57 protein-coding genes and 3 pseudogenes (1 of these 60 only partly in view) are annotated in these 57,671 nt (G+C 34.8%); 51 read left to right on the top strand and 9 right to left on the bottom strand.

Annotated features, from left to right (window positions below; translation table 11 throughout):
- The 10 genes and pseudogenes from EL158_RS02890 to EL158_RS02935 form a co-directional block, all read left to right on the top strand.
- A protein-coding gene (locus EL158_RS02890; RefSeq protein ID WP_027304772.1) for a M48 family metallopeptidase crosses the window boundary here: on the top strand, positions 1–627 show its 3' portion. Its footprint begins 561 nt before the window's first position; only the last 627 of its 1,188 coding nucleotides appear in the window; its start codon lies beyond the left edge, outside the window; its stop codon occupies positions 625–627.
- Positions 624–1,421, top strand: coding sequence for a HemK/PrmC family methyltransferase (locus EL158_RS02895; protein ID WP_027304771.1), 798 nt, complete (start codon positions 624–626; stop codon positions 1,419–1,421). The genes EL158_RS02890 and EL158_RS02895 overlap by 4 nt, the downstream gene beginning before the upstream one ends.
- 33 nt (positions 1,422–1,454) lie before the next feature.
- A complete protein-coding gene (panD, locus tag EL158_RS02900; protein ID WP_027304770.1) occupies positions 1,455–1,835 on the top strand; it encodes an aspartate 1-decarboxylase in 381 nt (126 codons plus the stop codon).
- A gap of 53 nt (positions 1,836–1,888) precedes the next feature.
- Positions 1,889–3,052 (top strand): efflux RND transporter periplasmic adaptor subunit, encoded by a 1,164-nt coding sequence (locus EL158_RS02905; protein WP_027304769.1) that lies wholly within the window; start codon positions 1,889–1,891, stop codon positions 3,050–3,052.
- Positions 3,052–4,977 (top strand): MacB family efflux pump subunit, encoded by a 1,926-nt coding sequence (locus tag EL158_RS02910; RefSeq protein WP_027304768.1) that lies wholly within the window; start codon positions 3,052–3,054, stop codon positions 4,975–4,977. The genes EL158_RS02905 and EL158_RS02910 overlap by 1 nt, the downstream gene beginning before the upstream one ends.
- A 1-nt stretch (position 4,978) precedes the next feature.
- Complete coding sequence (locus EL158_RS02915) at positions 4,979–6,337, top strand: TolC family protein (RefSeq protein ID WP_027304767.1); 1,359 nt, start codon at positions 4,979–4,981, stop codon at positions 6,335–6,337.
- Positions 6,327–6,932 (top strand): NAD(P)H-dependent oxidoreductase, encoded by a 606-nt coding sequence (locus EL158_RS02920; RefSeq protein ID WP_027304766.1) that lies wholly within the window; start codon positions 6,327–6,329, stop codon positions 6,930–6,932. The genes EL158_RS02915 and EL158_RS02920 overlap by 11 nt, the downstream gene beginning before the upstream one ends.
- Positions 6,929–7,531, top strand: a complete 603-nt coding sequence (locus EL158_RS02925; RefSeq protein WP_027304765.1) for a nitroreductase family protein — start codon at positions 6,929–6,931, stop codon at positions 7,529–7,531. The genes EL158_RS02920 and EL158_RS02925 overlap by 4 nt, the downstream gene beginning before the upstream one ends.
- Before the next feature lie 71 nt (positions 7,532–7,602).
- Positions 7,603–8,544: an NAD(P)-binding domain-containing protein gene (locus EL158_RS02930; protein ID WP_027304764.1), complete on the top strand. Its 942-nt coding sequence runs from the start codon at positions 7,603–7,605 to the stop codon at positions 8,542–8,544.
- 125 nt (positions 8,545–8,669) lie between these two features.
- A pseudogene (locus tag EL158_RS02935) lies at positions 8,670–8,921 on the top strand (Cj0814 family flagellar-dependent secreted protein); the annotation flags it as partial.
- A gap of 83 nt (positions 8,922–9,004) precedes the next feature.
- Here EL158_RS02935 and EL158_RS02940 read toward each other — a convergent pair.
- A complete protein-coding gene (locus EL158_RS02940) occupies positions 9,005–11,749 on the bottom strand; it encodes an autotransporter outer membrane beta-barrel domain-containing protein (protein WP_126361477.1) in 2,745 nt (914 codons plus the stop codon).
- Positions 11,750–12,061: 312 nt separating this feature from the next.
- A complete protein-coding gene (gene hemW, locus EL158_RS02945) occupies positions 12,062–13,123 on the bottom strand; it encodes a radical SAM family heme chaperone HemW (protein ID WP_027304345.1) in 1,062 nt (353 codons plus the stop codon).
- Positions 13,124–13,199: 76 nt separating this feature from the next.
- Between hemW and EL158_RS02950 the strand changes: the two genes are divergently transcribed.
- The 9 genes from EL158_RS02950 to cmoA are packed head-to-tail and all read left to right on the top strand — an operon-like array spanning position 13,200 to position 21,301.
- Positions 13,200–13,670, top strand: coding sequence for an RNA pyrophosphohydrolase (locus EL158_RS02950; RefSeq protein ID WP_027304344.1), 471 nt, complete (start codon positions 13,200–13,202; stop codon positions 13,668–13,670).
- A complete protein-coding gene (locus EL158_RS02955; RefSeq protein WP_027304343.1) occupies positions 13,670–14,872 on the top strand; it encodes an aspartate kinase in 1,203 nt (400 codons plus the stop codon). The genes EL158_RS02950 and EL158_RS02955 overlap by 1 nt, the downstream gene beginning before the upstream one ends.
- Positions 14,869–15,405: a HobA family DNA replication regulator gene (locus EL158_RS02960; protein WP_027304342.1), complete on the top strand. Its 537-nt coding sequence runs from the start codon at positions 14,869–14,871 to the stop codon at positions 15,403–15,405. The genes EL158_RS02955 and EL158_RS02960 overlap by 4 nt, the downstream gene beginning before the upstream one ends.
- Positions 15,405–16,016: a DNA polymerase III subunit delta' gene (locus EL158_RS02965; protein ID WP_027304341.1), complete on the top strand. Its 612-nt coding sequence runs from the start codon at positions 15,405–15,407 to the stop codon at positions 16,014–16,016. Before EL158_RS02960 ends, EL158_RS02965 begins: the two co-directional genes overlap by 1 nt.
- A complete protein-coding gene (gene folP / locus EL158_RS02970; protein WP_027304340.1) occupies positions 16,013–17,152 on the top strand; it encodes a dihydropteroate synthase in 1,140 nt (379 codons plus the stop codon). Before EL158_RS02965 ends, folP begins: the two co-directional genes overlap by 4 nt.
- Entirely contained in the window at positions 17,149–19,086 is a 1,938-nt protein-coding gene (gene ligA, locus EL158_RS02975) for an NAD-dependent DNA ligase LigA (protein ID WP_027304339.1), read from the top strand. Before folP ends, ligA begins: the two co-directional genes overlap by 4 nt.
- Positions 19,083–19,793, top strand: coding sequence for a 23S rRNA (cytidine-2'-O)-methyltransferase TlyA (gene tlyA / locus EL158_RS02980; RefSeq protein ID WP_027304338.1), 711 nt, complete (start codon positions 19,083–19,085; stop codon positions 19,791–19,793). The genes ligA and tlyA overlap by 4 nt, the downstream gene beginning before the upstream one ends.
- Entirely contained in the window at positions 19,762–20,607 is an 846-nt protein-coding gene (locus EL158_RS02985; protein WP_027304337.1) for a bifunctional riboflavin kinase/FAD synthetase, read from the top strand. The genes tlyA and EL158_RS02985 overlap by 32 nt, the downstream gene beginning before the upstream one ends.
- On the top strand, positions 20,597–21,301 hold the full coding sequence (gene cmoA, locus EL158_RS02990) for a carboxy-S-adenosyl-L-methionine synthase CmoA (protein ID WP_027304336.1): 705 nt from the start codon (positions 20,597–20,599) through the stop codon (positions 21,299–21,301). The genes EL158_RS02985 and cmoA overlap by 11 nt, the downstream gene beginning before the upstream one ends.
- Here the strand turns inward: cmoA and EL158_RS02995 are convergent.
- Positions 21,287–22,618 (bottom strand): apolipoprotein N-acyltransferase, encoded by a 1,332-nt coding sequence (locus EL158_RS02995; protein WP_027304335.1) that lies wholly within the window; start codon positions 22,616–22,618, stop codon positions 21,287–21,289. The genes cmoA and EL158_RS02995 overlap by 15 nt on opposite strands.
- Here EL158_RS02995 and yajC point away from each other — a divergent pair.
- The 11 genes from yajC to EL158_RS03050 are packed head-to-tail and all read left to right on the top strand — an operon-like array spanning position 22,591 to position 35,696.
- Positions 22,591–22,863: a preprotein translocase subunit YajC gene (gene yajC, locus EL158_RS03000; RefSeq protein ID WP_004274788.1), complete on the top strand. Its 273-nt coding sequence runs from the start codon at positions 22,591–22,593 to the stop codon at positions 22,861–22,863. The genes EL158_RS02995 and yajC overlap by 28 nt on opposite strands.
- On the top strand, positions 22,856–24,439 hold the full coding sequence (secD, locus tag EL158_RS03005) for a protein translocase subunit SecD (protein WP_027304334.1): 1,584 nt from the start codon (positions 22,856–22,858) through the stop codon (positions 24,437–24,439). Before yajC ends, secD begins: the two co-directional genes overlap by 8 nt.
- Positions 24,439–25,410: a protein translocase subunit SecF gene (gene secF / locus EL158_RS03010; RefSeq protein ID WP_027304333.1), complete on the top strand. Its 972-nt coding sequence runs from the start codon at positions 24,439–24,441 to the stop codon at positions 25,408–25,410. Before secD ends, secF begins: the two co-directional genes overlap by 1 nt.
- A 9-nt stretch (positions 25,411–25,419) precedes the next feature.
- Positions 25,420–27,846, top strand: coding sequence for a leucine--tRNA ligase (leuS, locus tag EL158_RS03015; RefSeq protein WP_027304332.1), 2,427 nt, complete (start codon positions 25,420–25,422; stop codon positions 27,844–27,846).
- The gene (gene lptE / locus EL158_RS03020; RefSeq protein ID WP_027304331.1) at positions 27,843–28,355 is read left to right on the top strand and encodes an LPS assembly lipoprotein LptE; all 513 of its coding nucleotides are present in this window, start codon (positions 27,843–27,845) and stop codon (positions 28,353–28,355) included. Before leuS ends, lptE begins: the two co-directional genes overlap by 4 nt.
- Entirely contained in the window at positions 28,336–29,718 is a 1,383-nt protein-coding gene (locus EL158_RS03025; RefSeq protein ID WP_027304330.1) for a hypothetical protein, read from the top strand. Before lptE ends, EL158_RS03025 begins: the two co-directional genes overlap by 20 nt.
- Positions 29,705–30,862: a Mur ligase family protein gene (locus EL158_RS03030; RefSeq protein ID WP_027304329.1), complete on the top strand. Its 1,158-nt coding sequence runs from the start codon at positions 29,705–29,707 to the stop codon at positions 30,860–30,862. The genes EL158_RS03025 and EL158_RS03030 overlap by 14 nt, the downstream gene beginning before the upstream one ends.
- Positions 30,855–31,754 carry a peptidoglycan metallopeptidase Pgp4 gene (gene pgp4 / locus EL158_RS03035; protein WP_027304328.1) on the top strand — a complete coding sequence of 300 codons (900 nt, stop codon included), beginning with the start codon at positions 30,855–30,857 and terminating at the stop codon, positions 31,752–31,754. Before EL158_RS03030 ends, pgp4 begins: the two co-directional genes overlap by 8 nt.
- On the top strand, positions 31,694–32,086 hold the full coding sequence (locus EL158_RS03040) for a bactofilin family protein (protein WP_004277066.1): 393 nt from the start codon (positions 31,694–31,696) through the stop codon (positions 32,084–32,086). Before pgp4 ends, EL158_RS03040 begins: the two co-directional genes overlap by 61 nt.
- Positions 32,086–35,010 (top strand): transcription-repair coupling factor, encoded by a 2,925-nt coding sequence (mfd, locus tag EL158_RS03045; protein WP_027304327.1) that lies wholly within the window; start codon positions 32,086–32,088, stop codon positions 35,008–35,010. Before EL158_RS03040 ends, mfd begins: the two co-directional genes overlap by 1 nt.
- 2 nt (positions 35,011–35,012) lie before the next feature.
- On the top strand, positions 35,013–35,696 hold the full coding sequence (locus EL158_RS03050) for a 3-methyladenine DNA glycosylase (RefSeq protein ID WP_027304326.1): 684 nt from the start codon (positions 35,013–35,015) through the stop codon (positions 35,694–35,696).
- On the opposite strand, the gene EL158_RS03055 is transcribed toward EL158_RS03050, so the two are convergent.
- A complete protein-coding gene (locus tag EL158_RS03055; protein ID WP_027304325.1) occupies positions 35,693–36,103 on the bottom strand; it encodes a PepSY-like domain-containing protein in 411 nt (136 codons plus the stop codon). The two genes, EL158_RS03050 and EL158_RS03055, sit on opposite strands and share 4 nt — an antisense overlap.
- A 93-nt stretch (positions 36,104–36,196) precedes the next feature.
- Here EL158_RS03055 and EL158_RS03060 point away from each other — a divergent pair, with 93 nt between their 5' ends.
- From EL158_RS03060 to EL158_RS03070, 3 genes are all read left to right on the top strand, one after another.
- Positions 36,197–36,733, top strand: a complete 537-nt coding sequence (locus tag EL158_RS03060) for a rhomboid family intramembrane serine protease (protein ID WP_027304324.1) — start codon at positions 36,197–36,199, stop codon at positions 36,731–36,733.
- Positions 36,730–37,221: a phosphohistidine phosphatase SixA gene (gene sixA / locus EL158_RS03065; protein WP_027304323.1), complete on the top strand. Its 492-nt coding sequence runs from the start codon at positions 36,730–36,732 to the stop codon at positions 37,219–37,221. The genes EL158_RS03060 and sixA overlap by 4 nt, the downstream gene beginning before the upstream one ends.
- A 72-nt stretch (positions 37,222–37,293) precedes the next feature.
- The gene (locus EL158_RS03070) at positions 37,294–37,533 is read left to right on the top strand and encodes a ComEA family DNA-binding protein (RefSeq protein ID WP_004277072.1); all 240 of its coding nucleotides are present in this window, start codon (positions 37,294–37,296) and stop codon (positions 37,531–37,533) included.
- A gap of 45 nt (positions 37,534–37,578) precedes the next feature.
- Here the strand turns inward: EL158_RS03070 and EL158_RS03075 are convergent, their stop codons facing one another.
- From EL158_RS03075 to EL158_RS03085, 3 genes are read right to left on the bottom strand one after another with little or no spacing between them, the layout of a single operon-like run.
- Positions 37,579–40,587, bottom strand: coding sequence for an efflux RND transporter permease subunit (locus EL158_RS03075; RefSeq protein ID WP_027304322.1), 3,009 nt, complete (start codon positions 40,585–40,587; stop codon positions 37,579–37,581).
- The gene (locus EL158_RS03080) at positions 40,588–41,331 is read right to left on the bottom strand and encodes an efflux RND transporter periplasmic adaptor subunit (protein ID WP_027304321.1); all 744 of its coding nucleotides are present in this window, start codon (positions 41,329–41,331) and stop codon (positions 40,588–40,590) included.
- Entirely contained in the window at positions 41,328–42,593 is a 1,266-nt protein-coding gene (locus tag EL158_RS03085; RefSeq protein WP_027304320.1) for a TolC family protein, read from the bottom strand. Before EL158_RS03085 ends, EL158_RS03080 begins: the two co-directional genes overlap by 4 nt.
- Before the next feature lie 51 nt (positions 42,594–42,644).
- On the opposite strand from EL158_RS03085, the gene EL158_RS03090 reads away from it, so the two are divergent.
- From EL158_RS03090 to EL158_RS08950, 18 genes and pseudogenes are all read left to right on the top strand, one after another.
- Complete coding sequence (locus EL158_RS03090; RefSeq protein ID WP_027304319.1) at positions 42,645–43,337, top strand: SIR2 family NAD-dependent protein deacylase; 693 nt, start codon at positions 42,645–42,647, stop codon at positions 43,335–43,337.
- On the top strand, positions 43,330–43,929 hold the full coding sequence (locus EL158_RS03095; RefSeq protein WP_027304318.1) for a LysE family transporter: 600 nt from the start codon (positions 43,330–43,332) through the stop codon (positions 43,927–43,929). Before EL158_RS03090 ends, EL158_RS03095 begins: the two co-directional genes overlap by 8 nt.
- Positions 43,930–43,932: 3 nt before the next feature.
- Entirely contained in the window at positions 43,933–45,030 is a 1,098-nt protein-coding gene (gene dapE / locus EL158_RS03100; RefSeq protein WP_027304317.1) for a succinyl-diaminopimelate desuccinylase, read from the top strand.
- Complete coding sequence (locus tag EL158_RS03105; protein WP_027304316.1) at positions 45,030–48,149, top strand: type ISP restriction/modification enzyme; 3,120 nt, start codon at positions 45,030–45,032, stop codon at positions 48,147–48,149. The genes dapE and EL158_RS03105 overlap by 1 nt, the downstream gene beginning before the upstream one ends.
- A gap of 57 nt (positions 48,150–48,206) precedes the next feature.
- A complete protein-coding gene (gene thiS / locus EL158_RS03110; protein ID WP_027304315.1) occupies positions 48,207–48,398 on the top strand; it encodes a sulfur carrier protein ThiS in 192 nt (63 codons plus the stop codon).
- Complete coding sequence (thiF, locus tag EL158_RS03115) at positions 48,395–49,195, top strand: thiamine biosynthesis protein ThiF (protein WP_034956007.1); 801 nt, start codon at positions 48,395–48,397, stop codon at positions 49,193–49,195. Before thiS ends, thiF begins: the two co-directional genes overlap by 4 nt.
- A gap of 42 nt (positions 49,196–49,237) precedes the next feature.
- On the top strand, positions 49,238–49,627 hold the full coding sequence (gene fspA, locus EL158_RS03120) for a flagellum-secreted nonflagellar protein FspA (protein WP_027304313.1): 390 nt from the start codon (positions 49,238–49,240) through the stop codon (positions 49,625–49,627).
- A 69-nt stretch (positions 49,628–49,696) separates the two neighbouring features.
- A complete protein-coding gene (locus tag EL158_RS03125; RefSeq protein ID WP_004277083.1) occupies positions 49,697–49,891 on the top strand; it encodes a putative motility protein in 195 nt (64 codons plus the stop codon).
- Between the two features lie 105 nt (positions 49,892–49,996).
- Positions 49,997–51,145, top strand: a complete 1,149-nt coding sequence (nhaA, locus tag EL158_RS03130; RefSeq protein ID WP_027304312.1) for a Na+/H+ antiporter NhaA — start codon at positions 49,997–49,999, stop codon at positions 51,143–51,145.
- Positions 51,142–52,305, top strand: coding sequence for a Na+/H+ antiporter NhaA (gene nhaA, locus EL158_RS03135; protein ID WP_027304311.1), 1,164 nt, complete (start codon positions 51,142–51,144; stop codon positions 52,303–52,305). Before nhaA (EL158_RS03130) ends, nhaA (EL158_RS03135) begins: the two co-directional genes overlap by 4 nt.
- Positions 52,305–52,778, top strand: coding sequence for an NlpC/P60 family protein (locus EL158_RS03140; protein WP_027304310.1), 474 nt, complete (start codon positions 52,305–52,307; stop codon positions 52,776–52,778). Before nhaA (EL158_RS03135) ends, EL158_RS03140 begins: the two co-directional genes overlap by 1 nt.
- Before the next feature lie 13 nt (positions 52,779–52,791).
- Positions 52,792–53,538, top strand: a complete 747-nt coding sequence (gene murI / locus EL158_RS03145; protein ID WP_027304309.1) for a glutamate racemase — start codon at positions 52,792–52,794, stop codon at positions 53,536–53,538.
- A 15-nt stretch (positions 53,539–53,553) separates the two neighbouring features.
- Positions 53,554–54,312, top strand: coding sequence for a type I methionyl aminopeptidase (gene map / locus EL158_RS03150; protein ID WP_027304308.1), 759 nt, complete (start codon positions 53,554–53,556; stop codon positions 54,310–54,312).
- A gap of 14 nt (positions 54,313–54,326) precedes the next feature.
- The gene (locus EL158_RS08930) at positions 54,327–54,668 is read left to right on the top strand and encodes an anion permease (RefSeq protein WP_126361483.1); all 342 of its coding nucleotides are present in this window, start codon (positions 54,327–54,329) and stop codon (positions 54,666–54,668) included.
- Positions 54,669–54,932: 264 nt separating this feature from the next.
- Positions 54,933–55,172, top strand: a pseudogene (locus EL158_RS08935) (anion permease); the annotation flags it as partial.
- A gap of 108 nt (positions 55,173–55,280) precedes the next feature.
- Positions 55,281–55,530 (top strand): annotated as a pseudogene (locus EL158_RS08940) (anion permease).
- Positions 55,445–55,768 (top strand): anion permease, encoded by a 324-nt coding sequence (locus tag EL158_RS08945; protein WP_034956004.1) that lies wholly within the window; start codon positions 55,445–55,447, stop codon positions 55,766–55,768. Before EL158_RS08940 ends, EL158_RS08945 begins: the two are co-directional and overlap by 86 nt.
- A complete protein-coding gene (locus tag EL158_RS08950; protein WP_414973603.1) occupies positions 55,749–55,943 on the top strand; it encodes a hypothetical protein in 195 nt (64 codons plus the stop codon). Before EL158_RS08945 ends, EL158_RS08950 begins: the two co-directional genes overlap by 20 nt.
- A gap of 71 nt (positions 55,944–56,014) precedes the next feature.
- Here the strand turns inward: EL158_RS08950 and mnmA are convergent, their stop codons facing one another.
- Both mnmA and EL158_RS03190 read right to left on the bottom strand, forming a co-directional pair.
- The gene (mnmA, locus tag EL158_RS03185) at positions 56,015–57,031 is read right to left on the bottom strand and encodes a tRNA 2-thiouridine(34) synthase MnmA (RefSeq protein ID WP_027304306.1); all 1,017 of its coding nucleotides are present in this window, start codon (positions 57,029–57,031) and stop codon (positions 56,015–56,017) included.
- Entirely contained in the window at positions 56,997–57,629 is a 633-nt protein-coding gene (locus EL158_RS03190) for an LOG family protein (RefSeq protein WP_027304305.1), read from the bottom strand. The genes mnmA and EL158_RS03190 overlap by 35 nt, the downstream gene beginning before the upstream one ends.
- Positions 57,630–57,671 lie beyond the last annotated feature (42 nt).

A 57,671-nucleotide genomic window follows, 5' to 3' on the forward strand; every position in this document is an offset into this window, starting at 1 on the left:
CCACTTTTTAATAAAATGCAAAAGCTTGATGATGAAAATTTATTAAGTAAAATTGAAAATTTAATGAAACAATGTGGCTTTAGTGCAAACGGCGTTTATGTCATCGATGCAAGTAAGAGAGATAAGAGGCTTAATGCTTATTTTGGCGGACTTTTTAAGAGCAAAAGAGTGGTGCTTTTTGACACGCTTTTAAAGGCTTTGGGTGAAAAAGAGCTTTTAGCCGTTTTGGGACACGAGCTTGGACATTTTGTGCATAAGGATATTTTAAAAGCCCTTATAAGTGGAGCTTTGATGCTTTTTATACTTTTCTTTCTTTTTGCTAATTTGCCTGAATTTTTTTACACTCAAAGTGGTTTAGAGGGCGTTAATGCAGGCATTTTTGCTCTTTTGCTTATTTTTGGCTCTATTTTTACTTCTCTTGTGTCTCCTTTACTCAATCTTTTAAGCCGTAAAAATGAATTTGCGGCTGATTTACACGGAGCAAAATTAAGCTCAAAAGAAGATATGAAAAATGCTCTCATCGCCCTTGCGAAGGAAAATAAAGCCTTTGTGAAAACAAGTAAAATTTATACTATTTTTCATCTTTCACATCCTAGCATTAGCGAGAGACTTAAGGCACTTTCTTGAAAATTAAAGAGGCTTTAAGTCTTGCTAAAATAGAGCTTAAAGAAAAGGCTAATGAGGCTTTATTTATCTTATGTGAGCTTTTGCAAAAGGACAGAACTTGGCTTTTTTTAAATGAAAATTTGGACTTTGATGAGAGTGAGTATTTTGAGCTTATAAGGCGTTTTAAGGAGGGTGAGCCTTATGAATATCTTTTTAAAAAAGCAGATTTTTACGGCTTGGAATTTTACATCGAAAAGGGCGTTTTAATCCCGCGTTATGATAGTGAAATTTTACTTGTTAAGCTTTTGGAATTAGTCCAAAAAGAAAAATTACAAAATGCCCTTGAAATAGGCTTTGGAAGTGGTGTTTTAAGCATTATTTTAGCGAAGAATTTAAAGTTTAATATTAAGGCTTGTGATATTAATGAAAAGGCTTTAAAAATCGCCCTTAAAAATGCTAAAAAACACGAAGTTTTAATCGATTTTGTTTTAAGTGATTTTGAAAAGCTTGATGTAAAGGAGGATGAGTTTGACTTGATTTTTTCAAATCCTCCCTATATTAAAAATTCCTATCCTCTTGATAAATGGGTGCAAAATGAGCCTAAAAACGCTCTTTTGGGGGGAGAGAAGGGTTATGAAATTTTAGAAAAAATCATCATCTTTGCTTATCAAAAAGAAGCGAAATTTCTAGCTTGTGAATTTGGCTACGATCAAAAAGAAATTTTAAGTCAAATTTTAGAAAAATACAATTTTAAGGCTGAATTTTTTAAAGATGAAAATGGCTTTGATAGGGCTTTTGTCGCAAAAAGGACTTAATTTAGCTAAAATATTAAAAACGAAAGGAAAATAATGCAAATTACAATATTAAAATCTAAAATTCACAGAGCCACTGTGAGTGAGGCGAGACTTGATTATGTGGGGAGTATTAGCATAGATGAGGAGCTTCTTAAAGCAAGTGGAATGCTTGAGTATGAAAAGGTGCAAGTGGTTAATGTCAATAACGGCGCAAGGTTTGAGACCTATACCATAGCGACTAAAGAAAAAGGAGCGATTTGTCTTAATGGTGCTGCGGCTAGACAGGTGCAAGTGGGTGATAAAATTATCATTATGGCGTATGCGAATTTAGAGGAGAAAGAATTAAAAGAGCATAAGCCAAAGGTTGTTTTTGTCGATGAAAATAACGCCATTACTAAAATAAGCCATTATGAAACGCACGGAGAATTGTTTTAAATTCACAAAAAATTCACTTTAGCCAAGTAGAATAGACACATCAAGGTGGAATAATGAAGAAAAAATTAATTGCTAGTTTGCTTATTTGTATCGTGCTGTGTTTTGGAATTTGGGTTTATTTTTATTTTTCTGCGGAAAAAGTGGAGTATCTCACGCAAAAAATTTCACGCAAAAATATCTCTCAAACCATAGAGGCTGTGGGTAAGGTCTATGCTAAAGAGCAAGTTGATGTCGGTGCGCAAGTTAGCGGACAAATCATAAAACTTTATGTTGATGTGGGGGATAGGGTTAAGCAGGGAGATTTGATTGCTCAAATTGATAAGGATAAGCAGCAAAATGACCTTGACATCACTAAGGCTAGACTTGAGAGTGCAAGGGCGAATTTGGAGAGTAAAAAAGTCGCCCTAAATATCGCCTCTAAGCAGTATGTAAGAGAGCAAAAGCTTTATGCTAAAAATGCGACTTCGCTTGAAAGCCTTGAAACACTTAAGGATAATTATTTTGCCCTTAAGGCGTCTGTGGCGGCTTTAAATGCGGAGGTGATTGAGCTTGAAATCACACTTAAAAACGCGCAAAAAGATTTGGATTATACCATTATCACCGCTCCTATGGATGGAGTGATAATCAATGTCGCGGTTGATGAGGGGCAAACCGTTAATGCGAATCAAAATACACCGACCCTTGTAAGAATTGCCAATTTAGAACAAATGGAAGTGAAAATGGAAATCGCAGAAGCTGATGTGAGTAAAATTAAAATCGGCACTAAGCTTGAGTTTTCTTTGCTAAGTAATCCTGAAAAAACTTATGAAGCACAAATTGCTAGCATAGACCCAGCCGATACGCAAATTAGCGATTCAAATTCGCAGCAAAATAGCTCCAATAGTTCAAATTCCACGAGTAATGCCATTTATTATTATGCGAAATTTTTTGTGGATAATAAGAACGATTTATTGCGTATAGGTATGAGCATACAAAATGAGATTGTGGTCGCTCACGCACAAAATGTCCTTGCTGTGCCAACTTATGCGATTAAAAGCGATCATGGGGGCTATTTTGTCGAAATTTTAGAAAAGGATAGGGTGCGTAAGGCTTATGTCAAGCTTGGTATAAAAGATGCGTTAAATACCGAAATTTTAGACGGCGTGAGTGAGGGAGAGAATTTAATCATCTCTTCAAGTCTTGAAGCCTTAGCTCCAGCGATGAAATTTGGATTTTAATGATAAAGCTTGAAAATATCAGCAAAAAAATAGGGCAAAATACTATTTTAAAGCAGATTAATTTACAAATAGAAAAGGGCGAATTTGTCGCTATTATCGGGCAAAGTGGGAGTGGAAAAACCTCGCTTTTAAACATTATAGGAACGCTTGATGAGCCAAGTGGAGGGCGTTTTTTCTTTGAAAATTATGAGCTAACAAATTTAAACAAGGACGAAAAGGCAAGATTAAGGCGTGAGAAAATAGGCTTTATCTTTCAGCGTTATAATTTATTACCTCTTTTAAGTGCGAAAGAAAATGTCGCTTTGCCAAGCGTTTATGCGGGTAAAAAAAGCGAAGAGAGAAATCAAAGAGCCACAAACTTGCTTGAAAATTTGGAACTTTCTCACAAAATCAATTCTAAGCCTAATGAATTAAGCGGCGGACAGCAGCAAAGAGTCAGCATAGCAAGGGCTTTGATGAACGGCGGAGAGTTAATTTTAGCTGATGAGCCAACGGGAGCACTTGATAGTAAAAGTGGGGTAATGGTGCTTGAAATTTTACAAAAGCTCAACGCTCAAGGACACACCATTATACTAGTAACGCACGACCCAAAAATCGCCGCAAAGGCAGGGCGTGTGATAGAGATAAAAGACGGCGAAATTTTAAGCGATACTAAGCAAAATTCAAATATGAGAGAATTTGAAATTAAAACGATGTTAAAAGAAAAAAAGAGTTTCAATTTGCTTAAAAATCAAGTCTTTGAATGCTTTAAAATCGCCTATTCTTCCATTATAGCACATAAGTTAAGATCGCTTTTGACTATGCTTGGTATTATCATAGGCATAGCCTCTGTGGTTTGTGTAGTCGCACTTGGACTTGGCTCACAAGCTAAGGTTTTACAAACGACTTCATCTCTAGGCACAAATACCATAGAAATAAGACCCGGACGGGGTTTTGGAGATTTGCGTTCGGGAAGAACAAGGCTTAATTTTAGCGATTTAGAAACACTAAGAAGTTTAGAATACTTAGAGGCAGTGGAAGCGAGTGAGGGGACTTCTGGGGTGCTAACCTACACAAACAAGTCTTTAAACGCAAGGGCTGAGGGTGTGGGGGTAAATAGCTTTAATATGGACGGCTTAAAGCTTGAAGTGGGGCGAATTTTAGACGAGAAGGATTTAAGTGAGAGTGCTAATGTGGCTGTGCTTGATTTTAACGCGAAGAAAAACATTTTCCCTAATGTAAAAAGTGAGGAGCTTTTGGGTAAGATTGTGATTTTTAATTCTACGCCTTTTAAAATCATAGGCATTTTACAAAAGGACACAAGGCGTCCTATTAGTGATAATATAGTCCGCCTTTATATCCCTTATACGACTTTGATGAATAAATTAACAGGAGATAGAAAATTAAGAGAAATCATCGTAAAAGTAAAAGATGATGTGAGTTCTAGCTTGGCTGAAAATGCTATTATAAGGGTTTTGGAGCTTAAAAGAGGGCAAAGGGACTTTTTCACTTTTAATATCGATAGTTTTAAAGAAGCCATCACGGCGAATAAACGCACAACGACCATTTTAACCATTTGCGTAGCACTTATTGCTTTAGTCGTGGGTGGTATAGGCGTGATGAATATTATGCTAGTGTCTGTGAGTGAGAGAACGAGGGAAATTGGCATAAGAATGGCAGTAGGAGCAAGAAGAGAGGATATTTTAATGCAGTTTTTAATCGAAGCTGTGATGATATGCGTTATCGGTGCTTTTATGGGGGTGGCGCTTTCTTTTGGAGTGATTTTTGTTTTTAATCTTTTTGCGAGTGATTTTTTGATGATATTTTCAGGGAGTGCTGTGCTAACTGGGCTTTTAAGCTCTGTTTTAATCGGGCTTATTTTTGGTTTTTTTCCTGCAAAAAATGCAGCAAATTTAAATCCCATTAACGCTCTGTCAAAGGAATAAGATGAAAAAAATAAGTTTTTTGTTTTTAATACTTTTGTTTTTAAGTGGGTGCGGAGCTAAGATAGAGCCTGTAAAAGAGGTATTTTTAAGCGAAGAGGAGCTAAAAAAAGCAAATGTAAAATCCCAGTGGTGGCAAGCCTATGAAAATGCAAATTTACAAGAATTTTTAGCCTTTGTTTTGGAAAATAATAAAGACATTAAAGTCGCTAGAACTTCGCTTTTGAGTGCTTTGGCTAGGGCGGATTTGATTGATTATGATTTATATCCTAGTTTAGCCGGCACTTTAGGCTTTAATCGAATGAAAAATTTGCACAAAGGCACTAATAATAAAGGCTATTCTAATGGCTTAAATTTGAATTATGAGCTTGATATTTATGGTAAGATTTTAGATAGTGTGAGGGCGGAGGAATTAAGAGCTAAGGCTAGTGCTTATGACTTAGCGAGTTTAAAACTAAGCGTTATTAATACAAGCTTAAATAGCGTTTTTGAATTGGCTTATTTTAATGATGTGAAAATAATGCTAGAAAATTATGTGAGCAATTTGGAAAAAATGAGTGAGCTTTATGCTCTAAAATACGAGCTTGGAAAGATAGAGAAACTTGACTTTTTAAATGTGGAGCAAAGTTTATTAAAAGCGCGTCAAAATTTGCTAACAAACGAGCAAAATCGTAATTTAATCCTTAAAAATTTACAGGATTTATTGGGTAAAAAGGAGGGCTTTTTTTATTTAAAGCATTTTGAAAAGGCAAGTTTGAAAGATTTTAAAATTTTAGAGCCTAATTTTGATATACCTCTACAAAGTTTAGCTTATCGTCCTGATGTGAGAGCAAAATTAAACGCTTTAAAGGCTGCTTTTAAGGATTATAATAGTGTCCAAAAGTCCATTTTGCCTAGCATTTCTTTAGGTGGTGCTTTAAGGGGAGAGGCTGAGGAATTTAAAGAGAGTTTTAAGCTAGAAATTCTAAGCGGTAATGTCCAAATTTCTTTGCCTTTTTTAGATTATGGTAGGGTAAGGCAAAATATCAAAATTTCGCAATTTGCCTACGAGGCTTTACTCTTTGAATATGAGCAGAACTTGCAAGGTGCTTTTAATGAATTTCATTTAGTGTTTAAGGACTATGAGAGCGATTTAAAGCTTTTGTCAAATTTAAGCTTGATTAAGGATAAACAGGAATTTATCACAAGAGCCTATTTGCAAAAATATGAGCTTGGAAAGAGTGAGTTAAAAGATTATTTAGACTCTTCAAATGCCCTTATTAACGCAGAACAAGAGCTTTTAAGAGCTAGATATAATCTTTTTGAAACCATTAATTTATATTATCAAATCACAAGTTTAAAAGGAGAAGAAAATGAATTTTAAAGAAATGCTAGAAAAACGCCACGCGTGTAAGCTTTTTGATGGTAGGAAAATCCCCGAAGAGGATTTGAGATTTATCTTAGAAAGCGGAGTTTTAGCTCCTAGCTCTCACGGCTTTGAGCCTTGGAAATTTTTTGTTTTAAAAGATAGGCAAGAAGAGCTTTCCAAACTTTGCTTTAATCAGCAAAATGTCGCTACGGCTAGTCATAATATCATTTTAGTTGCTAGAAAAGATTTACAAGAAAAAGACGCCTTTGCAAGGTCGCAAATTCGCCGTTTTAGCGGAAGTAGTGAGGAAAATTTTCAAAAAATTTTACAAATTTACACACATAAAACAAATCAAATGAGCGATAAAGAGCTTTACCATTATGCTTCTTTGCAGTGCTATTTAGCCTTAATGCAAATGAGTTTAGCTGCCATTAGTATAGGTGTAGATAGCTGTATGATAGGGGGTTTTGAAAAAGAAAAAGTTGATGCATTTTTAAAACTTAAAGAGCCTTTTGAAAGTGCTGTCATTTTGTCTTTGGGCTATAAAAAAAATGAGCCAAAATATGCTAAAATTCGCTTAAAATTTGATGAGGTGGTGGAGTATTTATGAGTTTGGAGCTTTTTAAAACAAGATATTCTTGTAGGAATTTTAAAAAAGAAACGATTGAAGATGAAATTTTGAAAGAAATTTTAGAGGTGGCTAGGCTAAGTCCTAGCTCTTTGGGGCTTGAGCCTTGGAAATTTTTAGTCATTAAGGACGCTAAAAAAAGAGAAGAATTAAGCCTCATAGCAAATCATCAAAGCCATGTAAAAAACGCTGCGGCTATTGTTATTGTCGTTTCTAGGCTTGATTTTGCGGAGTATTTTGAAGAAAAACTAAGAAAAAGAAAGATGAGCGAAGAGGAAATTCAAAAACGCATTATGCTTTATAAGCCTTTTTTGCAGAGTATGGATGAAAGAGCTAAAATAGCCTATTCAAGAGAGCAAGCACACATTGCTTTGGCTGGGATTTTATACGCCGCAAATACCCTAAATATCGCTACTTGCACCATAGGAGGCTTTGATAGTGCTAAATTAAATGCTTATTTAAATTTGGATACTAAAAAAGAGCTTTCTACCCTAATGATAGCACTTGGTTATAGTGATGATGAAGAAATTCCAGCTAAGAGTCGTTTTGAATTTGATGAAGTTGTGCGTTTTTTGGATTGAGAATTTGATGTTTTAACTCTTTATTTGCAAAAAATTTGTTAAATTTAAAAATTAAATTATGAAGGAAAATTATGAAAAAATTAGATCTAATCATCATCGGTGCTGGTCCAGCTGGTATAGGCTGTGCTGTGGAGGCAAAGCTTAAAAATAAAGAGCTTTTGCTTTTAGAAAAGACAAATTCAATTTGCCAAACCTTAGTGCAGTATTATAAAGATGGCAAACGCGTAGATAAGGCTTATAAGGGTTGCGAGGGGACAAATTATGGACATATCCCTTTTGAGGACGGCACGAAAGAAAGCACCATAGCGTGTTTTGAGGAGGCTTTAAAAACGCACAATATAGAAGTGGAGTTTAATAGCGAGGTTGAAAGCGTGAAAAAGCAAGAAAAAGGCTTCATCGTCCAAACGGCTAAAGAGGCTTATTTGTGTGATAATATCATCATAGCCATAGGGCGTATGGGTAAGCCTAATAAGCCTGATTATAAGCTTCCTATGAGCTTAACCAAGAAGATTAATTTCAATGCAAATTCTGTTGCGGGAAATGAAAAAATTCTAGTTGTTGGCGGAGGAAATTCGGCTGCTGAATATGCTGTGGATTTAGCAAATCATAATAAAATCACACTTTGCTACCGCAAAAAAGAATTTACAAGGCTTAATGATATTAACCTAAAAGATATTATGGAGGCTGGAAATTCTGGTAAGGTTGAGCTGAAACTGGGCGTGGATATTAATGAGGTGCTTGATGAAGAGGGCAAGGCTAGGGTTAATTTTAATGATAATTCTAGTGAGCTTTATGATAGGATAATTTATGCGATTGGTGGTTCAACCCCTCTTGATTTTTTACAAAAATGTGGTATCAATGTCGATGAAAAGGGTGTTCCTTTAATGGACGAAAATAAACAAAGCAATGTGAGTGGAATTTTCGTAGCCGGGGATATAGCGACTAAAAATGGTGCTAGCATAGTTACGGGTTTAAATGACGCTTTTAGAATTATGGAGCATTTAAAAGGCTAAAATTAACAATTTAGCGGAATTAAGCAAGTATAAAGGTGGCTTTAAACCTTTATATCAATACTAACCACACTCCCTGTTCCATTTACCCCAAAATGGAACACATCTTGCTTGTATTTCTTTGAATTATGAGTATCTTTAGTATCAACGATAACTCAAGCTATAGTTCTATACTTTCACAAGCAAAAGCTAGTAAAGAGAATTCTAAAATAAGTTTTGCTAATGCTTTTTTAAAACAAAATGCTAGTAAATTAAATGAAATTCAAAGTGCCAATTCACAAACTCTAATAAAAAGTGAATTTTTAGACAATAATTTAAATTCTAATTTTGACACAAACTATGGCTTATTTAGCGAATTTCAAAATACCGTTCATACTCTAAGTAAAAATAATAATAAAAAAAGTCAAAAAGCAAATAAAAACTCATAAGGACACAAGCCTTAGCTTATATCCTTTAAAAAGTCTTAAAAAGTCTTATGCAGTCTTAAACTAGCAGTATGTGATGTTGCACTTTCTCCAAAGAGGAATTTATAGCCTAAGCTTACATCTACTCCATAAGGATTTATCCACATAAAAGCTCCCCCTAATTGTGAATAGTATTTTGATGTTTCAAAATGATTGGTAAAGTTTTGACCATTGATTCTAGTTTGGGTATCTATTTCATTATTAAGATTGACCCTTACACCTCCATCAAGCTGAATAGCAACATTATCTTTTCTTTTAAACCAATTCAAACTTGCTGTTGCATAAGTGATACCATAAGTCATATCATCTAAGCTTTCTTTATAGGCTAATTTATTCCCTTTCATATCAAAGCCTTTTAACTTAGCTCCTGTATGACCTATGCCTATTTGAGGAGTGAGATATTGGCTATGATCTTGTAAGTTATAATAAATAATAGAAGCTAAAAATACTCTAGCATCATAAGCATAGTTTTTTGCATCTCCTTGAGATTTAAAACCACTTACTGGTTCTCTTTCAAGATCTGCTTTAGTATAAGAGCCTCTTATATCCACTCCACCAAAAAGTTGTCCTATATGACTTTGAGCTAGTTCTATGCTATATTTTGAACCAAGTAAGAAAGTATCACTATCAAAATTAAAGACATCATCAGCTAAATGAGTCTTATTTTTCTCTACTGCTCCATAAAGCATTAATAAGCTATTATCAAAATATGTATGTCCTCCTGCTAAGATACCAGAGCTTGTTCCATCTGCTTTTTCTGGTATATCTGCTAAGTCTGTTTTAATCTTAGAATAATAAGGACGCACAAAGATATCAAAATTTGTATCAGGTTGGGTTCTTTTATATCTTAAAGAAGCACGACTTGCTTCATTTAAGAAAGAATCAAATAATAAAGAACGACGCCCTAATTGATTAATAAAGGCTTGAGAGAATAAACCTGCCGCACCAAGATTAGCATTAAAACGGGTGTCTATGGTTTGAGTTTGTGCATTAAATTTCCCATAAAAGCCACTTTGTTTAAGATCTTGTGAAAAGTCTGCACTTTTAACATAAACATTTCCAACTCCAGTATTAGCAGCACCTGATACTGAATTAGCTAAAGAAACACTTTTACCAATTTGTGTATCCTCACTCACTAAGGCTATGGTAAGTTTATCTATGGCTACTCTTGCTTGAGTGGTATTAGCATTACTTGTGCTATCTACAAGCTTAACAGTTGCATAGGTTTCTTGTGCTGTGGTGGCTGTTCTTACTTCACCAAAATTTAAAGTAGGAGCAGCACCATTTGCTATTCTAAAGGTAGAAATTCCATTATTATAGCCTATATTCATATTATCATTAATATTAATCTTACCATTTCCACCTATTTCTATATTAGCAATTCTACCTTGCTGCATATTATTTAGTTCAAAATCACCTGAAGTAATTTTAAGATTTTCAATAGTGCCTTGTATGTTGTTTAGGGAGCCACCTTGAGTGGTAAAGAGGCTAATGTTTTGTTGAAGGTTATTAAAGCTTCCGCCTTCTTGTTTTAAAGAGCCTATCGTTCCACCTTGATAAGTAAAGCTTCCTCCTTTTTGAGTAAGAGTTTGTATAGTGCCTCCACTTTGCATTGTGTTTCCACTTTCTTGAGTGTAGGTTTGGATATTAGCACTATTATTAACATTACCATTACTATTAGTAAGATTAGTAATGTTTCCATTTCCACTATTAGTGATATGACCTCCATCATTTGTAAGGGTGGTAATCGTGCCTGTGTTAGTAATACTATCTGTGCTAGCCTTTGTTTGGATAGCTTTTGTAGTAGGGGCTGCTGTGTAGGTTAGGGAAGTGATAGTTCCTGCGTTGGTGATGTTACCATTTGTGCTAGTGATAGTGTTGATAGAGGAATTTCCCATATTATTAATATTACCATTGGTATTAGTGATAGTGCCAGTTACACTTCCTTTAGCTTTGGTAAAGGTGCCATTATCAATGGTAAGATTGGTAATGGTGCCTCCGTCTCCGTCATTGCTTATAGCATTATTATTTGCTTGATACCCTTGTTTGAATTCTCCATTTTTTATAGTAAGAGTTGCAATGGTTCCGCCTTGTTGGTAAAACTTACCACTATTTACATTTGCATTTGTTACATTTACGCCGTCATAAATTTCAGTAGAACCATTAGAATTTTGATTAAGAGTAGTTACATTGATAGTGCCGCCGTTAGCTTTTTTTAAAACTACTCTTGTAGCTTCATTATGTAATTCATCAATGGTGCTAGTGCCACCGTTAGCTTTATACTCACTTTGGGCTTTATTATCTACTTTAGCATACTTTATCGTAGTGTTATTTAACATATGGTTCGTCCAGCCGCTGTTACCTTCTCTAAAGCTATAATGGACTTGTATAGTTTTGTTGCTAAGGTCTTCATTTACATTGAGAGTTCCCTTTGTAATGAGACGCACATAAGAGGAAGAATTACTATTTATACCTACGGAACTGAGTTGTAGGGTGTGTCCATTATTTGTTCTAGCACCAGATGTTATATGTTGCCCTCTGCCACCTGCTCCCCCGGTATCGTTATAAGCTTCATATATCCAAAAATTCTGCATACTCTTACTACTATCCCTATATGTTGAGAAAAAATTATTAGGGTGGGTAGTGCCAAATCGTATGAGAGCATCAGATGGTTTTTGAGCGTTTATAGTCGTGCTTAGAGCAAGGATACAGGCTAAAGATAAAAGAGGCTTTTTAGAACTCATATGAGTTACCCCCCCCCCCCCCCCGTGAGAGAGTTAATAAGATGTTTTTTCATAACTAAATCCTTTCTAAATAAGATAAAAATTACCCTCAATTATAAAATAAAATTAACAAAAAGTAAAGATAAATTCGAAAAATCGTTTTTTTTTTTTTTTGTAAAATGTGTAAAAATGGGAGAGATGGAGTTAAAGTTCTTATCATTTTAGGCTAGGTTTAGGGTTAAGCTATCGTTTCGTTCTTATTTTAATGTGCTATATTTTTCTTATTAAAAGACTTCTTGTCAATTAAAGATTTTAAGATACATATTACAAACATTAAGAGCTGATAAAAAGGGCTAATTCATCGCTTAAGAGAAAATTTGTATTAAAATACCTCCCCTTTTCAAATTGAAGTTTTTTTGCTTTTAAAAGTAAATTTGCTCTTGCTTTTTGAGTGGGGCTTAAATCTTTTTCTTTCACACCTACAACGCTTCTAAGCCCTAAAAATAGCCGTTCTAAATTTAAATCATTGAAACTAAGCTTTTCTATTTTTCTAAAGCAAGGCTCTTTGATGTAAGCTTGCAAATTTTGATATGTGTAAAATCTTTGATTTTCATAAAAACCTACGCTACTAAGTCCAGCACCAAGGTAGTTTTTACCTTGCCAGTAGGAAAGATTGTGGCGGCAGGGTTTGTTTTTAGAAAAATTACTAATTTCATATTGTTTAAAGCCTAAATTTTCAATGCCTTTTATGAAAAAACGCATTAAATTAGGTGCATTTTTTTTATAGTGAAAAAGCTTAGAAAATGCTGTATTTTCCTCTATGCTAAGATGATAAGCACTTAAATGCTTAATAAGAGGCTTAATTTTTTCTAAATGTAAAAGCTCATATTCAAGCATTTTTTTGGTGTCTAGTTTTGTATCGTAAATCAAATCTAAATTCACATTGTTAAACCCTGCCTTTTTAGCAACTTCGAGGCTTTTTAGGATAGCTTTTTGAGAGTGGGAGCGTCCTAAAAATTTGAGTTTTTTTTCATCAAAACTTTGCGCACCAAAAGAAAGGCGGTTGATGCCTAGTTCCTTCATAGCTTTAAGCCAGTTAAAATTGCTTGAATTTGGGTTTGCTTCGCAGCTGATTTCGGCTTTTTCTTTTAAAAAAGGCGTTAGGACTTGAAAAAGCTTTTCATAATATTTTGCCTCCACAACGCTTGGCGTTCCACCGCCTATAAAAAGCGTTTTGATAGAGTTTTTGCTAAGATTAAATTGAGAAATTTGAAATTTGATATCTTTTATCAAAGCGTTAAAATATGCTTCTTCATAGTCTTTCTTTTTTAAAGAGGTAAAGGAGCAGTAGTGGCACTTGCTTTCGCAAAAAGGGATATGGATGTAAAAATGCATTAAAACTTTCAAATTTGATTTTTTATTTTCTAATTGTAATTTATTTTTGTTAAAATTCAATTTTTAAGGAAAATGTGTGCAAAAATCTAAAAAATATCGTCCTAATGTCGCTGCAATTGTCCTTTCTCCTGCTTATCCTTTTGAGTGTAGGCTTTTTGTGGGAAAAAGAAGTGATATGGAGGATATTTGGCAATTTCCACAAGGTGGCATTGATGAGGGAGAGAACGCAAAAGAGGCTTTATTTAGGGAGCTTAAAGAGGAGATAGGCACGAAGGAGCTTGAGCTTATAGCAGAGTATCCTAAGTGGCTAAGTTACGACTTTCCTAGTAAGGTCGCTTCTAAGATGTATCCTTATGATGGGCAAATTCAAAAATATTTTTTAGTGCGTTTAAAGCCAAGTGCTAAGATTGATTTAAATACCAAGCACCCTGAATTTGATGATTATCGTTTTGTGAGTAAAAAGGAGCTTTTTGAGCTGGTTAATCATTTTAAAAAGGGGATTTATGTGAAGGTGATTAAATATTTTGAGGAGAAAGGTTATATCTAATGCTAATAGTTCAAAAATATGGCGGAACGAGCGTTGGGGATTTAGAGCGCATTAAGGCTGTGGCTTTGCGTGTGATAGAGAGCGTAAAGGCTGGAAATGAGCTTGTAGTCGTTGTCTCTGCTATGAGTGGGGTTACAAATTCTCTCATCGAGCAAGCCGAGTATTTTAGTAAAAATCCTAATGGTGCGGATATGGATATGCTTTTAAGCAGTGGGGAGAGGGTTACTTCGGCACTTTTATCCATAGCTTTAAATGAGCTAGGGTATAAGGCTGTTTCTTTTTCTGGGAGGAAGGCGGGCATTATCACAAATAGCGTTTTTACTAAGGCTAGAATTAAGCACATTGATACAAGTGCGATAAAAGCAGCCCTAAAAGAAGGGAAAATCGTCATCATCGCTGGTTTTCAAGGAGTTGATGAGGAGGGTAATGTAACAACTTTAGGACGCGGGGGAAGCGATTTAAGTGCGGTGGCTGTGGCGGGAGCTTTGAGTGCTGATTTGTGTGAAATTTATACTGATGTTGATGGGGTTTATACGACTGATCCTCGCATAGAGCCTAAGGCTAAAAAGCTTGATAAAATTTCATACGAGGAGATGTTAGAGCTTGCTAGTTTGGGTGCGAAAGTCTTGCAAAATCGCTCTGTGGAGCTTGCTAAAAAATTAAATGTCAATTTAGTTACAAGAAGTAGTTTTAATAACAATGAGGGAACAATGATAACAAAAGAAGATGGAATGGAACAAGCCTTAGTTAGTGGCATAGCACTAGATAAAAATCAAGCAAGAATCACTTTAAGAAATATCGAGGATAAACCAGGCATTGCGGCTGAGATTTTTTCAAGTCTTGCTAGGGCAAACATTAATGTTGATATGATTATTCAAAATGTCGGCACAAATGGTGCGACAAATTTGGGCTTTACCGTGCCTGAAAATGAACTTGACCAAGCTAAAAATACGATGAAAGAGGTTTTAGGCAATCAAGTATTGTTAGAAAGCGATAGTGCTGTGGTAAAAGTTTCTGTCGTGGGTGTGGGTATGAAGTCGCACTCTGGCGTGGCTTCTACGGCGTTTAAGGCTTTAGCAAATGAGGGGATTAATATAGGTATGATCTCCACAAGTGAGATTAAAATTTCAATGATAGTGCATGAAAAATATGGAGAATTAGCCGTTCGTGCTTTGCATGAGGTTTATGGACTCGATAAATGAGCGATTTTTTAAGCTGGAGTTTAGAAAATATAAGAAGTGGCGGTGCTTCTATGGCGTGGATGGAAAGTCGCCGTTTGGAGTGGTCGCCTTTGGTCGCTTCAAGACTTAAATATTTGCTAGAGGGCAGGGCTTTTATTTTAATTTGCGATGAGGCAAGAAGCTGGTATGAGCATTATTTTTTTCAGCACATTAATGCAAATCGTGCGCGTCCTTTGCTGCCTTTTTTTTCGCTTAAGTCTTTTTTATTTGAGCGTAAAATTCAAAATAATGAAGATATTATCTTACTCAACGATATGTTAGAAATCGCCTTTCCAAATGGCTTTGTTTATTTTTACATTGGCACGGCAAGGGACAAAAGGTCTCTTATCGCAAGGTCTAAAAATGATAGCCTTTTGTGGCTTTTTGATGAGCAATTACAAAATAGCTTTTATTTAGATTCTAACGATAGAGATTTGGATTTTAAGCTTATCAGTCTTTATAAGCTTTTTGACAAGAGCTTAGATGCGATTTTGTTTTCTAAAGTTAGCCTTTAATGTTTATTAGCAAAATTTTAATTAGCGATGATTTTGAGGGCGTGAGGGAGGAATTGATCGCCGAATTTGGCATTAATACTTTAAGATTTATCCCTAAAAATGTGCCAAATGAATTTTTATTAGAAGATGCAAGAGCGGTGGAAAAAGAAAGCTATATTGCAGAAAGTAGTGAAAAAATCATTGTTTTAATGGCATATTCTTTTCGCCACGAAGCACAAAATTTCTTGCTTAAGCTTCTTGAAGAGCCACCTAAAAATATTAAATTTCTCATCGTTGTTCCTTCTAAAAATTTGCTTTTACCTACGATAAAATCGCGACTTATTTGCGAAAAAAGAAAAGGAAAAAAAGAAGAGGTGAAATTAAATTTAGAGCTTGAAAAACTTGACTTAAAAGCCCTTTATGAATTTTTAAAAGAAAATGAAAGTTTAGACAAAAACGCCTTGAGTGAGCTTATCATCAAGCTTAGTAAGGAAAGTCTTAAAATAAAAGCTTTTGATGAAAAGGAGCTGGAGTTTTTTTATGAGGCTTATGAGCTTAGCAAACTCAATTCTAAGGCACAAATTTTATTAGCCACGCTTTTGCTTAATTTATATGAAAAGAATATGAAATGAATTGCATTAAACTCAATATAAATAGCGATTTTGAGAGAATTTGCACCCTTATTAAACCGCATAAAATGGGACAGAAGATCATGCAAGAAAAGGCAAATTTACATTTTATTTTTATAGAAAATATCTCCTCTCCTGCGGCAAATATTTTAAAGCAAGATGCCCTAAGTATAGGGGCTGAATTGGTTACAAATGAAGAAATTATCATAAAACAAAAGTATTCAAATGCCCTTTTAATCGCCACTAAAAAGCAAATTTTAAGCCTAATTGCAAAAGAAAAAAAGCAAGATTTTAAGCTTAAAATTTTGGCGAATTTTTTGCAAAAAGAATTCATCAAGCCTAAAAGCGTGAATTTGATGGCGATTTTAAACATTAATGAAGATAGTTTTAATCCTAGTAGCCGTGTAAGTGAAAAGGACTTTGAAGCAAGGCTTAACGCACTTTTAAAATTAAAGCCCGAATTTATCGATATAGGTGCGGTCAGTTCAAGACCGGGGAGTTTTTATTGTGGGAGGGAGGAGGAATTTACGCGTCTTAAAAATTGCCTTGATTTAATTTATGCGAAAAATTATCACACAAAGACTATTTTTAGTTTAGATAGCTTTGATGAATACTGCCTTGAATATGCCTTAAATAAGGGCTTTAGATTGATTAATGACATTACAGGGCTTAGAAATGAAAATTTAGCTAAATTAGCAAAAAAATATGACGCTTTTTATTGTCTTATGCATATGCAAAATGAACCGCACAATATGCAAGAAAATCCAAATTATGAAAATCTTATCCTAGAGCTTGAGCGTTTTTTTGCTTCAAAGCTTGAAATTTTAGAGACTTATGGAGTTAAAAAAAGCATTTTAGATATAGGCTTTGGCTTTGGTAAAAGTGCGGAGCATAATATGATTTTACTCAAAAATTTGGAGCATTTTTTGCAGTTTAACAAACCTTTGCTTGTAGGTGCAAGTCGCAAAAGCACGATTAATTTTTATTTTGAAAGTGAAGTTGAGAAGCGTTTGGCTGGGAGTTTATATTTACACTTAAAGGCTTATGAAAATGGGGCTAGTATTATAAGAACGCACGATTTATACGAGCATAAGCAGCTTTTTGCACTTCATAAGGCTTATGAGGAGGTGGTGCTGTGAGTGAATATTTAAAAAAAGTTGCGTTGGCAAATTTATGGATGAGGGCTTATTATGAAGAAGATGAGCCTTTAGCTAGTGATGAGGAGTATGACCTTTTAATAAGAGAAATAAGAGCCTTTGAGGAGCAAAATCCAAAATTAATTTCAAAAGACTCCCCCACACAAAAAATCGCCCCTACCATACAAAGTAAATTTAAAAAAAGTAGGCATTTAAGTAAAATGTGGTCTATGGAGGATGTGTTTGATGAAGAGGAGCTTAGGGCGTGGGCGAAAAGGGCTAAGTGCGAAGATGGCTTTTTCATCGAGCCTAAGTTTGATGGGGCTAGTTTAAATTTACTTTATCAAAAGGGTCGTTTAGTGAGTGCGGCGACTAGAGGAGATGGCGAGATAGGCGAGGATGTAACGCTCAATGTCAAAGAGATAGCAAATATCCCGCAAATAATTAATTATGAGGGCGAGATAGAAATTCGCGGCGAGGTTGTGATTTTAAAAGAAGATTTTGAAAGGCTTAATGAAAAAAGAGCGAAAGAAAATCTTAGCCTTTTTGCAAATCCTAGAAACGCAGCAAGTGGAAGTTTAAGGCAGCTTGATACAAGTATTACTAAAGAAAGAAATTTGAAATTTTATCCTTGGGGCGTGGGAGAGCATACTTTAGCTTTTACAAAACATAGTGAGCTTATGCACTTTATTAGAGAACTTGGCTTTTTAAAAGATGAATTTGTAAGAGTTTGTAAAAACTTAGATGAGGTTTTGACGCATTATAAGGAGCTTTTATCTTTAAGAGATTTAAAACCTATGATGATGGATGGTATGGTTGTAAGGGTCGATGATATAGCACTTTGCAAGGAGCTTGGCTACACGATAAAATATCCTAAATTTATGGCAGCTTTTAAATTCCCTGCCCTTGAAAAAAGCACGCGTTTAGTGGGAGTGAGCTTGCAAGTGGGGCGTAGTGGGGTGGTAACTCCTGTGGCAGTTTTAAAGCCTGTGAATTTAGACGGGGTCGTGGTGAAATCAGCCTCCTTGCATAATTTTGACGAGATAGAAAGGCTTAATTTGCGTCTTAATGACTTTGTAAGCGTTATAAGAAGTGGCGATGTGATCCCTAAAATCACTAAGGTTTTTAAAGATAGAAGGGGGGAAAACGCCCTTAAAATAGAACGCCCTAAGCTTTGTCCAGTGTGCGAAAGTGAGCTTTTAGATGAGGGGGCTTTGATTAAGTGTCAAAATTTAGATTGTAAAGCGAGGCTTGTTAATTCCATTATTTATTTTGTCTCTAAAAAATGTCTTAATATAGACGGACTTGGAGAGAGCATCGTAGAGCTTTTATATGAAAAGCAAAAAATCACTTCCATTGAGAGTATCTTTCGCCTTAAATTTCAAGATTTTGAGGGACTTGAGGGCTTTAAAGAAAAGAAAATCACTAAACTTTTAAATGCCATAGAAAGTGCGAAAATCTGTCCTCTTTATCGCTTCATTACCGCACTTGGTATTGAGCATATAGGCGAGGTAGCGGCAAAAAAATTGGCTTTAAGTTTTGATAAAGAGTGGTATCAAAAAAGTTTTGAAGAATATAAAAATTTGGAGGGTTTTGGCGAACAAATGGCTTTAAGCTTGGTAGAATTTACAAGGGTTAATCAAGCTAGAATTGAAGCTTTTTATAAGCTTTTAAATTTAGAAAATGAAAAGCAAGAAATATCTACACAAAGCCCATTTTATGAAAAAACCTTTGTTATCACAGGCACACTTTCACGCCCTAGAGACGAATTTAAGGCACTTGTAGAAAGGCTTGGAGGCAAGGTAAGCTCCTCTGTGTCAAAAAAAACGGATTTTGTGCTTTTTGGCGAAGAGGCTGGCTCTAAGTTAGAGAAGGCAAGAGAGCTGGGAGTGAAGTGCATTGATGAAATTCAGTTTAATGCTTTGGTTAAGATATGAGATATGATATTTTTGTCGCAAAACGCCTTAAAATCAGTAGAAATAAGGCACTTGAATTAATAGAAAATAAAAAAATCACTTTAAATGGAAATTTTTTAAAACCTTCTTTTGAGCTTGATGAGACAAATGGGGAGCTAAATTTAGAGCTTTTGAGCGAAATTTATGTCAGTCGTGCAGCACTAAAGCTTAAGGGCTTTTTGGCACAATTATCTTTAGGACTTGAGGGCTTAAATTGCCTTGATATAGGCTCTAGCACGGGAGGCTTTGTGCAAGTTTTATTAGAAAAGGGAGTTAAAAATATCGTAGCACTTGATGTAGGTAATAATCAGCTTCATCAAAGCTTAAGGCACGATGCGAGAGTTAAAAGCCTTGAGGGTGTGGATTTAAGAGAATTTAAGAGCGAGGAAAAATTTGATTTAATCACTTGTGATGTGAGCTTTATCTCGCTTTTAAATTTACTCTCTTATATCGATAGCTTGGCTAAGAGAGATATTATCTTGCTTTTTAAACCACAATTTGAAGTAGGAAAGGAAGCAAAACGCGATAAAAAAGGTGTTTTAAAAGATGAAAAAAGTGTGAAAAGAGCAAGGATAAATTTTGAAAAAGCTTGTTTTTCTCATGCTTGGCTTTTGGAAAAATGTGAAATTTCAAGCCTTAAGGGAAAGGAGGGTAATGATGAGTTTTTTTACTATTTTAGAAAAAAATGAGGTCAAAACCCTTGCCATAGGCTGTTTTGATGGGATTCATTTGGGGCATTTAGAACTCATTAAAAGATTAGATTTAAATGGAGCTTTGCTTGTCATTAATAAATTTAAAGGCGAAATTTTAAGCGATTTTAAACAAAAGCAAGAATTAAGCAAAAGGGCTATTTTTACACTTGAATTTGAGAAGATACGCCATTTAAAAGCGCAAGATTTTTTACATTTATTAAGGCAAGAATTTAAATTTTTAGAACATATTGTGGTGGGTTATGACTTTGTTTTTGGGCATAATAAAGAAGCTAAAGCTTTTGATATAGAAAGATTAAGTGGGATTAAAACAAGTATTGTGCCAGAATTTAAACTTGATGGTTTGAGTGTGCATGCGAGTTTGATTAAGGATTTTTTAGCGAGGGGTGAGGTGAAAAAAGCTGAGCGTTTTTTAGGACGCAAATATAGCATTAAAGCAAGGGTTATTAGGGGTCAAGGACTTGGTAAAAAAGAGCTTTTTGCTACGCTTAATTTAGAAAATTTAGATTATTTTTTACCCAAAAATGGCGTGTATGCAAGTATGATAAAGATAGGGCAAAAATGCTTCAAAAGCGTGAGTTTTTTGGGTGTGAGAAGCACAGATTTAGCCTTTAGTATAGAAACGCATATTATAGAGGAATTTCAAAAAGAAGTGCGAGTAGGCGAGGAAGTGGAGCTTTTTTTTGTAGAATTTTTAAGAGAAAATGAGAAATTTAGCGATTTAAAAGCTTTAAAAGAAAAAATTAAACAAGATATAGAGCAAGCAAAGGAAATATTAAGCGATGAAAGATGAACTTTTTAAGCAAAATCCTAAAAAGCAATTTGAATTTGATGCAAGTGTGGCGAGCGTTTTTGACGATATGATAGAGCGTTCTGTGCCTTTTTATAAGGAAAATCTGGAGCTTGGTGTAAAAATTTTAAGCAAATTTTTAAAAAAAGAGGCGAGGCTTTGTGATTTGGGCTGTTCGAGTGCGAATTTTTTACTGAAATTTTTTGAGTTAAGAAAAGATGTAGAGCTAAGTGGCGTAGATAATTCTAAGGCTATGATAGAACTTGCTAGGCATAAGGCTAAGGCTTTTGGGGCGGAGATAAAATTTTATGAGCAAAGTTTGGATTTGTGGGAATTTGAGGAAAATGATGCCTTTGTGGCAAATTACACATTACAATTTATTAGACCGCCTAAAAGAGAGGATTTGTTGCGTCAAATTTATGTGAATTTAAAAGAAAATGGCGTGTTTTTAATGAGTGAGAAAATCCTTTACGAAGAGCCATTTTTAGCTAAAAATATGATAGAAATTTATGCAGAATATAAGCAAACGCAGGGTTATTCTCTCTTTGAAATCGCGGCAAAAAGGGAGGCTTTGGAAAATGTCCTTGTGCCTTACACAGAAAAAGAAAATATAGCCTTACTTGAAAAGGTGGGCTTTAAAAGGGTGCAAAGTATCTTTAAATGGGCGAATTTTGAGACTTTTTTAGCTTTCAAATAAGCTTTTATTCCAGCTTTTAATTTCCTCAAGCCACCTTAAATCCAGCCTTTTCTTAGGTAAAATCACCGCATTTTCCTTACCATTTGTCGCGTGATAAACGCTTACGCCGTATTTGTTGGCGTAAAATTGCATTAAAAGTTTTTGAAGCTTATATTCGCTTGAGTGCTTAAACCAAGCATTGTTTGAAAGAGCGATGATGATTTTTGAGTTTTTATAATTTTGCTCCTTAGTTGCTTCATAACAGATGGCATTTGTGATTAAGACATCGTTAAGCTTATATTGACTTTGCACGGGACCTCTTGTAAATTCTTCCATATTAGGTAAGAAATATTTTTTAACAAGCTCTTTAAAAAATGGTATCTCCTCTCCAAAAGGCACGAGAAAATGCTTGTTGAAAATGTAGCTTTTGCCCTGTCTAAAGACATAAGTGCTATTGTAAGTTTTTTCATCTTTAGTGTAAAAAGCCCCTGTTATGATGATGATTTTATGAGAGAGTTCTTTTAAAAATTCTTCGTATTTTGTGCCTTGAAGATTAAATGCAAAGGCTGTTTCTGGTAGGATAACTAATTCTTTTTTTTCTAAAATAGCACGAGAAATTTCACTTAAGAGAGTGTTGGAATTTAAAATAAGCTTTTCTTGTAGAAATTTTTGATCTTGAGAAATGTTTGTGTTAATAAGTTTGTAAGAAAAAGGTAAAGTTGTAGCTGTTTTTTCCTCGTAGTGAAAACCTGTAAAAAATAAAATTAACACAATGGCTATTTTATAATACCTTGAAATATAACCCTCATAAATAAAATAAGCAATTAAAAATAAACAAATAATCCCACGCAAAGAGCTATCAAAAAAGCCATAAGTTGTATAAATTCCCCACTCAAGCCAGTCAAAACCAAGCGGATGGATAAAACTAAGGGCAAAAATCGCACAAAGTCTTAAAAAATCAAATTTAAAAAGAAAACAAATTCTAAAAAGCACCCCATAAACAAGCCCCATTATAAGAGCAATCACAGGCACCAAATAATTTAAATTAAAATAAATCGCCGAAAGCCCTACCCACCAAAACCAAAAAAGCCCCATCAAAAAACCTGTCCAAAAATAGCCCTTTGCACTTTTTGTTCGTAAAAGTAAAATGAGCCCCCAAATAGCTAAAAATGGACTTAAAGTTTCTAAAAAGATATTTTCAAAAAAGGAAAAATAGATAGGATTTGAGAGTAAAAAAGCACAAAAAAAAGTTTTTATTATTTTAAAAATGGTAGAATTAGGGTCAAATTTTTTAGAAAAAGGAAAAAAATATGGCAGAAAATTCAATCTTAACTTCATTGTTACCTCTAATCGTTCTTTTTGCGATTTTTTATTTTTTAGTCATAAGACCCCAGCAAAAACAAGCAAAAGCACATAAGCAAATGCTTGAATCCCTACAAAAAGGTGATAAAATCATCACTAATGGAGGACTGATTTGCGAGGTGATAAAACCTGAGGAGGATTTTATCAAAGTTAAGCTTAATGAAGAAAACATTACAGCAAGAATTTCGCGAGAATTTGTAGCAAAGAAAATTAATGAGTAATGTGAAAATCACTTATCGTTTGCTTGTTTTCATTGCGGTTTTTATTTTTGGTATAGCGTTTTCTTTGCCGTCTTTTTTGCAGTCTGAGCGTGGAGCAAAGATTAATTTAGGTCTTGATTTGCAAGGCGGACTTTATATGCTTTTAGGCGTAGATAATAAAGAGGCGATAAAATCTAAAATGAAATCAGTCGCCTCTTCGCTTCATTATTCTATTAATAAAGAAAACATACTCATAGACCAGCTCATCGTCAAAGATGAAGGCTTGGAATTTAGCCTCTTAGACGAGGGCGATATGACAAAAATGCAAGCCTTACTTGATGAAATCAAGGGCTTAAATGTCCAAAAAGACAATTTGCATTTTGCAGTATCTTTTACGCAAGAAGAACTTAAAAATATCGAAAATTTCGCTCTTTTGCAAGCTGTTGAGACGATTAGAAACCGCCTTGATGAATTTGGCTTGGCTGAGCCTACCGTAGCTAAACAAGGAGAGGATAAAATTCTCGTTGAATTAGCAGGGATTAAAACAAAAGAAGATGAGCTTAGAGCTAAGGAGAGGATTACAAAAGCTGCACATTTGCAATTAATGGAGGTTGATGAGTCTAAAATGTCTAAAGCTTTCGCGATGAGTGAAGCAGAAGCCGCTAGTTACGGGCTTGTTGTGATGAGCGATTCGCGTAATGAAAATCTTAAATACACCCTTAAAAATATCCCTATTTTAGACGGCTCTATGCTTACAGACGCTAGAGTTGGCTTTAGTGATACTAGCACTTATCCTGTGATTAATTTTACCTTAAATAGCGAGGGTGCTAAGAAATTTGCAGACTATACGGGGGCAAATGTCGGCAAACGCCTTGCCATAGTGCTTGATAATAAGGTCTATTCGGCTCCGTCCATTAATGAACGCATAGGTGGGGGTAGTGGGCAAATAAGTGGTGCTTTTACTCAAGAAGAAGCTCGCGATGTGGCTGTGGCTTTAAGAAGTGGGGCTTTGCTAGCTCCTGTGAAACTTTTGGAGCAAAGAAGTATAGGTCCATCTTTAGGAGCTGATAGTATTAAAATGAGTATGATAGCTCTCATCGGTGCTTCCGTGTTTATCATCGTTTTTATGATGCTTTATTATGGTGTGGCAGGGGTGTTTGCAAACATTGCTATGCTTGTAAATGTTCTTGTTGTCGTGGCTGTAATGGCGATGTTTGGAGCGACTTTAACCCTGCCCGGTATGGCTGGACTTGTGCTAACTGTGGGTATGGCTGTGGATGCTAATGTGATTATTAATGAACGCATTAGAGAGCTTTTACGCGATGGGGTAAAAATCCGTGCTAGTGTAGAGCAAGGTTATAAAAATGCTATGAGTGCGATTATTGATGCGAATATCACTTCTTTAGTAACTTCTGTCGCACTTTATGCTTATGGCACAGGTGCGGTGAAGGGCTTTGCTGTAACGCTTGGTATAGGTATTGTTGTGAGTATGATAACGGCGATTTGGGGAACACACGGAATGTTTGATTATTTTATGAATAAAATGGAAAAAAGCAATAATACAAGATTTTGGTTTGGCTACAAAAGGAAAATTTAATGCAATTTTTTAGTGAAAAAAAGATTTATGATTTTATGAAAATGCGTTTTGCGGCGATTTCTCTTTCTTTTATTTTATTTTTTGGTTCAATTTATTTGCTTTTTGAAAGGGGTTTGCAATTTGGCATTGATTTTAGTGGAGGGACTTTGGTGCAGCTTCGTTATGAAAATGCCGCTCCTATCCCTCAAATTAGAGAAATTTTAAGTCAAAGTGGGCAGTTTCAAAATCTAAGCGTTACGGAATTTGGAAGTGCGGAAGAAATCACTATAAGATTTCTAGGAAGCAATGAGAACTTAGGCGATGATACGGGTTCTTATATCTCCTCTTTATTAAAAGATACGGGAAAATTTGAATTAAGACGCGTTGATGTGGTGGGTCCTAAGGTGGGCGATGAGCTTAGAAATAAGGGCTTAATGGCATTGGCAGTATCTTTGGTGGCTATACTGATTTATATTGCGTTTCGTTTTGAGTGGCGTTTTGCTATTGCGGCGATTATCAGTGAAATTCACGATGTGGTAATTACACTTGGAGCGATTTGCTTGTTTAAAATTGATGTAAATTTAGACACGCTTGCTGCGATTTTAACTGTGCTTGGTTACTCGCTTAATGATACTATTATCATTTTTGACCGCATTAGAGATGGCATTAAAACAAGTAAGAAAAATGAACTTGCGCCTATTATTAATGAAAGTGTTTCGGCTACGCTTTCACGCACCATTTTAACTTCTGGACTTACCATAGCCACGGTTGTGATTTTATATTTCTTTGGTGGGTCGATGATAGAGGGCTTTTCTTTAGCCTTGCTTGTGGGCTTAGTGGCTGGGACTTTTAGCTCTGTTTTTGTGGCAAGTCCTACTTTGATGTGGTTTAAATTTAGCGTAGAGCATTTTAAAATGAAAGAATTAGAAAAACTTAAAAGAAAGCAGGAAAAAGAAAAAAACCGTGCTATGTATGAAAAAGGGACGATTTAAGGAGAACAAATGGCTTATGAAGCAAGTGTGATAGAGCAAAAATGGCAAAAAATTTGGCAAGAAAGTGAAGCTTTTGAGCCAAAGGATGATTTTACTCTGCCTAAAAAATATATACTTTCTATGTTTCCATATCCTAGTGGGCGTATTCATATGGGGCATGTGAGAAATTATGCCATAGGAGATGCTTTAGCTAGGTATTATAGGAAAATGGGCTTTAATGTCTTGCATCCTATAGGCTTTGATAGCTTTGGTATGCCTGCTGAAAATGCTGCGATTAAGCACAAAATTCACCCTAAAACTTGGACTTATGAAAATATAGCCTATATGAAAAAAGAACTTTTTTCTTTGGGATTTTCTTTTTCTAAAAAGAGAATTTTGGCTACTTCTGACCCTATTTATACGAAATTTGAGCAAGAATTTTTCATTAAGATGTATGAAAAAGGCTTGATTTATACTAAAGAAGCTAGAGTGAATTGGTGTGAAAATGACCAAACCGTTTTAGCAAATGAGCAGGTTGAAGATGGTAAATGTTGGCGTTGTGGGCATGAAGTCGTGCAAAAGGTCATGCCCGGCTATTATGTTAAAATCACTGCTTATGCGGAGGAGCTTTTAAAAGAGCTTGAAAGCTTGAAGGGAAAATGGCCTACGCAAGTTTTAACAATGCAAGAAAATTGGATAGGGCGAAGTGAGGGCTTGGAATTTGCTTTTTGGCTCGATGAAGAAAGTTTTAAAAAGGCTGATGAAGCTAGTTTTGAGGTCTTTACCACAAGGGCTGATACTATTTATGGTGTTTCTTATGTGGCTTTAGCACCCGAGCATAAAATCGTGCAAAATTTACTTCGCAAAAGGCTTTTAGATGAAAAAATGATTAGTCAAATTCAAAAAATGCAAAATCAAAGCCCAAAAGAAAGGCAAAGTGCTGAAAAAGAGGGGTGCTTTTTAGGAATTTATGCTTTGCATCCTTTAACGAAAGAAAAAATTCCTGTATGGGTGGCAAATTTTGTTTTAGCGGATTATGGAAGTGGAGCTGTAATGGCTGTGCCAGCACATGATGAAAGAGATTTTGACTTTGCTAAAAAGTATGATTTAGCTATCAAACAGGTCATTGAGGCAATGACTTTACCTCATGCTCAAAAAGAGGGAAAGCTTTTAGAAAGTGCGGAATTTAGTGGCTTAGATTGTAATGAAGCTAGAGATAAAATCATAGAATTTTTTGAAAAAGAAAAGTTAGGGAAAAGAGTTATTAACTATAAAATTCGCGATTGGGGCGTTTCAAGGCAGAGATATTGGGGTGCGCCTGTGCCTATGGTAAGATGTGAAAAGTGTGGTATAGTGCCGCAAAAATTAGAAAATTTACCTATTTTATTACCTGATGATGTAGAAATTACAGGTGAGGGTAATCCTTTAGATAAGCATCCTACTTGGAAAGATTGTGTGTGTCCTAAGTGTGGAGGAAAGGCACAAAAAGAAAGTGATACTTTGGATACTTTTTTTGAAAGCTCTTGGTATTATGCGCGTTTTGCGAGTGATGAGAGGACTTGGCAGGAAGTTGGCATTGATAAAGAAAGTGTAAAATATTGGCTAGGTGTTGATGAATACATTGGTGGGATTGAGCACGCTATTTTGCATTTACTTTACGCGAGATTTTTTCAAAAGGCTTTAAGAGATCTTGGCTATTTGGAGGGTGATGAGCCTTTTACTAGGCTTTTGACTCAGGGCATGGTTTTAAAAAAAGGAATGAAGATGAGTAAGTCAAGAGGTAATGTTGTCGATCCTGATGATATTATTAAAAAATATGGTGCAGATACGGCTAGACTTTTCATACTTTTTGCCGCACCGCCTGTAAAAGAGCTTGAGTGGAATGATGATGCGTTAGAGGGTGCGTATCGTTTTATAGTGCGTCTTTATGATAGGGCTTTAAAGCTTGAAGGTGGAGCATTAGAAGAAATTTCACAAGTGGCTTTAAGTAAGGAAGAAAAATATGCAAGATTAAAAGTTTATGAAGCTTTGAAAAAATCGCAAGAAGTTTATACTAAAAGTTTTGCTTTTAACACCTTAATTGCTGCTTGTATGGAGGCTTTAAATGCTATTGGAGCTTGTAAAAATCAAGCTTTAGAAAGGGAGGCTTTTTATATACTCTTAAATATTTTAGAGCCTATTATCCCTCATATTTGCTTTGAATTAAGCGAAAAATTATTTCATTTTGAAAATTTCAAAAAGTTAGAATTAAAATCTGAAGTTTTTGTGAAAGATAGCTTGAATTTAGGTGTAAGCGTTAATGGTAAAAAACGCGCTGAAATCGAAGTTAGTGCTTCTTTAAAACAAGATGAGATTATTCAACTAGCTAAAGAAAAGGTCGCAAAATGGCTTGAGGGAAAAAGTGTGATTAAAGAAATTTATGTGCCAAATTCTCTTGTCAATTTGGTGGTCAAATGAAAATTTTAATTTCATTTATCACCCTTTTTATAGCCGCTTGTGGATATGTGCCGACTTCAAAACTTGCGAATAATATATTTGATGAAAAAGTTTATGTTAATGTTGAGCTTAGTCCTTATGATCCTAAAAATAGCATTTTTGTCGCTGATACCCTAAAGGAAATGGTCATCTCTAAACTTGGTAGAAAATTAGCCCTTAAGCACGAGGCTGATGATATTATCAATGTCTCGATGAATCATTTGGAATTTATCCCACTCATTTATGATAAAAATGGTTATGTGATTAAATATAAAGCTAGACTTAATTTAAATTTTTATGTGCTTTTTAAAGATGGCGGTGAAGAAAATTTTAATACAAGCGGAAGTTATAATTTTGATATTTCGCCCAATAGCATCATAAGTGATACTGCAAGGCAAATGGCTATAAGGGAAGCTTCAAAAGAGGCTTTCGATGAATTTATTTCTGTAATCGCAATTAGGGGTGCTAAAAATAATGATAAATATCAATGAATTAGCCAAAGAGACGCTTATAGCTCTCAAAGAAAGGGGGCTTAAGCCAACTCCTGAAAATTATAGTGAAATTTTCGAAGAGCTTTCTCAAAAAAGAGGCTTTAAAAGTGCAAGTAAGGCAAAGATAGAAAAATATCAAGCCTTGCTTTTGCCGCATTTTCAAAGTGAGCTTATGAAAAAGCCTATTCGCACTTTGGAGGAGTTTATTAGCTTTTTGATTTCTGTATTAAATCGTCAAAGTGGTAAGCAATTTAGCGAATTTTTTGAGCTTTTAAGCACGATTTCTAAAGCTTTGCAAGTCAGCAAAGATAAGAAAATCAAGGACCTAGCTAAAATCACATCGATAAGAATTTCTAAAACGATGGATAGTGAGAGTATTTATTTGCTTGATAAAAAATGGAAGGAATTAGAACGCATTTATGAAGATGAAGGCGTGGATAAAGAGCTTCGCTCTTTAAATATTGGTCGTTATGATGATTATGAGCTTATAATCAAAAAGCTTGTTGAAAAGCTAAATCAAAGAACCTTCGAGCGTTTTGCCGAACTTATTGCAATGTGTCTAAATCCAAGCTTAGTTGAAGACTTAAAAATTCAGGGTTTTGTTGCAAATTTAAATTCTAAGCCTAGCATTTTAAACGAGACAAATTTTAAAAATGAACTTGGCGAATTTGTGAATAGACGCATTGTTGTTGATAATATGTATGTGCAAAAAAATCTTAATTTTTTCGATGAAAATCTTAAAAAAATTAATGAGCTTTATCTTCTTTTAAGTAAGCAAAATAAGCAAAATTTAGATTTTGTCGATGGACTTTACCCTGATGAAAAAGGCGAGGTAAAACTTAGCTTTGAAGATTTAAAAGCTAAATTTAGTGAGTTAAATGAAAAAATTTCAAGCCTTAATTCACAAATTCAATTTGCACAAAATTTAGAAGAGAGAGAAAGCTGGAGTGTCGTAAAAGAACTTGAAAAGCTTGATGAAAATTTTATAAAATACAAGGTCAATTACTCTTTAGCACTTTTTAGAATTAGCAATTACCGCTTCATAATGGAAAAGTATGGAATGGGGAATTTAAATGAGATTTTTGTCAGATTTAAGAAAATTTTAAAAGAAAGTTGTGGGGACTTTGATGAGCTATGGATGATGGATGAAAAAAGTTATCTTATCATAGCTCCCGGAAGAGATAAAGCGGAAATTGCAAATTTGGTGGAGCAAAATTTAAAAACTATTGAAAATTTTAGATTTATTTATAAGCAAGATGTGATACGCCCTAAAATTAGCGTTTCTTTTATGGATAAAGCAAGTAAGCCTGAAGCGTGTATTTTGGAAGAATTGTCAAAGCAAATGAACGATGAGCTTGAGTGAATTTTTAGCAAAAAAGGGTGAATTTTATAGTAAAATAGACCCCTTTGTCGCTTTTAGAATTTTGGAAAAATATCAAAAATATTTTAAAATGCCACCCATTATTCACATTGTCGGCACTAATGGCAAGGGTAGCACAGGGCGTTTTTTAGCCCAACTTTTAGAAATTTTAGGTTATGAAGTGGGACATTATAGCAGCCCACATTTATTTGATTTTAAAGAGAGATTTTACCTTAAAAAAGGTATAGTTGATGAGGATTTACTCGAAAAAACGCATCAAAAATTAAGTCTTATTTTGCAAGAGGATTTGGAAAAATTAAGCTATTTCGAATACGCCACTTTTTTAGCCGCTTTGCTTTTTGAAAAATGCGATTTTATCATTTTTGAAGCGGGACTTGGTGGGGAGTATGATGCAACTTCTGTTTTTAAGAAGCGTTTAAGTATTTTTACGCAAATTGATTATGACCACGAGCAGTTTTTAGGAAATACTTTAGAAAAAATCGCAAGAACGAAATTGAAAACTATGGCAAAAAAAGCCTTAATTAGCACAAATCAAAATGAAAGTATTCTTAAAATGGCTCAAAAAATCGCCCTTTTAAAGGGAGCTAAATTGTGTGTTTTGAGAGATTTAAGTCCTGATTTGCTGGAAAATTTAGAGCTTTATAAAAATAAATTTAAATTGCCTCTTTTTTTGGAAAATAATCTTAAACTTGCCTTAAAAGCTTGCGAAATTTTACTTTCAAAATCGCAGACAATCAAAGCTTTGCAAAATTTAACTAGCTTAAATTTGAGGGGACGCCTTGAAAAATTAAAGGAAAATCTTTATATTGATGTGGGGCACAATGTCTTAGCAGCTAGAGCTTTGTGTGAATATTTTAAAGGCGAAAAATTGGAAATTGTTTATAATAGCTTTTTAGATAAAAAAATTTTTGAAATTTTAAAAATATTAAAGCCTATCAGTGCTAAAATTATGGTTTTTAAATGTGAAAATGAAACTAGAGCTTTGGCAAATGAGCAAATTTTTGACCTTTGCGAAAAGCTTAATATAAAATGTGAAGAATTTAAAGAGCTTGATAAAGATAAAAAAACTCTTGTTTTTGGCTCTTTTATCTTAGTGGAAAAGTTTTTAAAGGATTATGGTGCTTAAAAATAAATTTACCATTACCATTTCGGATATTAATGGTTCAAGACATTTTTATCTTAATCAAATTATTAAAAAAATTGTCTTATATATTATCGCTTTTGTGTTTTTATTTTTAATCTCTAGCGGTTTTTATATTAAATATTTAGATAGTAAAGTCGATGCGTTAGATGCCAAAAGAGAAGAATTGCTTAAGAAAAGCAAGGAACTTGAAACGCTTAATATGACAATGCAACAAAGTCTCGATGAAAAAGCTGCACAATATGCCGTTATAGAGGATAAAATCGCTTCTTTTGAAGAGGCTTTAGGGCTTGAAAATGAAAATAATCTTACTATTAGTGCAAGACTTGAAAATCTTAATCTTACAAATGACCAGCAACAAGGCATTTTAAATCAAATTCCAAATGGCTGGCCTATTACTAATAAGGGCGTTACTGGTAAATTTGGCTGGAGAGAACATCCTATTTTAAAACGCAAGGAATTTCATCCAGGCATTGATCTAGCTGCAAGCATTGGCACGCCTATTTATGCACCGGCTAGTGGGGTGGTTGAGTTTTCAGGATATAGTAATAATGGCTATGGTTATAATGTCATTTTACTTCATAATTTTGGCTTTAAGAGCGTTTTTGCGCATATGATGCGTAAAGATGTGGTTAAGGCAGGAGATTTTGTCAATAAGGGGGATTTGATAGGTTATACTGGTAATACGGGGCTTTCGACTGGTCCGCATTTACACTATGAAGTGCGTTTTATCAATAAAACCTTAGAACCTTTATATTTTCTCAATCTCAAAAGAAAAAATATGAACGAATTTTTTAATCAAGAAAGGAGAGTTCCATGGCAATCTTTAATAAAGGCAGTGTCAGCCCAGCAAATCCAAGCTCGGAAACAACAGTAATTTCATCTGGTGCTAAAATTGAGGGTAAGTTTTATTTCGCTTCTATGCTTCATGTTGATGGGGAGTTAAATGGCATTATCCATTCAGAAAGCATAGTTGTCATCGGTAAAAATGGAAATTTAAAAGGCGAATTAAAATCCGATAAAATAGTCGTCAATGGCGTTTTTGAGGGTGAGCTTGAGGCAAATAGTCTTGAAATCTTAGCGGGTGGATTTGTAAGCGGAAATATAGTCATTAAAGAAATTTCCATAGAAAGCGGAGGGCGTTTTAATGGTAGTTCTAAGATTAAAGAAGATGAGCCTGTGAGAATGATAGAAAATACCATTGATTAATGCAAGCGTCTTTTTTTGAATATCTCAAAAAGGGTAATTTTTGCGAATTATTACTTTGTGAAAATGAAAAAGAAGCAGACTTACTTGCCCAAGTAAGTGCCTTTTTTGGGATAAAAACTTTCGTTTTGCCCGATTTTAGGGCGGAATTTGGCGATGACTTACGCGCTTTTTCTAAAGAGCTTTTTGAGCTTTGTAAGGTTTTAAACGCCTATCATAAAGAAAACACTCAAAAAATTCTCATCTCCCCTCTAGCAAGTGTTCTTAAAAAACTTCCATCAAAAAGGCATTTGCAAGGCTTTATATTGGATAAAACCAAGCCTTTTAATGTGGAGCTTTTAAAAGATGAATTTTTGCGTTTGGGTTATGAATTTGTCGATATGGTGCAAGATAAGGGAGAGCTTTCTTTAAGGGGAGAGGTGCTTGATATTTTTTGTATTAATGAAGAAAATCCTGTGCGAATTTTGTTTTTTGGAGAAGAAATTGAAAGCATAAGATATTTTGATTTAGCCACGCAAAAATCTATCCCAAGTGAGCTTGACAAGCTTGAAATTTGCCCATTTTTGAGCCATTTTTCTAAAAGTGCTTATGAGGAATTTGAGGAAAAGTTGGAAGGCTTTGAAAGTAAGGCTTTGATTAAGGATATTAATTCTTTGGGTTTTTGGTGCGTTGATGATTTTGAGGATTATTTAAAGCTTGATTTTAAAAGTATTAAAAAATTTGACGCAAGCTTTGAAAATGTTGATTTTATTAATGCAAGAATTTTACCAGAAGCTAGTATTTATAGAGATTTACAAAGCATTTATAATCAAGACTTTTTCGCCTTACATCAAAATAAAAAAATTACCATTTTAGCACAAAATGAAGCCCTTTTTAAGCAGCTTGAGCTTGATATGTCAAATATTATTTTTAAACAAAGCACTTTAAGGCTTAATGTTATTAGTAGTGATGAGATTATACTTTCTTTAAATAAAAAAGATAAAAAAAGGCAAAAACGCAAGGCAAATTTAATTTTAGATGAGCTTAAAATTGGTGATTTTATCGTGCATGAAGATTATGGAGTGGGAAAATTTTTAGGGCTTGAATTGCTAAATATTTCGGGTGCTAAAAAGGAATTTGTTGCACTTTCATATCAAAATAATGATAAATTACTCTTACCTGTGGAAAATCTTTATATGATTGATAAATATTTGGGCGTTGGGGGTGCTATACCCTTACTTGATAAACTTGGAAAAAGCACCTTTATTAAGCTAAAAGAAAGGCTTAAAACCAAGCTTTTAGCCCTTGCTTCGCAAATCATTGCTATGGCGGCAAAAAGGGCACTCATTAAGCCCAAAAAAATAATGATTGACCTAGAGGCACAAGCAAATTTCGTCCAAAGGGCGGGGTTTTCTTACACGGAAGATCAAGTTAAGGCTTGTGAGGATATTTTGGAGGATTTTAAAAGCTCTAGGGTTATGGATAGGCTTTTAAGCGGAGATGTGGGTTTTGGTAAAACAGAAGTAGCGATGAACGCCATTTTTCCTGTGTTAAAAAGTGGCTTTAGTGTCTTTTTTTTCGTGCCAACCACGCTTTTATCGCACCAGCATTATCAAAGTCTTAAAAAGCGTTTTGAGGAATTTGACCTTAAAGTTTTTAAGCTTGATCGCTTTACAAGTGCTAAAGAAAAAAAATATTTGCTAGAAGAGCTTAAAAATAATACGCCTTGTGTCGTTGTCGGCACACATGCGCTTTTGAGCGTTGAGTGTGAAAATGTCGCTTTGGTGATTATCGATGAGGAGCATAAATTTGGCGTTAAGCAAAAAGAAAAACTTAAGGAATTTTCGCAAAATTCCCATCTTCTTTCAATGTCTGCTACGCCTATACCAAGAAGCTTAAATCAAGCTTTAAGCTCCATTAAATCTTATAGCATTTTACAAACCCCACCAGAAGATAGGCTTGATGTAAGAAGTTTTGTAAGAGAAAGCGAGGACGCACTTCTTAAAGAGGCTATTTTAAGAGAGCTTAGAAGGGGTGGGCAAATTTTTTATATTCATAATCATATCGCAAGCATTAAGCAGTGTGAAAAACACCTAAAAAGCCTTTTTAAAGACTTAAGAATTCTCATTTTACATTCTAAAATAGACGCTAAAACCACAGAAGAAGAGATGCTTAAATTTGAAAATAAGGCTTATGATTTACTTTTATGCACCTCTATAGTGGAGAGCGGGATAGACCTGCCCAATGTCAATACTATCATCATTGAAAAAAGTGAGCGTTTTGGAATGGCTGATTTACATCAGCTTAGAGGAAGAGTCGGTAGAAGTAATAAGCAGGGTTATTGTTATTTTTTAGTGGAGGATAAGGCAAATTTGAGCGAGGCGGCGTTAAAAAGGCTTGTTTCTTTGGAGAGTAATTCTTTTCTTGGGGCGGGTTCTTTACTGGCTTATCACGACCTTGAGATAAGAGGGGGTGGGAATTTGCTAGGGCTTGACCAAAGCGGACATATAGAGCAAATTGGTTATAGCCTTTATCTTAAAATGCTTGAAGATGAGTTAAATGCCTTAAGTAAAAATGAAAGCGTGTCTGAAAATAAGCTTGAATTAAAGCTTAATATCAACGCCTTTTTAAATCCTGAGCTTATTAACGAAGATAGCTTAAGACTAGAGCTTTATCGCCGTCTTAGCAAGTGTGAGGATAATTCTAGGCTTTATGAGATTGAAGCGGAAATTGAGGATAGATTTGGCAAACTTGATGTTTATACTAAGCAATTTCTAGCACTCATTCGCATTAAAATTCTAGCCAGTGGGAAATTTAAGGCGATTAGCAATTATATGCAAAATATCCAGCTTATTAAAATAAATGATGAAAAAGAAGTCATCAAGGCTAAAAGCAAAGATGAAGATGATATTTTAGAGGCTATTTTGGTATATTTAAGAAAGTCTTAATGATGAATTCGGCAGAAATTTTTAAAAAACTTTTAAGTTTTGATTTGAAATGGCAGGATTTTGACTGGCTTGAGGGCAGGGGGCTTAACGAATTTGAGCTTTTAATTTCTGTAATTTTGACGCAAAATACAAATTGGAATAATGTTTTAAAAGCCCTAGAAAACTGCAAAAAAGCCCAAATTTCAACTTTAAATCAAGTGGTAAATTTAGATAGCAAAGCCTTAGCAGAACTTATAAAGCCAAGTGGTTTTTACAATACTAAGGCTAAGAGATTAAAGGGCTTGGCGGAGGCTATTTTGCAGGAATTTGATAATATGAAAAGCTTTAAAGAAAATGTAAGTAGAGAGTGGCTTTTAGGCATTAAGGGGCTTGGATATGAGAGTGTAGATGGGATATTAAATTATCTTTGCAAACGAGAAATTTTAGTCGTGGATAATTACACTTACCGCTTGGCTTTGCATTTGGGCTACGAGTTAGAAAATTATGAGGATTTAAGAGAATTTTTTCAAAATGGTATCGAGCAAGAGAGACGGAATTTATGTCAAATTTTAGGAAGAAAATACGAGCTTTACGAGCTTTATCAAATTTATCACGCTTTAATCATAGCCTTTGGTAAAGTAGCTTTTAGAGGCAAAAAGTTAAGTGAGAAGGGTGAGGACTGGATAAAGTCTTTAAAAATGCTTTAATCATCATATTCACGCCTTAAAATCGTGCCGTTAAAGTCTATGATGATTTCGAAATTATTGTAAAATTTGATTTTATAATAATTAATTTTGCGTTCAATTTCTTTAATTGCATTTTCTTTAAATTCATTTTTTAAAATGCTAGCGATGTGAGGCGGTAACACTTCATAGCTTATCGCCGTGCCTCTTGCTTCGATTTCTTTCCACTCGCCACTTATATCAAATTCAAGCTCCGTGCCGTCATTTAATGCTATTTCATAAACATCATCATCTTTTTGTGCTAAGCTAACTTGGGCTTTGAAATTTTTTTGCAAAAATTCTTTTATGGTATTTGGTAAATTTTGAGGAGAAAGTATGATATCAGCTTTTAAATTTAAAAAAAGTGTTAAAATAAGAATTATAATTTTCATTAATTTTCCTTAGAATTTAAGGAAAATTATAGTGCTTTTGAGTGAATTTTATGTGAAATTTGAGAAAATAATATATTTTAAAGGAGTTATAGGGTGATAACTTGGGCTTTAATCATCTTAAACGGGCTTATTTTTATCTTGCAAACTTGGTTTTTTGATACGGATCTTTTTGATTTGTATTTTTCTCTTAATCTTTTATTTTTTAAGGAAAATTTTTTATGGCAGCCTTTAAGCTCTATGTTTTTACACGGAAATTTCACTCATCTTGTGCTTAATATGATAGTGCTTTTTAGCTTTGGTAGGATTTTAGAAAGCTATATGGGAAGTGTGAAATTTGCTTTGCTTTATTTTGTTGGGGGGCTTATAACCTCGCTTTTGAGTGCTTTTTATCTACTTTTTGCTTTTGAATTTTGGGGGCAAAAAATTTTTTTAGTGGGAGCAAGTGGGGCGATTTGCGTTTTGATGGGCTTTTATGCTTTTTTGGATAAAACTAGCACAAAAGGGCTTGTGGTGGCTATTTTATTGATGAGCTTTTTACCTTTGTTTATGGGGATTAATGTGGCTTGGTATGGGCATATTTTTGGTTTTATTAGCGGTTATATTTTGGCATTTTTAAGGAGAAAAAGATGAAAAAAATTTATATTTTAAGACACGCAAAAGCAGAAAAAGAAATCAAAATAGATGATTTTAGCAGAAAGCTTACAAAAAAGGGAAAAGATGAGTTAAAAATCCTCTTGCAAAGACTGCAAAAATATGAGATTAAGTGGGATAGAATTTATGCTTCTCCTGCTTTTAGGACTAAAAAAACTGCAAAAATAATAGCAAAAAATTATGCTTATGATAAAAAAGAAATTGACCTAATCGCTGCATTTTATGAAGCAGATGAAATGTGGCTTTTTGCTTTTTTAAAGAATTTAGATGAGGGTGTGGAAAATGTGCTTTTGGTAGGGCATAATCCTGCCCTTTTAAAGCTTTGTGAGCTTTTAAGCCCTCTTTGTTTGCACTCTTTTCCTACCTCTTCTATGCTTTGCCTTGAGTGTGAGAGCTTTAAGGATTTAAAAGAGCATAGTGCAAAGCTTGTATTTTTCGAGCATATCAAGCCACTTAAGGAGAATTAGACTTAAGGAATAATTAACTCTTAATTAAAATTTTTTAAGTAAGATTAAGAAATTTTATTAAAAGGAGAAAAGATGAAAAAAATATTTTTCTTAATGTTTGCTTTAGCGAGTTTTTTGTTTGCGGCTGTGAATTTAAATACTGCTACGCTTGAAGAATTAAAAAGCTTAAAAGGCATAGGAGAAACCAAGGCGAGAGCGATTTTAGATTATAGAAAAGAACAAAATTTCACAAGTATAGAAGAGCTTAAAAAGGTTAAGGGTATAGGCGAAAAAACTTTTGAAGAATTAAAAGATTCTATCGTTGTGGAGTAGTTTTATTAGGCTGTGATTTTGGTAAGCTTTTACCAAAATCTATATTTATATTTTCTTTCTTTCATAAATTTTTCTTAATTTAGTATCAAGTTTATAACAAAATTCAAACAAGGCTGGCACGACAAGTAGGGTTAAAAGTGTGGAGCTAACAAGCCCGAAAATAATGGTTATTGCCATAGGTGCGTTTGCTTCGTAACCACTGCCCCTTGAAAGTGCGAGTGGTAACATCGCAAAAATCATTGCAAAACTTGTCATTAAAATGGCACGAAGTCTCATTTTTCCAGCTTTTATCAAGGCTTCATCGACACTTAAACCTTGATGAGTTTGTTTATTTGCCACATCAACAAGCAAAATAGCATTTTTCCCCACCATACCAAAAAGCAAAATAATGGCAATAAGCACAAATAAAGAAAAATTATGCCCCGTGATAAACAGCCCCACACAAGCCCCACCAAAGGCTAGAGGCATTGTTATCATAATGATAAGCGGTAAAATAAGACTTTCATAAAGTGCGGCTAAAACAAGATAAATCAGTATCATTCCCAAAAATATCGCAAAAGCAAAACCCTGAATTGTTTCACTTAGTAGATTAATAAAGCCTGAAAAAGCGTAACTTAGGCTTTTATCCTGTCCTAAAATTGCGTCCATATGCTCCAAAAGTAGGCTCTTAACCGCACCTAAAGAAATGTCATTAGTTGCGGCTGTGATTTTGACACTGCGATTTTTATTATAATGATAAATGTTTTTTAGGTCTTCATTATAGACAAAATCCACCACGCTTAAAAGCTCTAAATTTTCGCCTTGGTTATTTTTAATACTAATTTTTTCTAGGGCTTTAATATCCTTTTTAAAAGCCTCATCAAAGCTTAAAATAATGTCATCTTTGAAATTTCCCCTATCCATACTTCCTACCACAAGTTCCCCAAAAGAATAGCTCAAAACCCCCGCTATATATTTAGGATCGACATTTAAAAGTTTGGCTTTTTCTTTGTTGATTCTAAGGCTCACTTCGGCTTTTTTAAGGTTGGCATTGTCATTAATATCCACAATTCTCTTTTCTTTTTGCAATACTTCTTTTGCCCTTAAGGTCGCCATTTCAAGGCTTTTTAAATCTTCTCCTAAAATTAAAAACTGCACAGGATCATCAATCCCAGCGCCGTCAATCTTAGGCAGTTCTAAAATTTTGATATTCAAACTTTCATCTTTAAATTTACTGCGGTAAAGACTGACAATTTCATTTTGTCTAAGCTTTCTTTCTCCAAGTGGCTTTAATTTGACATAAATTTTAGCTCTAGTGGCGTCCTTTGCGTCCTCATAGCCTACAAGCAAAAAGGCGTAAGCGACATTTTCATCTTTTTGAATTTCACTAAGAAGCTGAAGCCCTTTTTCCTTCATCGCCTCTAGGCTTAAGTCTTTTTTGCTTTGAGCTAAAATTTGAATTTCGCTATCATCTTCCATAGGTAAAAAGTCAAGTCCTATTTTCAAGGCTAAAGCAAAGCTAATGATGATAAAAGCGAAGCTTATGAGTATGAATTTGCCTTTATTTTTTAAAATTTTATAAAGCAAATTTTCATAAAAAAGCTCCATTTTTGTGAAAAACACTTCGCTTTTTTGGTAAAAAGCACTTTGTTTAGGGTTTAAAAACCTAGCACTGAGTGAGGGTATTAGCAAAATGGACACAAAAAAGCTAATTACTATCCCAGAAGCTACGCTAATGCCAAGCGTATTAAAAAACAAGCCCGGAATCGTATCCATATAAGAAATAGGCACAAAAACGCATAGCAAAACAACGCTAATGCTAAGCACCGAAAAGCCTATTTCGCTAATGCCAAGATAAGCCGCCTCTAAAGCGGGATATTCTTTTAATTTTTTAGCGATATTTTCTATCACAACTATGGCATCATCGATGAAAATTCCTATACTTAAAGTAAGAGCGATAAAGGTGAGGCGGTTTAAGTCATAGCCTAGCAAGTCTATAATGAAAAAGGTTGAAATAATCGAACTTGGGATAGCGATACAAGCGATTAAAGTCGCGCTTAAATTGCGTAAAAATAAAAAAACGATGATTATAGTTAAAAATACACCTAAAATCATATCAAAAATTACGCTAGAAAGGTGTTTGTGGATATTTAAACTCTTATCATAAACAATGCTAAATTCGATATTTTCAAAGTTATTTTGTAAGACAGGCAGGGCTTTTTTAACATTAGCAATCATTTCTAAGGTATTAAAATTTGCTATCTTTCCTAGCTCTAAAAGCACTCCATTACCCTCATAAAAAGCCACTTGTTTAGCATCTTCGTAAAGATAAGAAAGCGTCGCTATATCCTTTAAGAAAACGCCCGGCATTATCCTTAGCTCTTTAAGTTCATTTAAAGAATTTGCTTCAAAATAACCCTTTAAAATGTAATTTTGCTTGTCGTTTTCAAGCTGTCCTAGTGCTTGTTTAAAATTTTGATTTTGTATGAGAGTGGCTACTTCTAAGGCATTTAAGTGGTATTTTCTTAGCTCATTTGGATTTAATTCTATGCGAATTTGAGGCTCTTTGTAGCCTATGGTTTCTATTTTACCGACCCCGTCTATTCTTTGTAAAAAGGGCTTGATTTTATCCTTAATGCTTTGCATTAAATAAAGCTCATCTTTACTTTTTAAAAAAAGTGAAATAGAAGTGCCAGAGTCAGAAGACACCTTTTCTATTTCAGGCTTTACGCTAAGAGTAAGGGTGCCGATTTTATCCCTTACATCATTAGCGGCGACTTCTAAATCCTTGCTTAATTTAAACTCGACCATAGTAACGCTAAAATTATCATAAGCTACCGAGTTAATCGTCTTTACCCCATCTATCTCACTAATGGCGTTTTCGATTTCTTTTGTGATTTTAGACTCTACGAAATTTAAATCCCCGCTTATTTTTGTGGTGATTTTCACAAGAGGGATACTCACATTTGGGAATAAATTGACATTCATATTAAAGGCGGAAAGCAAACCAAAAATCACTAAGGCTAAAAAGAGCATTAAAACGCTTATGGGTCGGTTAATGGCTAGTTTATACATTTAATCCTCTATGATGATTTGACCCTCGCCAAAGAGTCCGGGCTTTAAATCCTTAGCATAAACTTCGGCGTAAATTTTTCTTGTCTTAGGCTCTATGCTAGGGTAGATAAGGGCTATTTTGCCTTCTCTTTGTTTTTGTTCCCCGTCAATTTTATAGAGGAATTTTTGTCCAAGCTTGACCCTATCTTTAAATTTCTCATCAAAGCTTAAAATAAGCTTTACATCAGGATAAGAAAAAATTTCAATCAAAACACGCCCCACGCCTCCCACGCCCTCGCCAACTTGTATGAATTTATTTGCAATTATCCCATCATAAGGGGCGACTAGCCTTTTTTTCTCAAGGATATTTTCATAATAGGCAATGTTTAATTTTGCCTTTTCAAGTCTTAATCTAGCACCATTAAAAGCACTTTGTATATCCTCAAAGCTCTGTTTGTCAATTACCTCACGCACGGCTTTAAATTTTTGCATTTTGCTTTGTGCATTTTGAAATTCTACTAGGGCTAGAGCGTGGTCGTTTTTAGCATTTTGAAGGGCTATTTTTTCGCTTTTGCTATCAAGACTTAGGATTAAATCGCCTTTTTTAACATTTTGCGAAACCTCGACAAAAATTTGCTCTACTACACCCACACTTTCAAGGACTAATCGACTTTGCATTTTAGCCTCGACATTAAAACTCGCATAAAGCTCCTCCGCCCTCACAAAAGAAAGGCTAAATAAAAAAAGAAGCCAAATTTGTTTCATTGTATTTCCTTACTTAAGTCAAATCCTGCGGTAAAATAATAATTTGCCTTAGTGATTTCAAACTCATTTTTAGCAAGCTCTAAATCACTCATTGCTTTAAATTTAAGCTCTAAGGCTTGTAAATATTCTACATAAGAGCAAAGTCCAGCACTATATTTTTTATTGACACTTTCAAAAGCCAAATTCGCTGCGTTTAGACTATATTTTAATGCCTCAATTTGCTCTTTTAAGACGGCTAAATTTTTCTTTAAATAGCTTAATTCTTCTTCATTTTGTCTTTTAAGCAACTCATAATTTGCTCTTTGAATTTGCAAAGCCAAACGCTTATTTTCAAGCTCTTTATTTCTCGTGCCAAAATCAAAAATTTTCCACTCCAAGCCTAGCATAATTTGATTTGCCGTTCCACTTTCGCTAAACATTGCTGAGGCTAAGTTTTGATAGGGGGTGGGGAGTTTTGGATTGTGATGATTATCATAAAAACTCAAATGATTTTGCACGAAAAATTTAGGAAAAAACTCCGCTCTAGCAGCCTTTACTCCCTCGTTTGCTAAGTCAATTTGTTCTCTAGCCTTTAAAACTTTAGCGTTTTGACTTTGCGTTTTTTGTGGCTCTTTTAGCCTTGCTTTTCCTTGTGGAGTGAAAGTTCTTGCTGTAAGGATGAAAAGCTCTTTTTTGATATTTTCTAGCTTTAAAATTCTTTGAGAAAGCTCTAAAGAAGCCAAGTGAAACTTCGCCCTAATGCTTTCTAATTCATCTTTAGCACTAAGTCCAGCATTATAAAAGCTTTCAAGTCTTGTTAAGCTTTGCTTTAAAAAGGTCTTTTTTTGCTCTCCAGCTTTGATTAATTCTTCAAGGCTAAGGTAGTTAAAATAAAGCGTAGCCGCATTTAAAGCAAGGAGGTTTTTTTGCTCTTTTTCATCAAGCCTTGCTAGAATTTCTTGTAATTTTAAGCTTTTAATATGTGCTTCTCTCTTGCCTCCGTCATACAGTAAGAAATTTAAGCTAAGTCTTGAAAAAAGGCTTTCATTAGGCTCTGTAAGTGCGCGGTCTTTGTTATTTGCTATGTAACCAGAACTAAGGCTTAAATTTGGCAGATACGCCCTAAAAGCCGCATCTTTTTGTGCTACACTTTGCAGCGTTTGAAGCTCTTTAATAAGATAGCTTTCATTATGCAAACTAAGCTCTATAAGCTCATTTAAATTTGAGGCTTTTAAAAAAAGTGGCGTTAGGATTAAAACTAGGCATTTATTAATTTTTTTCATAATTTATTATAATACGCTTTAAATAAATTTTTCTTTTAATGGAATTTTGCGATGAAAAATGTAATGATATTAAGCGGTGCAGGACTTAGCGCACCAAGTGGCTTAAAGACTTTTAGAGACAATGACGGACTTTGGGAGGAGTATGATGTAATGGAGGTTTGCTCTGCTTCAGGTTTTAGAAAAAATCCTCAAAAAGTTTTAGATTTTTATGACCTTCGCCGTGCAAGTCTTGCTAGGGTTAAGCCAAATTATGCACATTTTGCTCTAGCAAAGCTTAAGGCTAAATTCCCTCACAATATCTTTATGCTAACGCAAAATGTCGATGATTTACTTGAACGCGCAAATTGCGAGGGCGTGATACACCTACACGGCTTTTTACCAGAGCTTCGTTGCTTAAAATGTAAAAAAGTTTTTAACATAGGCTATGAAAGCATACAAAATAAAACTTGCCCATCTTGTCAAAGTGCCAATTTAAGGCATAATATCGTAATGTTTGAAGAGCAAGCGCCCGAGTATCAAAGGCTTTACGAGCTCTTAGAGCAAACGCATTTATTTATAGCCATAGGCACGAGTGGGGTGGTTTTACCTGTGGGGCATTATGCAAAGATGTGTGAAAAAAGCATTTTAAATTTGCTTGAGAGTGATGAGGGCTTGGAGGCTTGTTTTACTAAGGTGTATAAAGAGGATATTTTAAGTGCTGTGGATAAAATTATTTTAGATGTAGAGGAGTTTTTAAGTGTTTAAAAGTTTATTAGACGGCATTTTGCTAGGCATTGGTGTGGCTGTGCCTTTTGGACCTGTGAATTTGCTTACGCTTTCTTATGCACTCGTTTCTTTTAGAAGTGCCTTTTTTGTAGGATTTGGGGCTTTAATGGGAGATGTATTTTATTTAACTTTGTTAAATTTTGGACTTTTACATTTTTTAAATCAAACTTGGTTTTTAAAGATTTTAGCGATTTTTGGTTTTTGCTTTTTTACTTATATTGCCTTTTTGACACTTAGAAAAAAGCCAGAAAATTTGGAAATTCAAAAAAGTAAAATTGATAAATCTTACGCAAAAAGCTTTTTAAAGGGCTTGTTTTTAAATCTTTTAAATCCCTATGTCATAGGCTTTTGGCTTTCTTTTGCCTCTCTTAGTGTGAGTAATCAATATCCCATAGCCTTAACGCTAGGGCTTGTGAGTTTCATTTTTATTTGGATTTTGGCTTTGCCGTTTTTTGTGGGGAAATTCAGCCATTTATTTAAGGCGAAAGTGATATACTATATCAATGTTTTTTCAGCTTTGATTATAGAATATTTTGCTCTAAATTTACTTTATAAAACTTTTTGGGGATAGAAAATGAACGCTAAGGAATTTTTAATCGAACTTTTGAAATTTAAATCCATCACGCCAAATGATGACGGAGCGTTAAATTTCATCGCTTTAGAGCTTGAGGACTTTGAGGCTTTTTTCATCGAAAAAGAGGGGGTTAAAAACCTACTTTTAACTAAGAAATTTAACGATGAGGGCGAGCATTTAGCCTTTGGAGGGCATATTGATGTCGTGCCTAGTGGAGAGGGCTGGGAAAATGAGCCTTTTGAGCCTGTGGAAAAAGAGGGTTTTATCTATGCAAGGGGTTCGCAAGATATGAAAAGTGGGGTTGCTGCCTTTGTGAGTGCTGTAAAAAATGCCAATTTTAAAGGCTCTCGTCTTTCTTTGCTGCTTACAAGTGATGAAGAGGGCGAGGCGAAATATGGCACTTTGGAGCTTTTAAAATTTATGGAGGAGAAAAATATGCTTCCTGGTTACGCCATAGTCGCAGAGCCTACTTGTGTGAAAAGCTTTGGCGATAGCATTAAAATAGGCAGACGCGGTTCAATTAATGGCAAACTTTTAATTAGAGGTAAGCAAGGGCACGCCGCCTATCCTGAAAAAGCTATTAATCCCATCCACGACTTTGCACCTGTTTTGAAATTTTTAGCAGGATTTGACCTAGACCCCGGAAGTGCTGAATTTGCACCCTCTAAAATCGTCCTAACCGACATAAGGGCAGGGCTTGGTGTGAGTAATGTAACGCCAAATGATTTAAGATTAATGCTTAATGTTAGAAATTCTAACGATACAAGCGTTGAAGATGTGCGAAATTATATAGAAAAGCTTTGCCACGGGCTTAATTATGAGCTTTTTCTTACACAAAGCTCCAAGCCTTTTTTAACGGACGCAAATAGCAAAATCGTGCAAAAGCTTAATCAAAGCGTGCAAAAAATAAGTGGCGTTGTGCCTGAGCTTAATACCAAAGGCGGCACGAGCGATGCACGCTTTTTTGCGGAATTTGGCGTGAATGTGGCGGAATTTGGCGTGAGAAATGACACGATTCACGCGGTTAATGAAAGGGTGAGTGTGGAGGATTTTGAAAAGCTTTGTTTGGTTTTTAAAGATTTGGTGGAGAATTTTTAATGCAAATTTTAGAAGAGTATCAAAACAAACTTTTAGAAATTTATAAAACAAAAGATTTTGGTGAGCATTCTTTTCGCACACCGCTTGAAAATTTGCTAAATGCACTTAAGATTGAAAATGTCAAAATCATACAAGAAGCTTTAAGCAAAGATGAAAAAGGCGTAGCTAGGGCGGATTTTAAAATTTATAAACACATCAATTCTAAAGATAAGTTAAGCTATAACGCTCTTGTTGGCTTTGTAGAGTGTAAAAATATCGATGTAGATTTAAACAAAGAGCTTAAAAGCAGGCAATTAAGTCGTTATTCTCAACTTTGTCCCAACATACTTTTAACAAATTATAGGCAATTTATCCTGCTTTCTTTTGATAGGGCGGTTAAGGTTTGTGAGCTTTTTGATGAAAATTTAAATCCTACGCTTTTTAGTGAAAATGAAAAGCAAATTTTCTTAAGCCTTATAAGCGATTTTTATGGGGAAAATCACGCTAATATTAAGAGTAAGGCTGAGCTTATTAAGGTTTTATCAAGCCAGAGTTTTTATCTTAGCACGACCTTAAAAGAGGCTTACGACACAAAAGAAAATAAAGAAAATGAAAGGTTTTTTGAATTTTTTAAACGCACTTACGAGAGCTTTTTGGCTATACAAAGATATGGTTTTGATGAATTTGATTTTTGTGATTTAATCGCTCAAAGCGTGATTTATGGGCTTTTTGTTTCTTTTGTGGAAAATAAGGAGTTTGCTTTTAACGAAGATGAAACGCAAAATTTCATCTCTTATTTACCTAAGAATTTTAAAACCTTAAGTGAGCTTGTTTATTTTAGTTTGCCAAATTTTGATTTGCCAGAGCAGGTTAAGCAAGTGCTTAAAAATATACAAAAAACCATAGCCTTGCTTGACAAGCCTACTATGGCGAAATTTTTGAATTTAGAACTAGAGCAAATCGCTATTTATCTTTATGAGGATTTTATTAAAGCTTATGATGAGTTAAAAGGCACACAAAAGCGTAAAGAAGGGGGCGTTTTCTACACGCCAAAAAGCGTTGTGAAAATGATAGTTTCAAGCCTAGACGAGCTTTTAAAAAGCAAATTTAACAAAACGGGTTTTAATGATAAAAGCGTTAAGGTGCTTGACTTTGCCACTGGCACGGGGAGCTTTTTAGCCTTTGTATGTGAGAAAATCCTAGAACAGCAACACAGCCTTTCTCAAAATGAAAGCTTTAAACAAGCCACGCAAAACGAAGCCATTAAAAACAAATTTTTAGAGGACATTTACGGCTTTGAGCTTTCTTTCGTGCCTTATATAGTCGCACGGCTTAAGCTTATGCAGATTTTGAAAAAAAAAGGTTATGATAAGGTTAATGAAGCAGATTTTCAAATTTATCTTAATAATACCTTGGATTTAAGTAACCAAGCACACTATGAACTTAAGATACCTCTTTTCTATCTTGATGCGGAGTGGAAAAAGGCTAGAGATGTCAAGCACGATAAAAATCTCCTTGTGATTTTAGGAAACCCCCCTTACAATGCTAAGAGTAAAAATAAAGATGAGACGATTTTAAAATTTTTAGAGACTTACAAAAAGAACTTAAACGAGACAAATATCCAGCCCTTATATAATGACTACATTAAATTTATACGCTTTTCGCAGTGGAAGCTTTTAGAGCAGGGCAGTAGCACAGGCTTAATGGGCTTTATCATACCAAATTCTTTCTTAGACGGACGCATACACCGTAATATGAGAGAGAGCTTATATAAAAGCTTTGATGAAATTTATATCTTAAATTTACACGGTAGCGATAAGGACGCTAAAAATGATGAAAATGTCTTTGATATTAAAATAGGCGTTTGCATTAGCTTGTTTATCAAGTATAAAAATGAGCCAAGCAAGGGTGCTACAATTTTCTACGCCTCCACAGCACAAAAAGGCATTTTCAAAAGAGCGGAAAAATATGCCCTTTTAGATGATATTTCACAAAGGGGCTTAAATTCCATTAAGTGGGAAGAATTAAGCCCAAATGAGCCTTATTTTTGGTTTGTGCCAAAAAGCTTTGAAAGTGAAGAATATGAAGACTTTTGGGCTTTAGCGGGGGATAAGGCTTTGGGAGATAAAAGAGCTATTTTTGGAATTTATAGTAGTGGGATAGCAACTGAAAGAGATAATATAGCCATACAGCTTAATGAAAGGGCTATGAGGCAGGTTTTAGAAGATTTAAAAATACTAAAAAAAGATGAAATTTTACAAAAATATAGACTTAAAAATTTAGATGAAACTATCATTTCTAAAACTTTAGCAGAATATGAAGCTAAAGATAACCCCGCCCGTATCACTAAGATAGCCTACCGACCCTTTGATACACAATACACGCTTTATTCTAGTAGGCAAGGATTTTTAGGACGCCCACGATTTGAGACTATGCAATATTTTTTAAGTAAGAAAAATTTAGGTTTATGTTTTGAAAAAGGTATAAATGCTAGTAATGTAGCTTTTGTGAGCAATAAGATTATGGATGGACATCATATAGGAAGTAGAACTTACATAACTCCCCTTTATCTCTATGATATTAATGGAAAAACTTCAAATTTCACGCCAGAATTTTTAGCCTATAAAGCAAAACATAAAATTTTAAAAGATAAAAACGAGGAGCAAATTCTAGCCTTTATCTATGCGAATTTATATAATCCAAAATATAGAAGCAAGTATTTAGAATACCTTAAAATCGGCTTTCCAAAAGTGAGCTTTGAAGTAAGTGTAAAAGAATTTGAGCGTTTTGAAAAGCTAGGAAGTGAGCTTATAAAACTTCACTTAATGCAAGAAATCCCCCAAGATGAAATCGACTTCATCTTTTTAAAAGAAAGCAAAAAGCCTAATTTTAAAATAGCAAAATACCAAGAAAAAGAGCGTTTTGTAGAAAATAAAATCATATTAAACGAAGACTTAGCTATAAGTCCTATTGGTGCTGAAATTTGGAATTACACCATAGGAGGTTATCAGGTTTTAAAGCAGTGGCTAAAGTATAGAAAAGATTATGTTTGCACCAAAGAGGAGCTAGAACACTTACTTAAAATTTGCAAAATTCTTAAAAAAACCATAGAAATTCAAGGAAAGCTTAGTGAAATTTAAAAGCTGTTATTTAAGTGATGATGTAGGGGGCTTTTGAATGCTTGTTGGAGGTGAAAAATGATAATCAATGGTGAAAAATTGGATTTAAAAGAGTTGAAATTTGCGGATTATGTGAAGCAAAAAGGCTTAAGAGCGGATTTAATCGCCCTAGAGCTAAATGGTAAAATTGTGCCTAAAAGCGAATTTGAAAACTTAATCTTAAAAAAAGGCGATAAAGCCGAAATTGTGAGCTTTGTAGGAGGTGGATGATGAGGATTAAATTTAATGGCGAATGGGTAGAGTGTGCGTTTAAAACAAGCATTGATTTTTTTAAAAGTGTAAGTCAAAATGAAAGCGATGTGTGGATTGTCAATGGTTTTGCCACTAAAGAGGAGCTTGAGTTAAGCGAAAATGATGAGCTTTTTTGCATAGCAAAAAATACTATGCCTCCTCGCGATGCCTTAGATGCGATGATGAGGGCGCGTCATACCCCAAAACTTCACGATAAATTAAAACTAGCTAAAGTTGCTGTGTGTGGGCTTGGAGGGCTTGGCTCACATATAGCCATAATGTTAGCAAGAAGTGGCATAGGAGGGCTAAAACTCATCGATTTTGATGTCGTAGAGCCGAGCAATCTTAACCGACAAGCTTATAATGTGAGTGATTTAGGGAAATTTAAAACAGAGGCTTTAAAAGAGCAAATTTCGCACATTAACCCTTACACGGCGGTTGAAATTCATACTCTCAAAATCGATGAAAATAATATAAAAGAGCTTTTTAAAGATACAAAAATCGTTTGCGAGGCATTTGATAGGGCGGAGGCTAAGGCGATGTTAGCACAAAATTTTCATAAATATTTTGAAAATCAAATTTTAATCTGCGCTTCTGGACTTGCGGGCTATGGTGAAAGTAATGCCATACAAACAAGAAAGATTGCTAAAAATTTTTATGTTTGCGGGGATTTAGTCAATGGCGCAAAAGTGGGTAATGGACTTATGGCACCGCGTGTTAATATCTGTGCGGCACATCAGGCGAATTTGGTTTTAGAGCTTTTGGCGGAAAGTTAAGGATTTAGCGTTTTAGTCGATTTAGATTTAAAAGGAGGCAGAATGCAAGTTAGTTTGAAAAATTATACGCCCTATTTGAATTTAAAAGAGGAATTAAGTCGCAAAACGCCACAGGATAAGACGCAAAAAGCAAATGAAGAAAATTTGCAAGAGCTAAAAAGTGCTAAAGATGATGATAAAAAAGCTCTTTCAAAAGAGGAAAAAGCACAAGCTTCAAGTCAAGGAGGTGGTGGCGAAGAGCTTGTTGATTTATATGAAAAATTACAAGAATTATTAAGCGAGATAGCAAAACTTAGTGCAAAAATGCGAAATGCAAAGGACGAGCAGACTAAGGATTTATTTTTAAAGCAGATTATGGTTCTAAACGCACAGGCTATGGAAGTGAGTAATCTTATACGAGAGCGTGAGGCAGAAAGTCAAACAAGCATTTAAATTTAGTGTCAAGTTTTTTTATTTTTAGTCGATATAGAAGATGTCTAGACTAAGCTAAAGGAGGCGACTATGATTTCAGATATGAGTAATGCTTCTTTAAGGACGGCGATTAACACTTCTTTGTTGAAAAAAACTATGGATACAAATGAAGCTTTGATGGCTAGACTTATTGATGGGTTGAGTAGCGGTTCTATGCAGACTTCACAGGCGGTGGCTACGGATTCTGCACCGATTAAAACAAGTGCTCTAGACATTTACGCTTAATTTAAGGCACGACTTCGTGCCTTTTTCTTCAATATTTAATCAAATCTTAATCAAATCTTAATCAAATTTTGTTATAATCTTAGAATTAATTTTAAGGAGTTTGCTTTGCAAAGGATTAAAAAAGTAGTTTTAAGTGAGACTTTTCCTGGAATTTTATTGATTTTCTTTACCTTTTTTGCGCTTTTGTGTAAAAATTCAGCTTTGAGCGTGATTTATACGGATTTTTTCCACGCAAATTTTACTGTGGGCTTTGATAATTTTCAAATTTCAAAATCCTTAGATCTTTGGATTAATGACGGCTTAATTGCCATTTTCTTTCTTTGCATAGGACTTGAGCTTAAATATGAGGTTTTAAGAGGACAGCTTAAAAATGTTAGGGCGGTTTCTTTGCCTATTTTTGGTGCGCTTGGAGGTATGGTAGTTCCTGCACTTATCTTTGCTTTTATTAATTTTCACGATGCTTTTGCGATGAAAGGCTGGGCTATCCCAACTGCGACAGATATTGCCTTTGCGGTAGGAATTTTAATGCTTTTAGGAAATAAAATTCCAGCTAGTCTTAAGCTTTTCTTACTTTCTTTGGCTATTTTTGATGATTTGGGTGCGATTATTATCATTGCTTTATTTTACACAGATCAGCTTTCTACTTTAGCGATGTTAATTTGCTTGATGTGTATTTTTGCTTTATTTGTTCTTAATTATTTTCACATTACGCATTTATCGCTTTATGTTTTAGTCGGTGTGATACTTTGGATCGCTATGCTTAAAAGTGGTGTGCATGCGACTTTGGCGGGGGTAATTATAGCTTTATTTATCCCTTTAGATACTAAGGGCAAACGACCATATTTACATAATGTTTTAGAGAGTTTAAATCCTTGGGTGGTTTATTTTATTTTGCCTTTATTTGCCTTTGCAAATGCGGGCATTGATTTAAGAGATATGCACCTTGCAGCCTTATTTTCTCCTGTGAGTCTTGGTATTATTTTAGGACTTTTTGTGGGTAAGCAAGTGGGTGTGTTTTTATTTTCTTACTTGGCGATTAAATTAAAACTTGCAAAACTTCCTGAAAATGTCCGCTATTCTCAATTTTATGGCATTTGCATACTTACAGGCATAGGCTTTACGATGAGTTTATTTATCGATTCTTTAGCGTATAAAAATAGTGATATTTTCGAGCATACTGATAAGCTTGCGATTTTAGTAGCTAGTTTTTTAAGTGCCATTGTGGGCTATATTTATTTAAAGCTTGTTAAATGACTTTGTTTGAGCGACTTAAGAATTTTGTTTATAATGAGGCTTTTGGTGGCGTTTTACTCATTATTTGCACGGTTTTTGCCCTACTTGTGCAAAATAGCTTTTTAAGTGATCATTATAGAGAATTGCTTAATTTAAATATGGGCTTTGTCGCGGGGGAATTTAGACTTGAAAAGCCTTTTTTACTTTGGGTTAATGATGGCTTGATTTCCATTTTTTTCTTTGCCATAGGCTTAGAGCTTAAAAAAGAATTAATGCAAGGAGCTTTCAAAGAGGTAAGAAGCATTATTTTACCATTTGCAGCGGCTTTAGGTGGGATTATCGTGCCAGCTAGCATTTTTGCCTTAGTTAATGTCGGCGATGCTTATACGCTTAAGGGCTGGGCTATCCCAACGGCTACGGATACGGCTTTTGCTTTAGCTATTTTGATGATGTGCGGAAAACATATCCCAAGTTCGCTTAAAATTTTCTTGCTTTCTTTGGCTATTTTTGATGATGTAGGAGCGATTTTAATCATCGCCATTTTTTATACTTCTAAACTATCTATTGTCGCTTTTATTGTGGCAAGTTGTGCGATTTTAGCTTTATTGACCTTAAATTTGTTGGGTATTACACGCAAATCTTTTTATTTTATTTGTTCCTTAATCCTTTGGGTGAGCGTTTTAAAAAGCGGAGTGCATGCGACTTTGGCGGGACTTATCACTGCATTTTTTATCCCTGTTTTGACAAAAGATGGTAAGCCTTTTTTAAAAGAGATTGATGAAAGTTTGAAATTTTGGCTCGTTTTTGTCATACTGCCTTTATTTGCCTTTGCAAATGCAGGTGTAAATTTGGCTAATATCGACTTAAAATCCATACTTTCCGGTGCTAGTGTGGGGATTTTCTTAGGACTTTTTGTCGGTAAGCAAGTGGGCGTTTTTGCCTTTTCTTACCTTGCGATTAAAAGTGGTTTGGCGCGTTTGCCAGAGGGAGCGAATTTTAAACAACTTTACGGCGTTTGCATACTCACAGGCATAGGCTTTACGATGAGTTTATTTATAGACGGCTTGGCTTATGAGGTGAGTGATATTTTCAATTACGCGGATAATCTTTCCATTTTAGTCGCCTCTTTTTGCTCCGGGATTTTGGGCTTTGTTTATTTGAAATTTTTTGCGAGGGCTTGATGAAAAAATATATTTTTGGAATTTTTATAATTTTTTTATTGAGTGGTTGTAGTTTTTTACCGCAAAGCTTAAATTTTTACAAGCCAAGTTATTCGCAAAACGCCACAGAAGAAAGGCTTAGAAGTGCTAGTAGGAAATGGCAAAAAACGCCTTATGTTTTAGGTGGGACGAGTAGGAGGGGAGCGGACTGCTCGGGCTTTACCCAAACTTTAATGCGTGAATTTGGTATTTTGCTACCTCGCACGACCAAGACTCAAATGGCTTCAGGGATAAAGGTTTCAAAAGCTAAGCTTAAGGCGGGCGATTTAGTTTTTTTCAAAACGGGCAGGGGACCTAATGGCTTACATGTGGGAGTTTATCTTAGTAGAAATGAATTTGTTCATCTTTCAACTAAAGGCGGAAGTAAGATTGTAAGTTTAAATAACACCTACTGGAAGTCGCGTTATATAGGTGCTAGGCGTTATATGAAATGATTAAAGAAAATCAATGAGAGTTGGAGTTTTTGATAGTGGAGTGGGAGGACTTAGCGTTTTAAAGTCCTTGTATGAGGCAAATTTGTTTGAAGAAATTATTTATTATGGTGATACGGCTAGAGTGCCTTATGGGGTGAAGGATAAAGAGACGATAATTAAGTTTTGTCTTGAGGCTTTAGAATTTTTTAAATCCTTTAAAATCGATATGCTTATCATCGCTTGTAATACTGCTAGCGCTTATGCTTTGGAGACTTTAAGAGCTAGGGCTGATTTTCCCATTTATGGTGTGATAGAAGCTGGAGTGAGGGCGACTTGTAAGAATTTAGAGGATAAAGACAAGGAAATTTTAGTCATAGCCACAAAGGCGACCATTAATTCAAGGCAGTATCAAATTAATTTAGAAAAAGAAGGCTTTACACGCGTAAAAGCCCTTGCGACAGGACTTTTTGTGCCTATGGTTGAAGAGGGCATTTTTGAGGGAGAATTTTTAAAAAGTGCTTTTTTGCATTATTTTAAAGATGTAAAAAGCCCTGACGCACTCATTTTAGCCTGCACTCATTTTCCTCTACTTAGTAAGGCTTTGGGTGAATTTTTTGGCTCTAAAACAAGACTCATACACTCAGGCGAAGCCATAGTGGAATTTTTAAGAGAAAATTCTCGTTTGAAATTTTTGGATAAAAGGGCAAATTTGCGTTTTTACGCTTCAAGTGATATTAAGACTTTGGAAAAAACTGCAAAAATTTGGCTCAATTTAAGTTAATTTAAGGAATATGCAATGATAGAATTAAGAAAAGCAACAGAAATTCAAAAATTAAGAGAAGCAAATAAAATTGTCGCTAAGACTTTGGATTTTTTAGAAAGAGAGATTAAGGCTGGGATGAGTTTAAGGCAGATTAGTGAAATGGCTGAAGAATTCATTTTAAGTTCTGGCGCAAAGCCTTCTTTTAAGAACCTTTATGATTTTCCAAGTGCCATTTGCACTTCTTTAAATGAGGTTTGCATCCACGGTATAGCTGATGATAAAGTGCTAAAAGATGGCGATATTTTGGGGATTGATGTGGGGACATTGCTAGATGGTTATTATGGTGATGCAGCTAGAACCTTAGCCATAGGTAAAATTTCTAAAAAAGATGAAGAATTAATCGCTTGTGCGAAAGACGCATTATATTTTGCTATTGATTCTATACGAGAGGGTATGCGTTTTAAGGAACTTTCGGCACTTTTGGGAGAATTTATTACAAGTCGCGGTTTTGTTCCTTTGCAAGGATACTGCGGACACGGTATAGGCACAAAACCGCACTGTGAGCCTGAAATTCTAAATTATTTAGAAAAGGGTTCAAATGCTAAGAGCGGACCTAAAATTAAAAATGGTATGATTTTTTGCATTGAGCCTATGATTTGTCAAAAAGACGGCACACCAAAGCATTATAATGGCAGATGGGATGCGGGCAGTGTAGATGGGCTAAATACTGCCCATTATGAGCATTGCGTAGCTATTGTGAAGGGTAGGGCTGAAATTCTTTCACAAATCTAAAATAAGAAGAAACAATGAGTAAAAACAAAATTTTTAGCCTTTTGTTTTGTTTGGCTGTGTTGGGTGTTTTTTACTTAACGCCTGTTCCTGTGAGTTTGGAGGCGAATTCGTGGCATTTTTTAGGGCTTTTTGCGGCTGTGATTTTGCAAGTGATGCCTTTGGGAGCGATTTGTTTAATCGCCATCGTTGCTTTGAGTGGGATTACCACGCCGCAAAGTCAAATTAGAACCACTCACATTAAAAGTTGGCAAGGCATAGTGATGAGTGATAATGCAAATTCGCAAAAAATAGCTATGGATAAAGCGACCCAGGAAGCTATTTTAAACGCTTTGCTTAATGCTAATAAAATAGCTTGATGAGCTTTTAAGCATTAAGGATAAAAACATACAAATTGATCTTTTGGCTAAATTTTACGCGAAGCAAACTTCACAAGTGTAAAAAAATAAACTTATTGATGAGAGTAAAATTTTTGCTTTAAATACTCTTGCATTGCAAAATATGTCTCAAAAGGACATTGATGAGAGGGTTTAATAAGGCGATTTCTAGTTTAAAGTCTAAAACAGGTATTAATAAGCGGCTTTTCAAATTCGTTAATTTGGCTCATTGTTGTTTCTATTATCATTGCTAGAGGCGTGATAAAAACGGGACTTGGGGAAAGACTTGCTTATTATTTTATTAGCATTTTTGGGAAAAGGACGCTTGGGATTGCCTATTCTATCGTGGCGAGTGAGACGATTTTAGCGCCCATTACGCCTTCAAACACTGCAAGAGCGGGAGCGATTATTAATCCTATCGTTCAAGCGATTAGTCGCTCGTTTAAATCAAGCCCTGAGGATAATACGCAAAGTAAAATAGGCACTTAGCTTTCTTTAGTAAATTATCAAGCAAATCCTATAAGCTCGGCGATGTTTATTACTGCCACAGCGTCAAATCCTTTAGTGGTCGATTTAGTCGCACAAGCGATAAATATGGAGATTAGCTCAGTGGGCTTTGGGTATGTTTTTACCCGGAATTTGTGCGATGTTTATCTTTTATCTCCTCCAAAAATTAAGCAAACGCCTAACGCTTCTAAATTTGCTAAAGTAAAGATTAGCAGAGCTTGGAGCGATGAAGAGGGCTGAAAAGATTATGCTTGGAGTTTTCTTGCTTTTACTTGCTTTTTGGGCTGGAGCTTTGGGACTTTTCTTTGGTTTTGGTAAGCGGAGTATTAAGTTTTGATGATGTTTTAAAGGAAAAAACCGCTTGGAATACTTTGGTATGGTTTTCTGCCCTTGTGATGATGGCGACTATGCTGGGAAAACTTGGCGTTACGCAATTTTTAGCTGAGGCACTTGGAGGTTTGGCTTCTTCTATGGGACTTGGGGAAATTTCTGTGATGATTTTCTTATCTCTTGCATTTTTATATGCGCATTACGACAACGGCACATATTTCTGCGATGTTTTTCGTGTTTTATAGTGCTGGTTTGGCTTTGGGTGCGCCTCCTTTGCTTTATGCCTTTATTATGATAACTTCAAGTAATATTATGATGGCTTATGCTACTGAAACAACTCTTGTTATCTTTGGGACAAATTATGTTATTCTTAAGAGATGGCGGGGCGTTGTTTTGTTATCTTTGTGGTTGATATGCTAGTAATGATAAGCGTTAGCTTGGTATGGTGGAAGTTTTTAGGCTTTTATTAAAATTTACCCGAAAGGGTAAATTTAACTTATAAAGCCACTTGCTATGACTTTGTCTTCTTCGTAAAAAACTGCCATTTGACCGCTTGCTAGTCCATAAACTGGCTCTTTGAGGGATATTTGGGCGTTTAAATTCTCATCAACCAAAACTTCACAAGGCACGCTTTTGGAGCGGTAGCGAATTTTTACTTCGCAATTAAATGCCTTTTTATCAATGAAAAGATTGATATTTTCAAGCTTAAATTCTTTAGTTTTTAACTCTTCTTTCGTGCCGACTACGATTTGATTTTCCTTAGGATTGATTTTTAAAACAAAATGTGGCTCGTGAGCACCCCTTACCTCAAAACCTCTTCTTTTACCTATGGTATAGTGCATATAGCCATTATGCTCTCCTACGACCTTACCACTACTATCTAGCACTTCTCCTTTAATTTTCGTATCCATAAATTGCTCCAAAACATCAACATAGGTGTTTTCGACAAAACAAATTTCACTGCTTTCTTTTTGTGTAGCGAAGGATTTTAAAACTTCTATGGTGGAGGCGAATTGTTTTACATCTTCTTTTTTCATTTCACCTAGAGGAAAAATGAGGTATTGTAAGGCTTCTTTATCGGCATTTGCTAAGAAATAGCTCTGGTCCTTACTTTCATCAACGGCGACTTTGATGCAGCCATTTTCAAGCCTAGCATAATGCCCTGTTGCTAACTTTTCGCAGCCCAAATTTTTAGCAAATTCCAAGAGTTTGCCAAGTTTAATGAAGCGATTGCATAAAGCACAAGGATTTGGCGTTTTGCCCTCTTTGTAAGTGTTGATAAAGGGCATATACACCTTGGCTTTAAAATCTTCTTGCAAGTCTAAAATATGATAAGGTATCTGCAGAAATTTAGCGACCTTTTCAACCTTAGCTATATTTTCTTCGTGATATCCGGGTTTTCCGTGAAGCTTCATATAGCAACCTATGACTTCGTGTCCTGCCTGCTTTAGCTTATATGCTGTAACCGTGCTATCAACTCCTCCACTCATTGCGACTAAAATTTTCATTGTTTTCCTTTAAAATTTGAATTATTTCTTCGATTTCGTCGCTAATTATATACTTGCTTAAATCATTTTTATCAATGACTTTAAGTTTAAGTAGAGAATTTTTGACAAAATCATCTAAGCTTTGCCAAAAATCTTTTCCGTAGAGTATAATGGGTATGTGCTTTTTAAAGTTAAGTTGCTTAAGTGTTAAGACATCTAGCAACTCATCTAAAGTCCCAAAGCCGCCCGGAAAAATCACAAAAGCAAAGCTCTTTTCAATAAGAGCCATTTTGCGAATGGCTAAGCTCTCAAAAGTGATGCTATATTCCACAAAATCGTTAAGCTTTTGCTCGTGAGGAAGCAGGATGTTAAAGCCTACCGAACTTATGAATTTAGCATCTTGTTCGAAAGCACCCTCATTGGCTGCTTTCATAATGCCACCGCCCCCACCGCTGATGACACAAAATCCCTCTTCAACACATCTTTTAGCTAGAGCTTTTGCTTTGATGCAATAAGGATTATGATCCTTTAAGCGTGCTGAGCCAAAAAAGGTAACAGGGCTTTTAAAATTTGGTATTGTAGCAAATTTTTCTAAATCTTTTTTGATTTCTATACTCATTTTGTGCCTTTAAGCAAAATTTAAAGACTAATTCTAGCGAAA

This window comes from Campylobacter upsaliensis, assembly GCF_900637395.1.
Classification (GTDB): domain Bacteria; phylum Campylobacterota; class Campylobacteria; order Campylobacterales; family Campylobacteraceae; genus Campylobacter_D; species Campylobacter_D upsaliensis.

What these genes read in the sequence shown, in the direction of transcription:
- panD (WP_027304770.1), top strand. Translation starts at nt 1,455, where the DNA reads ATGCAAATTACAATATTAAAATCTAAAATTCACAGAGCCACTGTGAGT.
- EL158_RS02905 (WP_027304769.1), top strand. Translation starts at nt 1,889, where the DNA reads ATGAAGAAAAAATTAATTGCTAGTTTGCTTATTTGTATCGTGCTGTGT.
- EL158_RS02910 (WP_027304768.1), top strand. Translation starts at nt 3,052, where the DNA reads ATGATAAAGCTTGAAAATATCAGCAAAAAAATAGGGCAAAATACTATT.
- EL158_RS02915 (WP_027304767.1), top strand. Translation starts at nt 4,979, where the DNA reads ATGAAAAAAATAAGTTTTTTGTTTTTAATACTTTTGTTTTTAAGTGGG.
- EL158_RS02920 (WP_027304766.1), top strand. Translation starts at nt 6,327, where the DNA reads ATGAATTTTAAAGAAATGCTAGAAAAACGCCACGCGTGTAAGCTTTTT.
- EL158_RS02925 (WP_027304765.1), top strand. Translation starts at nt 6,929, where the DNA reads ATGAGTTTGGAGCTTTTTAAAACAAGATATTCTTGTAGGAATTTTAAA.
- EL158_RS02930 (WP_027304764.1), top strand. Translation starts at nt 7,603, where the DNA reads ATGAAAAAATTAGATCTAATCATCATCGGTGCTGGTCCAGCTGGTATA.
- EL158_RS02940 (WP_126361477.1), bottom strand. Translation starts at nt 11,749, where the DNA reads ATGAGTTCTAAAAAGCCTCTTTTATCTTTAGCCTGTATCCTTGCTCTA.
- hemW (WP_027304345.1), bottom strand. Translation starts at nt 13,123, where the DNA reads ATGCATTTTTACATCCATATCCCTTTTTGCGAAAGCAAGTGCCACTAC.
- EL158_RS02955 (WP_027304343.1), top strand. Translation starts at nt 13,670, where the DNA reads ATGCTAATAGTTCAAAAATATGGCGGAACGAGCGTTGGGGATTTAGAG.
- EL158_RS02960 (WP_027304342.1), top strand. Translation starts at nt 14,869, where the DNA reads ATGAGCGATTTTTTAAGCTGGAGTTTAGAAAATATAAGAAGTGGCGGT.
- EL158_RS02965 (WP_027304341.1), top strand. Translation starts at nt 15,405, where the DNA reads ATGTTTATTAGCAAAATTTTAATTAGCGATGATTTTGAGGGCGTGAGG.
- folP (WP_027304340.1), top strand. Translation starts at nt 16,013, where the DNA reads ATGAATTGCATTAAACTCAATATAAATAGCGATTTTGAGAGAATTTGC.
- tlyA (WP_027304338.1), top strand. Translation starts at nt 19,083, where the DNA reads ATGAGATATGATATTTTTGTCGCAAAACGCCTTAAAATCAGTAGAAAT.
- EL158_RS02985 (WP_027304337.1), top strand. Translation starts at nt 19,762, where the DNA reads ATGAGTTTTTTTACTATTTTAGAAAAAAATGAGGTCAAAACCCTTGCC.
- cmoA (WP_027304336.1), top strand. Translation starts at nt 20,597, where the DNA reads ATGAAAGATGAACTTTTTAAGCAAAATCCTAAAAAGCAATTTGAATTT.
- yajC (WP_004274788.1), top strand. Translation starts at nt 22,591, where the DNA reads ATGGCAGAAAATTCAATCTTAACTTCATTGTTACCTCTAATCGTTCTT.
- EL158_RS02995 (WP_027304335.1), bottom strand. Translation starts at nt 22,618, where the DNA reads ATGAAGTTAAGATTGAATTTTCTGCCATATTTTTTTCCTTTTTCTAAA.
- secD (WP_027304334.1), top strand. Translation starts at nt 22,856, where the DNA reads ATGAGTAATGTGAAAATCACTTATCGTTTGCTTGTTTTCATTGCGGTT.
- secF (WP_027304333.1), top strand. Translation starts at nt 24,439, where the DNA reads ATGCAATTTTTTAGTGAAAAAAAGATTTATGATTTTATGAAAATGCGT.
- leuS (WP_027304332.1), top strand. Translation starts at nt 25,420, where the DNA reads ATGGCTTATGAAGCAAGTGTGATAGAGCAAAAATGGCAAAAAATTTGG.
- lptE (WP_027304331.1), top strand. Translation starts at nt 27,843, where the DNA reads ATGAAAATTTTAATTTCATTTATCACCCTTTTTATAGCCGCTTGTGGA.
- EL158_RS03030 (WP_027304329.1), top strand. Translation starts at nt 29,705, where the DNA reads ATGAGCTTGAGTGAATTTTTAGCAAAAAAGGGTGAATTTTATAGTAAA.
- EL158_RS03040 (WP_004277066.1), top strand. Translation starts at nt 31,694, where the DNA reads ATGGCAATCTTTAATAAAGGCAGTGTCAGCCCAGCAAATCCAAGCTCG.
- mfd (WP_027304327.1), top strand. Translation starts at nt 32,086, where the DNA reads ATGCAAGCGTCTTTTTTTGAATATCTCAAAAAGGGTAATTTTTGCGAA.
- EL158_RS03050 (WP_027304326.1), top strand. Translation starts at nt 35,013, where the DNA reads ATGAATTCGGCAGAAATTTTTAAAAAACTTTTAAGTTTTGATTTGAAA.
- EL158_RS03055 (WP_027304325.1), bottom strand. Translation starts at nt 36,103, where the DNA reads ATGAAAATTATAATTCTTATTTTAACACTTTTTTTAAATTTAAAAGCT.
- sixA (WP_027304323.1), top strand. Translation starts at nt 36,730, where the DNA reads ATGAAAAAAATTTATATTTTAAGACACGCAAAAGCAGAAAAAGAAATC.
- EL158_RS03070 (WP_004277072.1), top strand. Translation starts at nt 37,294, where the DNA reads ATGAAAAAAATATTTTTCTTAATGTTTGCTTTAGCGAGTTTTTTGTTT.
- EL158_RS03075 (WP_027304322.1), bottom strand. Translation starts at nt 40,587, where the DNA reads ATGTATAAACTAGCCATTAACCGACCCATAAGCGTTTTAATGCTCTTT.
- EL158_RS03080 (WP_027304321.1), bottom strand. Translation starts at nt 41,331, where the DNA reads ATGAAACAAATTTGGCTTCTTTTTTTATTTAGCCTTTCTTTTGTGAGG.
- EL158_RS03085 (WP_027304320.1), bottom strand. Translation starts at nt 42,593, where the DNA reads ATGAAAAAAATTAATAAATGCCTAGTTTTAATCCTAACGCCACTTTTT.
- EL158_RS03090 (WP_027304319.1), top strand. Translation starts at nt 42,645, where the DNA reads ATGAAAAATGTAATGATATTAAGCGGTGCAGGACTTAGCGCACCAAGT.
- dapE (WP_027304317.1), top strand. Translation starts at nt 43,933, where the DNA reads ATGAACGCTAAGGAATTTTTAATCGAACTTTTGAAATTTAAATCCATC.
- EL158_RS03105 (WP_027304316.1), top strand. Translation starts at nt 45,030, where the DNA reads ATGCAAATTTTAGAAGAGTATCAAAACAAACTTTTAGAAATTTATAAA.
- thiS (WP_027304315.1), top strand. Translation starts at nt 48,207, where the DNA reads ATGATAATCAATGGTGAAAAATTGGATTTAAAAGAGTTGAAATTTGCG.
- thiF (WP_034956007.1), top strand. Translation starts at nt 48,395, where the DNA reads ATGATGAGGATTAAATTTAATGGCGAATGGGTAGAGTGTGCGTTTAAA.
- fspA (WP_027304313.1), top strand. Translation starts at nt 49,238, where the DNA reads ATGCAAGTTAGTTTGAAAAATTATACGCCCTATTTGAATTTAAAAGAG.
- EL158_RS03125 (WP_004277083.1), top strand. Translation starts at nt 49,697, where the DNA reads ATGATTTCAGATATGAGTAATGCTTCTTTAAGGACGGCGATTAACACT.
- nhaA (WP_027304311.1), top strand. Translation starts at nt 51,142, where the DNA reads ATGACTTTGTTTGAGCGACTTAAGAATTTTGTTTATAATGAGGCTTTT.
- EL158_RS03140 (WP_027304310.1), top strand. Translation starts at nt 52,305, where the DNA reads ATGAAAAAATATATTTTTGGAATTTTTATAATTTTTTTATTGAGTGGT.
- murI (WP_027304309.1), top strand. Translation starts at nt 52,792, where the DNA reads ATGAGAGTTGGAGTTTTTGATAGTGGAGTGGGAGGACTTAGCGTTTTA.
- map (WP_027304308.1), top strand. Translation starts at nt 53,554, where the DNA reads ATGATAGAATTAAGAAAAGCAACAGAAATTCAAAAATTAAGAGAAGCA.
- EL158_RS08930 (WP_126361483.1), top strand. Translation starts at nt 54,327, where the DNA reads ATGAGTAAAAACAAAATTTTTAGCCTTTTGTTTTGTTTGGCTGTGTTG.
- EL158_RS08950 (WP_414973603.1), top strand. Translation starts at nt 55,749, where the DNA reads ATGTTTTTCGTGTTTTATAGTGCTGGTTTGGCTTTGGGTGCGCCTCCT.
- mnmA (WP_027304306.1), bottom strand. Translation starts at nt 57,031, where the DNA reads ATGAAAATTTTAGTCGCAATGAGTGGAGGAGTTGATAGCACGGTTACA.
- EL158_RS03190 (WP_027304305.1), bottom strand. Translation starts at nt 57,629, where the DNA reads ATGAGTATAGAAATCAAAAAAGATTTAGAAAAATTTGCTACAATACCA.